This is a genomic window from Caballeronia sp. ATUFL_F2_KS9A, assembly GCF_023630765.1.
Lineage (GTDB): Bacteria > Pseudomonadota > Gammaproteobacteria > Burkholderiales > Burkholderiaceae > Caballeronia > Caballeronia zhejiangensis.
On the sequence record NZ_JALQEK010000001.1, the window covers coordinates 1 to 56,628 of the forward strand.

Genomic DNA, 56,628 nt, shown 5'->3' on the forward strand with positions numbered 1-56,628 from the left:
AATCGCGGTGAACTCGACCTTGTACCCTTGCGTGCGTGAAGCGCTGCACTTCATGCTCACGATCAGCAAGCCATATTTCGCATCCGCGAGCGTGTGATTGGTGAACGCGATGACTGTGTTGGTGTATCTCCGTTATTGACCGCATGACCGAGATTCAGTTGCGATTTACCCGGCTCCGTCGCAATCTTGATGTGTTCCTGATTCTCCCGATCCTCGACTTGAATCGTGTTATTGCGAATCGTGTGGATGACGACGTTACGCGTGCGCCACTTGTGTTGCTGATGAACCGGGTCGGTATCTTGCGAGTTATGCAGGGCATGCAGGATGTATGGCAGATCCGGATTACCCGCGAAAAACGCGACGGCCACCTCCGTGCCCGGTATATACGGCATGTGAAAGCCGCTCTGCCATTTCCCCGCGAAAGGCTTGCCGAGTCGCAACAGACAGCTATTCAGACCCGCGACGCGTTTCTCCCGGTCATCGTGGAACTGAACGATATATTCGCCGTGCGGATCGATGTAAGGACCGCTATAACCTTCCGTCGACGCAATCGTTCCGGTTATCGTGCCCTCGATGCGCGGCCATTCCGACTCGCGCAGCGGCATCCGATACAAGCGATCGGAAGGAATCGCGGTGAACTCGACCTTGTACCCTTGCGTGCGTGAAGCGCTGCACTTCATGCTCACGATCAGCAAGCCATATTTCGCATCCGCGAGCGCGTGATTGCTGAACGCGATGACGGTGCCGGGCGTGGCATCCAGCGAATCGCCCGTGCCGCGATATTCGATCTGCGCGGCCTCTGCGGCTTCGCGACGCAATAGTGCTTCGCGTTGCGCATCCTCTTTGGTTTCAATAGCCAGACTGGCCGTCGACGCCTCGCCGTAAGTGCTGGTGTCGTCCTTCTTGGCGCGAATCTGTTCGGTCGCCTCGATCGGATAAGGCGCCTGCCGGTAGTTATAGCTGCGCACGTGATAGGCAGCCGGAATGCTCACGGCGTGCATTTCCAACGACTTCACCGATTCCGAACCCTGTGTGTCCATGCCGGCTTCAGGACGGAACGGCAATTCAAACGCGCGATTATCACGCGCTGCATCACGGCGATAATGCGTGAAGTCATCGCCGAAGCGCACGACTTCGCAGTCTTCGCCTTCCTCGCAGACGAACCAGATGCCGGTGCGTTCGCACAAGCGCTTGAGAAACGCCAGATCAGACTCTTGCCACTGCGTGACGATGCGCCGCTTTCCATACGTCCGATACAGCTTCATGTCCACGCGCGCCCAAATCTTGTTGAAGCCGTGCTCCTGCAAGAGTTGTTGCATGATCTCGGGCTCGCTCTTGTCGAAGAAGAAGCGAACCTTCGGCGTGTTTCGCAGAAGCGCGAGCCGCGATTCCAATACGACTTCGTAGACGCTTTGGTTCTTCGAGGTCGAAAGTTTGGAGAAGCCCGTCACGACGCCGTATTTGTGACGTGGCGGTTCGGGTCTGAGTCGTCGCGGCGGCTGAATAAGCAACGAGCCGCGCTTGCCAAGATATTCACGCTGAGACAAATCGTGCGAGGTATGCGTGAACTGGATTCTGTAGCGGCTCTCGCGTCCGATCGCTTCTTCGCCCTCGATACTGAAAACGTCGGCAATGGCCGAACTCGGTACACTGCGCATCTCCAGAAAATAAGGCTGATGCTGTCCTTGAAAGGCATGGTCACGCCTTTCAAAGTATTCGTCGCTTCGATTCAAGTATTCCTCCTTCGTGGCTGAACGCACGTAACCGGCATAAAAAAACCGCCGTTGGCGAGTCAGAAGCAGTGCTTAACTTCGGAGCGTCGTTGATCCGGACGATGACGTACGCGAGAAGCCGCGCTTTCCTAGTCCGAAGTTGCCATTGTTTCCGATCAGACTCGTTAGCCCTACGAAGGGTAGCGCAAGCCGCTTGATATGTGTGTCAATTCTTGACGCACCGTCCTTGCGAAGATCAATCGCCCGCGCCGGACGAGAGAATCAGATTGTTCTTGCGCGCTCAGGCGAGGCGAGACAGTCGCAAAGGGAAAGCGTAACTCGCTTTAGCGTCTCGCGCGTTGCGAACTTTTTACTCAGCGTTAGTCGTATCTATTCGGGAATTCGCATGGCCCATGTAAGGAAGATAAAAAAATTCCTGCTTTGCGCCGCACACAAACGAGGCCAATAAAAATCAAGATCGCGACAAGAAGCCCCAAACCCCTACGCCCCCGCCCCCCGCTTCCGATTCACAATAGCAGTCTCCGAAAGATCCACCTCCCGCATCAGCTTATTGAGCGTTTCATCGTTGATATGCTGCAACGAGCGCAGCTTCAGCAATTCCGCTCGCTCGGCCCGCAACGCCGCCATCTTCAATCGCGTCTCCACCATTTCGCTCTTCTTCGCGGCCTTGCGCGACGCTTCTTCATCGCCGAGCGATTCCAGCCGTCTGCGATACATGCTCATCACGCGCGCGGTCGAATCGGCGCAACGCGCGGACGCGGCTTCGTCCATCTGTTCGATGAGCTCATCATGCGTATCGTCGATCGCGCGAATCGCGGCCTGCGCCGCGCGGCGACGCGCCATGCGCTCCTCCACCGCATGCGGATTCTTCTCGCGCTCGATGCCGCGCAGCATCAGCGGCAAGCCGACGACGGCGATCAGGAGCGACGCCAGGATCACCGCCGACGCGATGAAAATCGCCAGATCGCGCCCGGCGAGCGTCACGGGCAGCGACAGCACGCCCGCCAGCGTCACGGCACCGCGCACGCCGCCGATCGTCGTCAGCGCCAGCGTGCGAAAACCGGGCGCGGCGCTGTCGAGGCCCTGCTTCGCCGTACGGCGCGCGGCGACCCAGCGCAGCGAATACACCCACACGAAACGCAACGCATAAAGCGCGATCAGCGTCGCGAACACATAGCCGATGAGCAGCCCCACCTGCGCGTTGCCGTCGTGATGCGCCTCGATCAGCGCCTGCCCGATGATGTGCGGAAACTGCAGCCCGAGCAGGATGAACACCATGCCGTTGAAGACGAATTCGATCATCGTCCAGGTGCTCGTCATGCGCACGCGCACCGCGCTCGGAATGCCTTCGCGCAAGCTCTGGATGTTCATCATCATGCCCGCCGACACCGCCGCCAGAATGCCCGAGCAGCCAACGTGCTCGGCCATCACGTACGACGCGAACGGAATCAGGATCGTGAGGATGACGCCCGCGGCGGGATCGTCGTCGTCGGAGAATTTCAGCAGGCGCGACGGAATCTCGGTGACGGCCCAACTGATCGCCGCGCCGATCGCCAACCCGCCCGCCGCGATGATGAAAAAGCTGACCGTCGCGTCGCGCAGCGAGAACACGCCCGTCAGCGCGGCCGCGATCGCGAACTTGAGCGCGACGAGGCCCGACGCGTCGTTCATCAGCGCCTCGCCTTCGAGAACGTGCATCAGGTTCGCGGGAATCCGGTTGCGCCCGGCGATGCCCGTCAGCGCGACGGCATCGGTCGGCGAAAGCACGGCGGCGAGCGCGAACGCGATGGGCAGCGGCATCGACGGAATCATCGCGTGCAGGAAATAGCCGAGCACGCCGACGGTGATGAACACGAGCCCGAGCGCAAGCATCAGGATCGCGCGGCGCTGCATGTACAGCTCGCGCTTCGGTATGCGCCAGCCGTCCGCGAACAGCAGCGGCGGAATGAAGAGCAGCATGAAAAGTTCAGGATCGAACGTGACGTGCAGCGCGAAGCCCGGCCACGCGAGGCACGCGCCGATCGCGATCTGGATGAGCGGCAGCGGCAGCTTGATCGGAAGCAGGCTCAGTCCGAATCCCGAAAGCGCGACAGCCAGCAGAAGAATGAGGACGGTAAAAACGATTTCCATGTGTGCGCTACTGCACCAGACGCACGAACGGCTGTGCGCGCGGCGTCTAGCATTGTTTCGATGAGCGCAAAGTTTAGCGTTTGCTCGCGATGCGGGCAGCGGACGCGCCGCCGGCTTTCGCACCGCGACGGTGCGCGTGCACCTGAAATCGCCTGCTGACGGTGCACGCGGGACGCAAAACACCGGCTGCGCGCAGCGCGCTCTGCGCATGGAGCTTGCTTTACCGAAAGCCACGGGACAGAGAGACTCCCGGCGAGATCACCGAGGGCAGTTCTTATGACAATGGTATGGGGCATCACGCAGCCGAGTGCGTTTCGCCACGGCGTTCAGGCGAGGGCATCGGCATGATGATCGCAAATCCCGAGAAGACGACGGTTTCCGCGCGCAGCTTCGAGCTAGGCGTGACATCGGGCTTCGATCGCTATTCGGTCGAACACGGCGAGTTGACGTTATCGAGCGTCTTTCAGCCGGTGTTCAGTCTGTCGCACATGCGCGCCGTCGGATACGAGGGCTTGCTGCGCGCGCACGATGCGCTCGATCGCCCGGTGTCGCCGCTCGATGTGTTCGGGCAGGCATCGCGCGTCGGCGAGGCGTTGCAGATCGACCGGCTCGCGCAGGCGCTGCATCTGGAAAACTTCAGGATGCTCGGCGCGAAGGACGAATGGCTCTTTCTCAACGTGCATCCGGGCGCGCTGACCGAGCCGTATCACGCCGCCGCGCTGCTCGCGAATCTGAAGCGCCTGAATCTCGAGCCGCGCCGCGTCGTGCTGGAAGTGCTCGAGCAAAGCGCCGAGGATATCGAGCGGCTCGCGCTCGCGGTGCAGCAGTTCCGCGACCACGGCTTTCTCATCGCGCTCGACGATTTCGGCGCGGGACATACGAACATCGAACGGATCTGGCAGCTCGATCCGGACATCGTCAAACTCGATCGCGTCATGCTTTCGCACGCCGGCCACAACGTTCACGCGCCGCTGTCCGCTCGCTCGCTCAAGCAGCGGCAGAACATGGAGGCGGTGCTGTCGGGCATCGTGTCGTTGCTGCATCAGGCGGGCAAGCTCGTGCTGATCGAAGGCGTCGAGACCGAGCACGAGGCGCAACTCGCGCTCGCGAGCGGCGCGGATTTCGTGCAGGGCTTTTTCTTCGCGCGGCCGCATCCGGGTCTCGCGGACAGCGCGCACGCGCAAAACGTGATCGGCGAGCTGACCGAGCGTTACCGACTGCAGACCGAAGCGCGCGAACGGCGCGTCGCGACGAGGCTTCAGCCGTATATCCGCGCGTTCGAGCGCGCGGCCGAGCGGCTCGCGGCGGGGGAGCCGCTCGAAGAAGTGTGCTGGAATTTCCTCGCGCTCGATAACGCCGCGCGCTGTTTTCTGCTCGATCAGAACGGCAAGCAGGCCGGCCGCAACGTCGTGCTGCGCGCCGACCGCGCCGCGCACGAAGCGCGCTTTCTGCCGCTCATCGATGCGCAGGGCGCGAACTGGCTGCGCCGTCCGTACTTCCGCGCGGCCCTCGGCGATCCCGAGCGCGTGCACGTGACGAAGCCGTATCTGTCGATCAACGAAGCGATGCCCTGCGTCACGCTCTCCGTGGAGACGCGCGCGCAGGGCAAGCGCTGCGTGCTGTGCGGCGATATCGACTGGCTGCCCGACGATATCGACTGATTACTTCGCCACGACGACCGGAATCCCCTTCAGCGATGCCGCGCCCTTCACCGAATCGATGGAGGCGCGCACCGCGTCGCTCGTCGCCGCTTCGATGCCGATGCGCGCCGCGATGTCGCGTTCGCTGCGCTTGACCATCGCGACGTTCGCGAGCTTGACGTGTCCGTAGCCGCGCACTTTCTCGAACAGCGCGGCGAGCGCTTGCACGTCCTTCGCGTTGTCGGCGTTCAGGCGGGACAAGGCGCGCGTCATGGTGATCTCGAAGTCGTCGGCGAGCTGACGCTCCATGCGGCGTTCGAGCGTGCGTCCGAAGACGTCGAGCGCGGTGCCTCGCAGCGCGCGAAACTTCGCGAGACCGCCGAGCACCGGCCACATCCACTGGCCGAACACTTTCTTCTTCGGCGCGCCGTGTGACAGAACCGGCGGCGCGAAGTTGAACTTCACCGCGTAATCCGAGCCTGCCGTGCCTTCGAACTGCGCGCCGAGCGCGGCGCGGAACGCCGGGTCCGCGTGCAGGCGCGCGACTTCGTATTCGTCCTTCACGGCGAGCAGCTTGTAGAACGAGATCGCGATGGCGCGCTTCACGTCCTCATTCGCCGATGCCTTCGCGAGCAGCGACCGATAGCGCCCGACGAACTTCTTGCCGCCATACGCCAGCAAGCGCGCTTCGCGATCGCCGATGAGTTCCGCGAGCGGCATATCCGCCATGACGATGCGCTTCTGCTGGGTCGATGCGGTCAGCGATTCGAGCGCTTTCATGTCGTGCGCGGCGAGACGGCCGATCGAAAACGCCAGCTTGTTCGCCGCGACCGCGACGTTGTTCAGTTCGAGCGCGCGCATCAACGCTGCGAGCGACAGCGGCACGAGGCCGAGCTGCCACGCGAAGCCGAGCATCAGAATGTTCGCGCCGATGGTGTCGCCGAGAAAACGCTGGGCGAGCGCTTGCGCGTCGCAACTGCGCATCGCGTCGTGCGCGGCGGGGCCGGCGGCGTGACGCATCTTGTCGAGCAGCGCATCCGCGTGAAGATTCGCTTCGGGGTTCTGCACGAAGCTCGCGTTCGGAATCGCGTGCGTGTTCACGACGATCTTCGTGCGATCGTGCCGCACCGTCTGCAGCGCTTCCGGGCTCGCGCCGACGACCATGTCGCACGCGAGCAGCAAGTCGGCCTGTTGCGTGTCGATGCGTACCTGATTGAGCAGCGCATCGGTCGCGGCGAAGCGCACGAACGACAGCACCGAGCCGCCTTTCTGCGCGAAGCCCATGAAATCGAGCACCGACGCGCTCTTGCCTTCGAGATGCGCCGCCATGCTGATGAGCGCGCCGACCGTCACGACGCCCGTGCCGCCGACGCCCGTCACGAGGATGTCGTACGGCGCGTTATCGAGCTGGCCTTGCGGCAGCGGCAAGGCATCGACGCGGCGCGCGAGTTCGGCGGGATCGAACGCGTGGCCTTCGGCCTTCTTGAGCTTCGCGCCTTCGACCGTGACAAAGCTCGGGCAGAAGCCGTTCACGCACGAATAATCCTTGTTGCACGACGACTGATCGATGCGGCGCTTGCGTCCCAGTTCCGTTTCCACAGGCTCGACCGACAGGCAATTCGATTGCACGCCGCAATCGCCGCAGCCTTCGCAGACGGCTTCGTTGATGAAAAGCCGCTTGTCCGGATCGGGAAACTCGCCTTTCTTGCGGCGGCGGCGCTTTTCGGCGGCGCACGTCTGATCGTAGATGAGCACGGTGACGCCCGGCGTGTCGCGCAGACGGCGCTGCACGTCGTCGAGCTCGCCGCGATGATGAAACGTCGTGCCGCGCGGAAACTGATCTTCGTGACCAATGTATTTCTCCGGCTCGTCGCTCACGACGACGAGCAGCGCGATGCCTTCGGCTTCGACCTGACGCGCGATCTGCGGCACGGAAATGCTGCCGTCGACGGGCTGGCCGCCCGTCATCGCGACGGCGTCGTTATACAGAATCTTGTACGTGATGTTCGCCTTCGCGGCCACGGCCTGACGAATCGCGAGAATGCCGGAATGGAAGTACGTGCCGTCGCCGAGATTCTGAAAGACGTGCGGCGTTTTCGTGAACATCGAGTGCGACGCCCAGTCGACGCCTTCGCCGCCCATCTGGATGAGACCGGTCGTGTCGCGCTCCATCCACGACGCCATGAAGTGACAGCCGATGCCCGCCTGCGCGACCGAGCCTTCCGGCACTTTCGTCGAGGTGTTGTGCGGACAGCCCGAGCAGAAATAGGGCGTGCGCTTCACGGCATCGGCGACATTCGACAGGATTTGCGGCGCGACCAGATCGACCACTTTGTCGCGGCGATCGAGCGCCGGCTTGTGACGCGCGAGCCAGTCCGCGAACACCGGCAGCACGCGCGACGGACGCAATTCGCCGAGCGCGGAAAGCAGTTGCGCGCCGTCGCGAGCGTTCTTGCCGATGACGATCGGCCGCGCGCCGTCGACGCGGTTATACAGATGATCCTTGATCTGCTGCTCGATGACCGGGCCTTTCTCCTCGATGACGAGCACTTCGCTCAGACCTTCGACGAAGGTCTCGAGCCGCGTCGTTTCGAGCGGATACGACAGCCCGACCTTGTAGATCCGCACGCCCGCGCGGTCGAGATCGTCGACGGTGAGATCGAGGCGGCGCAGCGCTTCCATCAGATCGAGATGCGCCTTGCCGCACGTCACGATGCCGACGTTCGCACGCGGGCTCGGCGCGATCCACTTGTCGATGCTGTTCGTGCGCGCGAAGTGGCGCACGGCCTCGATCTTCGCCGCGAGACGCGCTTCGATCGTGAGGCTCGGCAGATCGGGCCAGCGGTTGTGCAGGCCGCCCGCCGGCGGCGTGAAATCTTGCGGCGCTTGCCAGTCGAGCCTGAGCGCATCGAGATCGACGGTCGAGCCGGATTCGACCGTCTCCGAAATCGCCTTGAAGCCGATCCACGCGCCCGAAAAGCGCGACAGCGCCCAGCCGTAGATGCCGAACTCCAGCATGTCAGCGACGTTCGACGGATTCACCACCGGCATGTGCCAGGAGATCATCGTCTGATCGCTCTGATGCGGCATCGACGACGACACGCAGCCGTGGTCATCGCCCGCGACGACGAGCACGCCGCCGTGCGGCGACGAGCCGTACGCGTTGCCGTGCTTGAGCGCATCGCCTGCTCGATCGACGCCCGGGCCTTTGCCGTACCACATCGCGAACACGCCATCGACGGTGCGTTCCGCGTCCGATTCCACGCGCTGCGTGCCGAGCACGGCCGTGCCGCCGAGTTCCTCGTTGATCGCGGGCAAGAAGCGCACATCGTGCGACGCGAGCAGTTTCTTCGCTTTCCACAATTGCTGATCGACCATGCCGAGCGGCGAGCCGCGATATCCGCTGATGAAGCCAGCGGTGTTCAGGCCGGCGGCGCGGTCGAGTTCGCGCTGCATCAAAACGAGACGCACGAGCGCCTGCGTGCCGGTGAGGAAGATCCGGCCTTTCGTGGCGGAGAGGTTGTCGCCGAGTTGATAGTCCGACAGCGCGGGAAGAAAAAAGGCATCGGCGGGGACGCGCGCGTTCATGAGATCTCCGTGTCTTGTAGGTATGCGAGGCAATGCGACATTCTTTGCCGACAAAAGCGGAATGTTTTTGCTTACTCGCAGCGAATCCCGTCGCGCCGAGAAACATCGGGCTGATTTTCGAGATACGCGAGAGAAATTTCCTCGATCTGTCCGTGCTTCGCGTAAACCCGGATCGGGCGTCGGCGCGCGAAAGGGCTAACCTGAATGCCTCGACAGCCAACCCGATTGCAGCCGATGAAGCTCTTTTACTGGCCGAAGACGCGCGCCTTTCGCGCGCTGTGGATGCTCGAAGAAATGCGCGTGCCGTATCAACTGGAGTTCGTGAACATCCGAGCCGGCGCGCAGAACGATCCGAACTTCTGCCGCGTCAATCCGATGTCGAAGCTGCCCGCGCTGGAAGACGGCAGCGTGCGCGTGGCCGAATCGGGCGCAGTGCTGCTGTATCTGGCGGATCGCTATCCGGAAACGACGCTCGGCGTGCCGCTGCACGATCCGTCGCGCGGGCGCTTTCTGCAGTGGATGTTTTTCACCGGTTCGTGCCTCGAACCCGCGATGGCCGAACGCGTGACCGGCGCGCAAGGCAACACGGTGAGTTTCGGATGGGGCGATCTCGCGCGCGTCGAGCACGCGATCGAAAACGCGCTGGAAGAGGGGCCGTGGCTGCTCGGCGAGCAATTCACCGCCGCGGACATTCTCGCGGCGAGCACGCTGCAGATCGCGTTCAGGGCGAAGCTGATCGAGCCGCAGGGCGTGCTTTTCGATTACGTCGAACGCGCGCTCGGGCGCGAGGGCTACGAGCGCGCGTCAGCGATCGATCATCGCGAGGCCGAGCGGCTGGCGCTGAACAGCCACGCGGGCGTCGTGCATTCGTCGAGCGAGAGTTAGGGAAACGCGCGCGGCTTGGGAATGCCCGCGCCGGCTTCGATATCCGACACCGCGCGCCGATGCGCCAGCTCGACGGCTTCGGCGCGATCGGCGAGACCGTCGTCGCCGCCGACGGTCGTCCACGTCTGCACCGCCTTGTCGTGATGACGGATCTCGTACTCCGCGTCCCAGCGCGAGCCCTGCAGCTCGACCGGCCTCACGTGGATGGCGTAGACGCCATAAAGGAAGATCTGCTCCGGCATGTTGTCCTCCGATGCGGCCATGCAGCGTGGCTACAACTCGATTTCCCCGAGGATGCGGTGCGCGAGCGCGCGCGCTTCGTTGAGCGCTTCTTCTTCGTTGCCCGACGCGGCTTCCACTTCGTAGAGCGTCGCTTCGGTATCTTCGCCGTCGTCGCGTGCGAGCGAGACGAGGCCCTGGTACTGACCGCCGTCGATGGCGCGCACGCCGATCGTCGCGGTGTAGATGCCTTTCGTGTAGGTGGTGTCTTCCATGATGGATTCGCCTCCAGGCAAGGACGAATCCATGCTAGCACGCTGATATGTAACGCGTGCGACGCTTATTTCAGCAACGCCTCGACCTCATCCAGCGACGGCGAATGCGCGCCCGAACGACGGCACGCCGCCGCGCCCGCCGCGAGCGCGAACTTCAGATGTTCGGGCCATTCGCCGTGACGCGCCATCAAGCTATAGAGCAATCCGCCGATGGACGCATCGCCCGCGCCGACCGTATCGGCCACTTCGACGCTCGGCGGACGCGCGCTGTACTGCTCGTCGCCGGCATAGAGCGTGGCTTCCGACGAGCCGCGCGTGACGAGCACGGTGGCTTGGCGGTTCATCGCGCGGATTTTCGCGAGCGCGTCGGCTTCGGGCATGCCTTTGAACAGCATGTGCAGATCTTCGTCGGACACCTTGATCAGATCGGCGAGGCCCGCCATGTTGCGCAGGATCGGCTCGTAGCCGTGCTCCATCAGATTGCGATAGTTCGGATCGAAGCTGATCTTCACGCCGTGTTCGCGCAACTGACGGGCGAGCGCGGCAAGCGTCGCGCCGAGCGGCTGACGCACGAGGCTGATGCAGCCGAAATGCGCCCACTTCACGCGCTCCATCCAGCCTTGCGGCAGCCGCGACGGATCGAACGCGAGATCGGCGCCGTTCTCGCCCATGAAGTAGTACGTGGGCGGCTGCGTCTTGTGGACGATCGCGAGCAAGGGCGGACGCTCGACGCGCTGCATGAAGCGCATGTCGAGGCCCGAAGCGACGCTCGCGTCCCACAGATCGTCGGAGAAATTGTCCGTGCCGAGCGAGCCGGCGCAGGCCGTCGGCAGGCCGAGCCGCGCGACCGCGCGCGCGACGTTCCAGCCCGCGCCGCCCGGACGCGAAAGCCAGCTCGACACGTCCGTGCGGATCATGTCGGTGAGGATGTCGCCCGCGGAAACGAATTGCGGAAAAGTGGTTTGCTCGCTTGCCATGCTTGTCACCGTTGAGTCGAAGTCGGGGCCAGCGCGTTCAGCACTTCGTAGCACGCGCCCATCGTGTGGTAGTCGGTCTTGCCGGCGGGACTTTTCTCGTCGCCGTACTTGCGGTTGTCGCACGTCAGAATGCGATACCACGCGCCGTATTCGTGATCGACGAAGCGCTCCCAGCTATAGCGCCAGAGTTCGTCATAGCAATCCCAGAAACGCTCGCGTCCCGTGCGCGCGCCGAGCAGCGCCGCCGCCGCGAAGCCTTCGGCCTGCACCCAGAAATACTTGTCGTGGTCGCAGATGGTGTCGTCCGGGCCGAAGCCGTAGTAGAGGCCGCCGTGACGGCTGTCCCACGCGCGGTTGAAGCCGGCGTCGAACAGTTCGACGGCGCGCGCCGAGAGCCACGGCAGCGCGCGATGCCGCTCCAGAATCAGCAGCAGCTTCGCCCATTCGATCTGATGACCCGGCTGAAAACCCCACGGACGGAAGATGTTCGAACTGTCCGATTCGTTGTAATGCCAGTCGACCGACCAGTCGCGATGAAAATGCTCCCACACCATGCCGTGCGACAGCTTCGCCTGCCGCAGCGTGATGTTGCCCGCGATCTTTTCCGCGCGATCCAGATAGATGACGTGACCCGTCGCCTCGTAAGCCGCGAGCAGCGCCTCGGTCGCGTGCATGTTCGCGTTCTGCCCGCGATAGTCCGAAAGCCGCCAGTCGGGCGTGGCTTCGTCGGCGTAGAGGCCGGCGTCGGCGTCCCAGAAACGCTTTTCCATCAGCGCGAAGGTTTCGTCGATCATCGGCCTGGCTTCGTCGATGCCCGCCATCGCCGCGTGCGCGCATGCGAGCAGCACGAACGCCGTGCCGTAGCAGTGGCGCGTGCCGTCGAGCGTGCGCTTCTGGCCGTCGTGCCACTCGATTTCCCAGTCGTAACCTTCGTTCGCGGCGTCCCAGTGGGCGTCGCGCAGGAATCTGAACGCGTGATGCGCGTCGTCCCGATAGCGCGCGTCGCCGAAGTGGCGGAAGGCCATCGCGTAGTTGAAGACGAAGCGCGTGCTGCTGACGAGATGGCGCGTCTTGCGGTTATAGACGCTGCCGTCGTCCTTGAAGAAATGAAAGAAACCGCCGGACGGATCGCGCGCGTTCGGCGCGTAGAACGCGAGCGTGTCGCGTACGTGGGAGAGCAGGAAGTCGCGGCTGCGGAAATCGATCGCGCGTTCTGCTGGCGCCGGTTCCGCGAGGGCAGGTGAGGCGGTCATGTTCATGGCGTGCTGATGTCCTGTTTCGTGCCCGAGCTCGCGCGAGGAACGAAATTGACGGCGACGAGCGTGTCGGCCTGGCTCGGCGGGCTCGATTGATCTTCCAACAGCAATTCGACACCGCGGCGCCCGAGCGCTTCCTTGTCGACGGTCACGGTCGAGAGCGGCGGCGTGCTTTGGGCGGCGGCCGGAATGTCGTCGAAACCGACGAACGCGATGTCGTCCGGCACGCGCAAGCCGTGCGCGAGACAGACGCGCATCGCGGCGAGGGCCGCTGCATCGTTATAGGCGAAAACGGCGTCGGGCAGGGGACCGGATTGCGCGCGGGCTTCCGCGATGAGGCGTTCCATCGCGTCGGCGGCGGCCTGATCGGCGGTCAGACCCGGCTGCGTCATGACCTCGAGCGTCGGATCGAAGAGCTGGCCGGCATCGAAATATGCTTTCCGATAGCCGAGCGCGCGTTGCGCGATGCTGTAATGCGCGAGCGATCCGCCGATGAACGCGATGCGCCGCCGCCCTTGCGCGAACAGATGCTGCATCGCGAGCGACGCGCCGGTCACATTGTCGATGTTGACGGAGCGGAATCCCGGCGCGCGCAGGTCGATCAGCACGGTGGGCCGCGCGAGCGAATGCAGATGCGCGAGCAGTTCCGGCTCGACGAAACCCGCGACCGCGATGGCGTCCGGCGCGTGCAGGCGCATCTGCTGCGCGAGATCGTGCGTCGGACCGGCCGTGAGCACGGATGGCACGAGCCGCCGCTCGCGGCACGCTTCCTCGAAGCCGTTCAGCACATGGGAAAAGAAAGGGCTGACGGCGAAATTGTTGTGCTGCCGATGCAGCAGAAAGGTCACGCGACGAATGCGCGTGCGCAACTGAGCTGAATCGTAGCCGAGTTGCTGCGCCACTTCGACGACGCGCACGCGCGTCGCCTCGGACAAGCCTGGTTGATTCTTAAGCGCGCGCGAAACCGTCCCGATCGAGACGCTTGCCGCGCGCGCGACATCGCGAATGGTGGTGGCCATCGTGGTGTTCTCTGTCTCCGCCTTTCTCGGCTGTTTTCCGCTCAGGCGCGATGTTGCGCGCGCTCGGCCGGTTCACTTGTTCGAGGCGATTGTATAGTAAAAAGTCTCGAACCTACCGTATGCGAAGATTGGAGAAAACCAGTAGGCCTTTGTTATATATGCGATTCCTTGCGAGTTATTTGTTTAGTAAAAATACGGAAACATTACGCCGCGGCTTCGCGGTCGTGAACCGAGCGCTTGTCGGGCGTCCATACGTCGAGGATCAGATCGTCGTCCCAATAGTGGCTTAGCAGCGGCAGACTCATGCGGCCGCGCAGCTTTGCGTGGACTTCGTCGCCGTTCTGAAGCCAGCCTTCGATCGGCCGACGCCAGTGACACGCGACGACCGCGCCGTCATGCGACAAGCTTTGGTGTATATGCTCGACGATGTGCCATAGCTGCGGCTCGTCGAGGTAATAGCCGATCTCGCTGATCACGACGAGATCGAACTTGCCGGTGGGCCAGCAGTCGGGCAGCAGCATCTGCCGGACATCGACGTTCCGATATTCCGCGACGCGTTGCCGCGTGAGCGCGACGGCGTCCTCGGCGATGTCGGTTGCGATCAGCTCGTCGCAGCGTGGCGCGAGCAGCGCCGTCAGTTCGCCGTTGCCGCAGCCTGGCTCGAATGCGCGCGCATAGCGTTCGTGCGGAAGCGAGGCGAGCAGGAGCGCGCGTTTGCGCCGTTCATACCATCGATGCCTGATTTTCCAGGGATCGTCGTTATCTCGATAAAGAGTATCGAAGTACTGCTTAGTATTGTTGTTGGTGTTGTTCATATGAGTACGACTTCGAAAGGCCGTGTAAGCCTTGCCAGCACATGCTCGGGCAGCACTGGCGCTTGTCCGGTGGTGGCGTCGGGGTCGAGCTGGCTCCGAAAAGCCTGCACGGCCCGGAGCTTCCGGGCATGCGTGGCGCCGTCGAGCACGATGCGGCGAGCACGGCTCCATGGCACGCGCGTATCGTCCGGCGACGCCCAGTGCCAGGTCCAGAGCGGCACCTCCACACAAGGCAGATCGAGCGCTTGTGCCGCGGACTGAACGGCGCGCCCGGCCGCCTCGTGGTCGGGGTGACCATCATAGCGCCATGTCGTGAAAACTATGTCGCCCGGTTGAAGGTACTCCGACAGGCATCCTGACAAACTCGATTCGATCTGGTCAGGATCGCCGTCCTGGAGCCCGAGCCGGACTACCTGGACCTGACGCAGATGCAGCCGTTGCAGCGCAGCCCTCGTTTCCTGCGGACGTACGCGTGCAAGACGTTCCGGCGGCCATTCGGATGACTTCGGGTGACTTGCCGTGCCGTCTGTTGCGGCGATGATGAGAATGTGCCGGCTGATCTCCGAGAGTCGAGCGAGCAGGCCGCCGGTGCCGAGGATTTCATCGTCGGGGTGTGGCGCAACGACGACGGCCCGGCTGCCGAGCGGCACCAGTTCCGCCGGATCGACTTCGGGCAGCGCATTCAGACGCGCCCATCCCTGCCATGCGGCTTCGGGCGTGCCTTCGCCGCGTATGGCGCGGTCAGTGGCCGTTTCGTCGGTAGGCGCTTGCGTGGTCACACTTGCCATGAAATCCTTTCCTCCTCTATGACGTGCTCGGCGAGCGATGCTTCGTCACGCTCGGCGTGGCTTTGTCGAATGAAAACCGGCAGATCGGCCATCAACTGCGCGAAGTGCGCGTCGCGGCAGAGCGGGCCGGCGCCCAGCGCGCGGCCCGCGCGCTCCACGACCAGCGTTGCCACATGTTCGGCCGCGAGGCGCGCACGCATCGTCGGCACCATGGCGTCGGCCTGCGGCTCGCGGTCGATGAACGCCGCCGTCTCGCGCAGCAACGCGGCCGTCGCGGATAGCGCCGTATCGATCGCACCGAGATGCGCGAGCTTGTGCGGCCCCGCGCGATGCTTTGTATCGCGCGCGACGAACGCTGCAATGCCCGATGCAGCGCCGAACCAGCACGCGGCAATGCCCGCGCCGCCCTGCCAGAAACCAGGGCGCTCGAGATAACCACGCGGCGGACCGACCAACTGCGCGGGTACTCGCTCGAAGCGCACGTCGACGCTCGCGCTCGCCTCCATGCCGACCGCCTGCCAGCCGGAACCGGTGACTTTCACGCCGTTCTGCCGCAGATCGACGGCGGCGAGAACCGGTTCGTCGCGCTCGTTCCACGCGGTTACGAGCGCATGCGTGACCGATGCCGCCCCCGAGCACCATGCCTTCGTGCCGTCCAGCGCGACGATCTGTGAGCCGGCGTCACCCAGCGCCAACAAGCGCGCATTCGGCGGTTCGGCTGCCCAGACGGCCCACGCGCTGCCGTCGTCGGGTGGCGGGCCGCCCAGTTCGGCGAGGATGGCGAGCGCGTCCGTGTGGCCTTCGTAGAGCTTGACCAAAGAGAGGTCGAAGGCTGCGACCGCGCCCAACGCGCGCCAGCGCTCAGCCGTGTTTCCCCGGCCCGGCAAGGGAAGGCGATCGAGACCCGCGCCGATCAGCGCATGAAGCGCGCGGCCTGTTTCTTCGGCGTTGCCGCGTTGAAACGGCAACTTGCCGAGAAAGTCGCGCAAGGCGGATGCCGTCGCATGCTGTTCGACGCAGTTCATCGGTCCATCCGCTGTTTAAGTTTGATGCGTTGTGTCCACATGGCGCGCCGTGTCCGTTTCTGCCCGGTTTTGAACAAGAGTGTGGCAAGGGACATGCCCGAACACCATTCAGCCGAAAGACGTAGGCCAAAGTGCCGGACGCGCGGCAACGCGTTCCGACGAATCGATGTGAAAAGTCAGGCTTTCTGGCTTATGCCGCTTGGCTGAATGGTCGCTTGAGCGTGGCCGGGTTCAAATGACGCAAAAGGCCGCACGCGGCGGCCTTCTGGAAGGGGATCGAATATGGCGAACCAGCGGGCGCCGTTCGCGGACGGGCGTGAATCAGCGGCGGGCAGGCGCTCCGACGGCCTTGTTCTCGCGCGCGGCTTCGGGCGCAGTCTTGCGTGCGCCCCAGCGCTGCGCGAGCACCGCGCACACCATCAATTGAATCTGGTGGAAAAGCATGAGTGGAAGCACGACCGCACCGACCGCGTGCGACGCGAAAATCACCTTCGCCATCGGAATGCCGGACGCGAGACTCTTCTTCGAACCGCAGAAGATGATCGTGATCTGGTCGGCGCGCGAGAAGCCGAGGCGCTTGGCCGTGAACGCCGTGATGAACAGCGCCGCCGCCAGCAACAGGATATTGACCGCGAGCAGCCCCGCGAGCGTCCCGAGCGAAATCGAATGCCAGATGCCTTCGTTCACGGCTTCGCTGAACGCGACGTACACGACGAGCAGAATCGAGCCCTGGTCGACGAACTTGAGCATCGCGCGATGCCTGTCGATCCACTTGCCGATGGCCGGCCGCAGCAATTGCCCGGCAATGAACGGCACGAGCAGTTGCAGCGTGATGTTGCCGACGGTGTGCCACGGCGAGCCGGTCGTCGCGCCGTGATTGCTCACGACGATCCCGACGAGCGCCGGCGTGATGAAAATGCCGAGCAGGCTCGACGCGGACGCGCTGCACACGGCGGCCGGCACGTTGCCCTTTGCCATCGACGTGAACGCAATCGACGACTGCACCGTGGACGGCAGCGTGCACAGAAACAGGATGCCGGTGTAGAGCGCCGGCGTCACGAGCGGCGTCAGCACCGGTTTGAGCGCGAGCCCGAGCAGTGGAAAGAGCGCGAAGGTGCTGAGCAGCACGACGAGATGCAGCCGCCAGTGCGTCGCGCCGGCGATGATCGCCTCGCGGGAAAGCTTCGCGCCATGCAGGAAGAACAAGAGGCCGATGGCGATATCGGTGATCCAGTTGAATGCGACCGCCGCGCCGCCGCGGCAGGGCAGAAAGCTCGCGACGATGACGGTGCCGACGAGCGCCAGCGTGAAGTTGTCGGGAAGAAGTTTGGGCCGTGCCATCAAAGAGTCTCGTACTTGGACACGCCGGCCGCTGGGCGGGGCGTTTTTTGCGTCAAGTCAGGAAAAACCATGATTTTCGCTCGCACCCGATTAAATTGGCAAATTCATTTACTGGATCGATTGATGACACGTCCACATGAAACGACCTGTGCACGAGGAAGGCCGAATGAGCGCTACAGCAAAACTCGGGCCGCGCGCGAGCCAATCTCGCGGCTTTCAGATTCTTCTGTCCAGCACATTTGTTCTTCATATGTTTGGTCGTCCGAAATGCTCGGCGGCAGCGAAAAACTCTGACGTAACATGGTGTTACAACCATCGAGCGGGCCTAACACTTTTTGGCTCGACTGCTTTCGCGGCGCGAAATAAATTGTTGAATACACCGGTTGGCGGGTTTATGCATCGCTCGATGCAAGGCCCCGAATGTTCCGACTGCCGCCGGTTGTCCGCCTGAAGCGAAAGTCTCCGCTTTCCATTCACGGACGGAAATATCGGTCGGACGCAGGCTGTTTCGACATGGCGCTCACAGGCATTCGCAACACTACCCGGCTTTTCGCATCCGCAGCGCTTGGCGCGCTCGCGGTGGCGGGTTCGCTCGCGCTTGCCGGGCCGCGCGTCGAGTGGCTGCCGTCGACAGTCCTCACCGATTCCGGCGCCAGCAGGCAATCGCTGCATTACACGCCGGTCGCCGCCAAAGACGGCTTGACGCCCGTTAGCGCCGAAGTGCGTCCGGGCCCGCGGGGCGATCAAACGGTGCCGCTGCGTGGCGCGGGCTCGATTCGCGCCGACATCACGCGCTACAACGAAGAGCGCAGCCTGCCGCGCCCCCCCGGCCGTCCGGCCGACGACGGTCGCGCGCCGACGAACGCGAACTACCGCAACTGAACGCTCCGCAGTCTTCCTGAGCTGACCTCCGTTTCGCCGCGTTCACCGCGCGGAACGCAAAACTGTTTGCGCGTCTAGCTTCGCTGTCACGATGACGTAATCTCGCCACAGTTGCGCATCGAATTTCCCTCAGACGTTCCGCTCTTTTTTCCGCGCAAGGACAATGCGGCCTGCGCGGGAAAATGTCCGAAATTCTTAATTTCAAACGCCTTTCGACGCTTGGAGAGGCGCGCCGGTACTCGCTGCGCATCTCGCCGGTTGTCGATCCGGCCATCGCGAGCCTGAGGCAAAGCGTCCCTTCCTGCGCGCGGGCGGGGCGGGAAGTATTCGAACCGCTATACCCGCAATAACCAAAAACATTTTTGACCGGAAAAATGGTCCGTAAAGATGGTGCCGCTCCACACGCGATGCCTCTTCGCCCACTAAACCGTTATGCCGGTCAGACGAGGCGAGCGCAACGCAACTCGCCCGCAAAGATTTCAATTTTCGACAAAGAACAGGAGAGTTCATGAAGTCAACCGTCAACCGTGCAATGACTACGGTGAAAACAACGGTCAAGGCCACCGCGGTCGCCGCAGCGATGTTCGGCCTCTTCGCCGCGGGCACGGCGCACGCGCAATCGAGCGTTTCGCTATATGGACAGGTCGACGAATGGGTCGGCGCGCAGAAATTTCCCGGCGGCGATCGTGCCTGGAACGTGAGCGGCGGCGGCATGTCGACGTCGTACTGGGGCTTGAAGGGCGCCGAGGATCTCGGCGGCGGCTACAAGGCCATCTTCACGTTGGAAAGCTTCTTCCGCGCGCAGAACGGTCAGTACGGACGCTTCCAGGGCGACACCTTCTTCGCGCGCAACTCATACGTCGGCATTCAAGGTCCGATCGGCACGTTCACCGCGGGCCGCCTGACGACGCAACTCTTCGTCTCGACGATCCTGTTCAACCCGTTCGTCGATTCGTACGTCTTCTCGCCGATGGTCTATCACGTGTTCCTCGGCGCGGGCACATTCCCGACGTACCGCACGGATCAGGGCGTGATCGGCGATTCGGGCTGGAACAACTCGGTCCAGTACACGTCGCCTGACTTCAACGGTCTGTCGGGCAGCGTGATGTACAGCTTCGGCAACACCGCCGGCGACGGCCGCTCGAAGAAGTACAGCGCGCAGTTCCTGTACTTCCACGGTCCGTTCGCGGCGACGGGCGTCTATCAGTACGTGAACTTCAACAACACCCCGGGCGATCTGACGTCGGTGGACGGCTTCGCTTCGCCGGGCTACAAGAGCCAGAGCGTCGGCCAGTTGGGCGCGTCGTACGACATGAAGTACGTCAAGTTCTTCGCGCAGTACATGTACACGAAGAACGACTACGAAGGCCCCGGCACGTTCCACGTCAACACCGGACAAGGCGGTGTGACGGTTCCGCTCGGCCCGGGCACGGTGATGGCGTCGTATGCGTACTCGCGCAGCAACGGCGGTCTCGATCAGACGCACAAGAGCTGGGCGCTCGGCTACGACTATCCGCTGTCGAAGCGCACCGACGTCTACGCCGCGTACCTGAACGACAAGTACACGGGTATGTCGACGGGCGATACCTTCGGCGTCGGTCTCCGCGCGAAGTTCTAAAGCGTTTCGCATCGAACGAAAACACCGCGCTCAAGGGCGCGGTGTTTTGCTTTCTGCGGCACAAAAAATCAGCCGATCGCGAGGCGCGCCTTCGCGTCGTCGTATTCGCGCTTCAGACGCTCGACCAGTTCCGCGACGCTCGGCACGTCCTCCATCAGCCCGACGCCCTGGCCCGCGCCCCAGATTTCCTTCCACGCCTTCGCCTTGCTCGTGCCTTCGGCGAAGTTCATCGCGTTCTTGTCGGAGACGGGCAGCGCATCGGGATCGAGTCCCGCATTGACGATGCTCTCGCGGATGTAGTTGCCATGCACGCCCGTGAAGAGATTCGTGTAGATGATGTCGGCGGCGGTTGCATCGACGATCGCGCGCTTGTATTCCTCGAGCGCGTGCGCTTCCTTCGTCGCGATGAAGCGCGTGCCCATGTAGGCGAGGTCCGCGCCCATCGCTTGCGCCGCGAGGATCGAGCCGCCATTGGCGATCGCGCCCGACAGCACGATCGGGCCGTCGAACATGCGCCGCACTTCGCCGACGAGCGCGAACGGCGACGTCGTCCCCGCGTGACCGCCCGCGCCCGCCGCGACGAGAATGAGGCCGTCGACGCCCGCTTCGAGCGCTTTCTGCGCGTGCCGCAAGTTGATGACGTCGTGCAGCACGATGCCGCCGTATGAATGCACGGCGTCGATCATCTCCTTGACCGGCGCGCGCAGGCTCGTGATGAAGATCGGCACCTCATGCTCGACGCACACGCGCACGTCCTGTTCGAGCCGCGCATTCGACTGATGAACGATCTGATTGACCGCGATCGGCCCGATCACGGCATCGGGATTCGCGGCCTTGTGCGCGGCGAGCTCGCTTTGAATCTGCGTGAGCCATTCGTCGAGCAGTTCGGCGGGACGCGCGTTCAACGCCGGAAAAGAGCCGACGATGCCCGCCTTGCATTGCGCAAGCACGAGCTCGGGATAACTGACGATGAACATCGGCGAGCCGACGACGGGCAAGCTGAGGTGCTGCAAGATGGCGGGCAGAGCCATGGCACGAATCTCCTGAGTGTGTCCGAGCAGCGTTAAACCATTCTAGAGAACTGGCGCGCGATCCGGCACGCACGATCATTTTCCGGAAGGCACGCGTGGCCAGCGAACGATCGTTCGATTATATGCACGACATCGCCGCCGAAACATCCGCCATTTCCCGAAGAAGTATTCGGTTTCGGCGTTTCCACGCTCGCCACGGCATCGGCGACTGCGCGAGCGCGCCTACAATGGTCCGCAACGCCACGAACAAGAAAACACAATGTCGTTCAAAGACTACGAGCCGTTTCGCGTCGATGCGGGCGGCGTCGAGATCGCCGGGATGAAAGGCGGCGACGGGCCGCCGCTCTTGCTCCTGCACGGACATCCGCAAACGCACGAGATCTGGCACAAGTGCGCCGGCGAGCTTGCGAAGCACTTCACGGTGATCGCCACCGATCTGCGCGGCTACGGCGCGTCGGGAAAGCCGGAAAGCGACACGCATCACACGCCGTATTCGAAGCGCGCGATGGCCGGCGATCAGGTCGCGGTCATGCGTCACTTCGGCTTCGAACAGTTTCTCGTCTGCGCGCACGATCGCGGCGCGCGGGTCGCGCATCGCATGGCGATGGATTTCCCCGACGCCGTCGATCGTCTGATGCTGCTCGACATCGCGCCGACGCTCGCGATGTACGACGCTACCGACCGCGAATTCGCGACTGCAAACTTCCACTGGTTCATGCTGATCCAGCCGTCGCCGCTGCCGGAATTGCTGATCGGCGGCAACCCGGACGCATATATCGATCGGCTATTGGGCAGTGGCCAGGCGGGATTTGCGCCCTTCGCGCCGCATGCGTTGCAGGCGTATCGCGACGCGTTTGCCGCGCCGGGTGCGATCTTCGCGACGTGCGAGGACTATCGCGCGTCGGCGGGCATCGACCTCGAACACGAACGCGCCGATCTCGAACGCGGCATGAAGATCGCCTGTCCGCTGCGCGTGCTGTGGGGCGAGCAAGGCGTCATCGGACGGCGCTTCGACGCGCTCGACGAATGGCGGCGCGTCGCACGCGACGTGAGCGGCCGCGCGCTGCCGTGCGGGCACTACATTCCCGAGGAACAGCCCGACATGCTGCTCGCGGAAATGCTCGCGTTCTTCGAGGCAGATGCGCCCTGAAACCCGCGCCGGCATTGGGCTTTACGTGAATTCAGGTGTCGTTACAATTTTGTAGGGAAAGCACCGATGCACGTGAAATAGTGTCGCGATACGATACTTGGGACGTTGATCACGTCCATATGATTCTGCCGCTTGCCGTAGCTGACAAGCGGCTTTCTTTTTGTGCACTCGGGCGGTTCAGGCCACCGACACGGTTTCGCCGCTCACGTTCACCGAGCCGCCGCGCGCCAGTTCCCCGACGATTTTCTCGACGAGCGTATGACATTCGCCCGATGGCGCGAGCGCATCGGCGGCGGCGCGCATCGCGCGGGCGTCTTGCGTCATCGTGACGAGCGCATCGAGCGTCATCGTGCGCACTTCCATCAACTTGAAGACGATCAGCACCTTGAGCGCGTTCTTCGCGTTGCGCGCGGGATCGGCCTCCAAGTAATCGAGTCGCGACGAAGCGACCTCGAGCGCGCGCGCAACGTCCGTGAACGGCGCGCCGTGGCCGGGAATCACGATATCGACGTCGAGCGTCGATATGAGTTCGAGCACCGCGCGTTCTTCCGCGAAACCGCTGTCGCCTTCGAGTTCGGGAAAGATCACGCCGAAGCCGTTTTCCCACAACGCGTCCGCGCTGATAAGCACGCGCGTCTCGGGGCAATGGAGCATCAGCGAATGCGGATCATGGCCCGGCGCGCCGAGCACGTTCCAGTCGAAGCCGCCGAGCGCGAGCGTCGCGCCGTGCGCGATCGTGCCCGTGAAATCGAAGCGATCGCAGCGCTGGCCGGTCGCGCGAAACGTGAGCGCGTCTTCGTCCCATGCGCACACGGCGTGCGCTTCGCTTGCGGGAATCAGCGTGTCGCAGGCGTACGTGCGCTGGAGCAGCGCGTTGCCGCCGCAATGATCCGAATGCAGATGCGTGTTGACGATCAGATCGAGCTTGCGCGCGCCGAGCTTTTGTTTGACCAGCGCGAGCGTTTGCGGCGCGTGGGATACATAGCCCGTATCGACGATCGCGGTGCCTTCGGCGCTTCTGAACAGCACGTTGTTCGACGAGAGCCAGCCGCGCTCGATGACCGTCATCGACTCCGGCAGCGTTCTCACGCGCGTGTCTCCAGCGGCATCACGACGATGGTCGCCGTCGCCTTCATCACCGTTTCGCCGAGCTGATTGCGCGCGTCGCCTTCCAGCTTCACGAGATCCCCGTTCAGACTCGCTTTCCACTTCGCTTCGGTCACGCGCCAGGACATCGCGAGCACGTCGTTCGCTTTCACCGCGCGCGTCAGCCTGATGCCGAAATCGAGTCCGAGCGGCTGCGCGTATTGCGAGAAGTGCGTGGCGAGCATCGCCATCAGATGCGCGGTCGGCTGCGTGCCCGATGCGATCAGCGCACCGAAACGGCTTGCGCGCGCGTAGGCGTCGTCGTGATGCAGCGGGTTGAGATCGTTGACGAGCGTCGCGAAGTGCTTGATCGAATCGGGCGGCAGCGGGAGCGTCGCGTCGAACGATTCGCCGAGCGTCACCACGCGCGCGCCCTGACGACGGCTCTCGACGCGCGCGAGCACCGCGCGTTTCGCGTCATCGTCATGGGAGGACCACGCGGCGATTTCGTCGATGTTGCGAAAGCAGCCGTCGCAGAAACCGGTCTCCGGATTCATGCGGCATACATCGACGCACGGCGACGCAATGTCCGTCACATTCGTCACGATTCCGCCGTCTCGCGCAACGCGACGTCCGCGACCGGCGCGCCCGTCAGCTCGATCAATTCCTGCGGCGACAGATTGAACACCGCGTGCGGATGCCCGGCCGCCGCCCACAGGCTGTCGAGCGCGAGCAGGTCTTCGTCGATGAGCGTGACCGGCGTGACCGCATGTCCGATCGGGCACACGCCGCCGATCGCGTAGCCGGTCTTCTCGCGCACGAACTTCGCGTCCGCGCGCGCCAGAGCGCCGACGCGCGCCGCGACCTTCGCTTCATCGACGCGATTCGCGCCGCTCGCGATCACGAGCACGGGCGCGTCGTCTTCCTTGCGGCGAAACAGAATCGACTTGGCGATCTGCGCGACCTCGCAGCCGAGGCCGGCCGCCGCTTCCGCCGATGTCTTGCCGGTTTCCGGCAGCATCACGACGTCATGCGGATGGCCGCGTTCCTTCAACAAAAGCGCGACGCGGCGCGCGGAATCGGGCAATTGATCGATCATCTTTGTCCTTTGTTGTTCAGACGCAGGCGGCGGCGCCGTCGCGTTTCTTCGTGAAGATCGCCTTTCCTGCACGCGACGAACTCGGCTTGCCGATCGCGCGCGAAATGAAATCGCCGATATCGACGAGCTGATCCAGATCGACGCCGGTCTCGATGCCGAGCCCGTTCATCAGATACACGACGTCTTCGGTCGCGACATTCCCGGTCGCGCCCTTCGCATACGGACAGCCGCCGAGCCCCGCCACCGACGCGTGGAAGATCTCGATGCCTTCGAGCAGCGCCGCATAAATGTTGCCGATGGCTTGCCCGTACGTGTCGTGGAAATGTCCGGAAAGGCGCTCGCGCGGAAACGCTTTCTGCGCTGCCGCGAGCACTTCGCGCGTGCGTTTGGGCGTGCCGACGCCGATGGTATCGGCGATATCGATCTCGTCGCAGCCGAGCGCTTTCATGCGTTCGACGACATCCACGACCGATTCGATGCTCACTTCGCCCTGATACGGACAGCCGAGCGCGCACGAGATGGATCCGCGCAGCCGCATGCCGGCGTCCTTCGCGGCTTTCGCGACCGGCTCGAAGCGCGCGATGCTCTCCGCGATGCTGCAATTGATGTTCTTCTGCGAGAACGCCTCGCTCGCCGCGCCGAAGATCACGATTTCATCGGCTTTGGCTTCGAGCGCGCCTTCGAAGCCGCGCATGTTCGGCGTGAGCACGGAGTAGATCGTGCCCGGACGGCGCTCGACGCCGGCCATGAGTGCGGCGGCGTCGGACATTTGCGGCACCCATTTCGGCGACACGAACGATGTCGATTCCACGTTCACGATGCCCGCCCGCGCGAGCCGGTTCACGAGCTCGATCTTGGTTTCGGTGGGCACGAATTCCTTTTCGTTCTGCAGGCCGTCGCGCGGCCCGACTTCGACGATTTTCACTTTTGACGGAATCATGTCTCTGTCTCCTTTCGATGTGGTCTCAGTACCCGCGCTTGAAATCGACGATGCCGCTGATCGGCTCGCCGCGCGCGAGCGCTTTGATCTTGCCGGCGATCTGCACGATGCTTTCCTCGCGCAGCGTTTCCGCCGAAATATGCGGCGTCACCGACACGCGCGGATGCGTCCAGAACGGATGTTCCTGCGGCAGCGGCTCGGTGTGGAAGACATCGAGCGTCGCGGCGGCGATCTGGCCGCTGTCGAGCGCGGCGATGAGATCGGCATCGACGAGATGCGGGCCGCGCGCCACGTTCACCAGATACGCGCCCCGCGCGAGCTTGCCGAACGTGCGCGCGTTAAGAATGCCTTCGGTGTCCGGCGTGTGCGGCAACAGATTGATGAGCACTTTTACGCCGTCGAGAAACGCGTCGAATTCGTCCGCGCCCGCGTGAACGTGGACGCCTTCGATCGTCTTCGGCGTGCGGCTGTATCCGCGCACGGGCACGCCGAGTTTCAGCAAACCCTTCGCGACTTCCGCGCCGAGCACGCCGAGCCCGAGCACGCCGACAGTGAACGATTCGCGCGCGTGCTGCGGCAGTTTTTCCCAGCGGCCTTCGCGTTGCAGCGCGTCGTATTCGTCGAAGCGGCGCAGGTAGCGCAGCACGCAGTACGTCGCGTATTCGACCATCTGCTGCGCCATGCCGGTGTCTTCGAGACGCACGAGCTTCGCGTTCGGCGGCAGCGTGCCGGGTTCGCGGCGCTCGACATCGAGAATCGCATCGACGCCCGCGCCGAGATTGAACACGGCCTGAAGATCGGGACGATTCGCAAAGAGCTCGCGCGGCGCGCGCCACACGATCGCGTAGTCGGCGCTCGCGGTGTCGCCCGGCTCCCATACGCGCAGGTCCGCATCGGGCAACTCGCGTTTCAGGCCGCCGAGCCACGCGTCGATATCGGCGCCCTTCTCGTAGAAGATGATTTTCATGGCCGCGTCCGTTTTCCGTTTAGTTCGCGTGCTTGTGTCCGCAACCGCGTTCGGCTTCCTGCGCGCCGGCGTTCTGCGCGGCTTCCGCGCGCATGCCGAGGCGCTCGATCAGCTTGCGGTCGGCTTCGGCTTGCGGGTTGCTCGTCGTCAGAAGCTGATCGCCGTAGAAGATCGAGTTTGCGCCCGCCGCGAAGCACAGCGCCTGCAACGCTTCATCCATCTGCTCGCGTCCGGCGGACAGACGCACCATCGCCTTCGGCATCGTGATGCGCGCGACCGCGATCGTCCTCACGAACTCGAACGGATCGAGCGCGTCGACGCCGGTGAGCGGCGTGCCCGCGACCTGCACGAGATTGTTGATCGGCACCGATTCCGGATACGGCTCCATGTTCGCGAGCTGCGAGATCAGTCCCGCGCGTTCGCGTCGCGATTCGCCCATGCCGACGATCCCGCCACAGCACACGTTGATGCCCGCGTCGCGAACGTGTTCGAGCGTATCGAGGCGATCCTGATACGTGCGCGTCGAAATGATCTGGCCGTAGAACTCCGGCGACGTGTCGAGATTGTGGTTGTAGTAATCGAGGCCGGCGTCGCGCAAGCCTTGCGCCTGATGCGCCTCGAGCATGCCGAGCGTCACGCAGGTTTCGAGGCCCATCGCCTTCACGCCGCGAATCATGTCCTTGATCGGCTCGAGATGGCGATCCTTCGGATTGCGCCACGCCGCGCCCATGCAAAAGCGCGTCGCACCGTTCGACTTCGCGACTTCGGCGGCCTTCAGGACTTCATCGACGTCCATCAGTTTTTCGGCCTTGAGGCCGGTGTCGTGATGCACCGACTGCGGACAGTACGCGCAATCTTCCTCGCAGCCGCCCGTCTTGATCGACAGCAGCGTGGACAACTGCACCGCGTTCGGATCGAAGTGTTCGCGATGCACGGTCTGCGCGCGGAAGAGCAGATCGTTGAACGGCAGTTCGTACAGCGCGACGACATCGGCGACGCGCCAGCGCTGCATCGGTTGCGGCGTGGTTTTCGAGGTGGTCTCAGTGGCGATTTGCTGTGTCATGAATTCAATCCTTTTGATGAAGCGAGTCGGTCAGAGCGCCGATATCGAGCGAATCGGCGGCGCGCGTTGCATCGGGTGCCGCGAGATGCGGAATCACGCCGATGAGCGGCGCCTTGATGCGTTGTTTCAGTGTTGCGATGTTTTCGTCGGGATACAGCATATTCGGATCGACGCGATTCGCCACCCAGCCGGCGAGCTTCAGGCCGCGCGACGCGATGGCTTCGACCGTCAGCAACGCATGGCTGATGCAGCCGAGCCGCATGCCGACGACGAGCACGACCGGCAGATTCAGCGCGACGGCGAGATCGGCGGTGTCGTGCGTGTCGGTGAGCGGCACGCGAAAACCACCGACGCCTTCCACGACGACGATATCCGCTTTCGTCATCGCGAACTGATGCGCTCGCACAATGCGCCCGATGTCGAGCGCCACGCCTTCGCGCGCCCCAGCGATATGCGGCGCGATCGGCTCGCGCATCATGAACGGCGTGCGGATGTCGTTCGGCAGCGCGACGTTCGCGGCGGCGTCGAGCTGATCGGCGTCTTCGTTGTGCAGCACTCCGTCGCGCTCGACCGCGCCCGACGCGATCGGCTTCATCGCGGCGGCGGAAAGGCCCGCGCGCGCGAAGCCGTGCAGCAGCGCGCAAGAGACGAGCGTCTTGCCGATTTCCGTATCGGTTCCGGCGACGAACAGGGATAAAGCGGTCATAGCGTATTCAAAGCGTTTAACGCGTGATCGAGCCGCGCGAGATCGTCCTCGCTGTGCGCGGCGGAAAGGGAAATGCGCAGGCGCGACGTGCCCGCCGGAACCGTCGGCGGACGAATCGCCGGAACCCAGAGGCCTTGCTTGTCGAGCGCGGCGGCGATTTCCAGCGTTTCGTCGTTGCCGCCGATCACGAGCGGCTGCACGGCGGTATGCGAATCGACCGGCATCCAGCGCGTGCGTTTCAGCATCGCGCGCGTGGTGTCGATGAGCGACGCGAGGTGCGCGCGGCGCGCGTCGCCTTCATCGCCCGCGATGATTTCGATGCTCTTCGACACCGCATGCGCGACCGCCGGCGCGGACGCCGTCGTGAAGATATACGGACGCGCGCGCTGAATGAGCCATTCGATGACGGTTTCATCCGCCGCGACGAACGCGCCCGACACGCCCGCCGCCTTGCCGAGCGTGCCGACATAGACGAGATGCGGCGAGCGCAGTGCGTAATGCGCCAGCGCGCCGCGTCCTTGCGGGCCGAGCACGCCGAAGCCGTGCGCGTCGTCGACGACGAGCCACGCGCCGTACTTCTCCGCAAGCTCGACGAGACGCGCGAGCGGCGCGATATCGCCGTCCATGCTGAACACCGTGTCGGTGACGATGAGCTTCGTCGCTGTTTCGTCGCGGGAGGCGTCGAGCATCGCGTCGAGCGCGTCGATGTCCGCGTGCGGATAAATCTGCGTTTGCGCGCGCGACAGGCGCACGCCGTCGATCAGCGATGCGTGATTGAGCGCGTCCGAAAACACGAGCGTGCCGCGTCCGGCGAGCGCCGTGACGACCGCGAGGTTCGCCATGTAGCCGGTGCTGAAGTAAAGCGCGCGCGGGTTGTCGACGAAACCGCCCGAGAACGCGGCGAGATCGTCTTCGAGTTGCGCGTGCGCGCGTGAATGGCCGCCCAGCAGATGCGAGCCGCCGCTGCCCGCGCCGAAAAGCGACGCGCCTTCGGCGAGCGCCGCGCGAATCGCATCGTGCGCGGCGAGGCCGAGATAATCGTTGCTCGCGAAGCCGACGATCGCGCGGCCATCGACGGTCATGTGCGCGGAACAGGCGCCGTCGATCGTCTTGCGGCGACGCCGCAGGCCGCGCGCATCGATATCGTTCAAGCCCTGTTCGAGCGTTTCGTACAACGCTCTCGCTGTCGTGCTCATGCTGCGACCCCCGCGAGCGTGGCGTCGAGCGTTTCGCGCGTGCGTTGCGCGAGGAGCAGCAGTTCGTCGTCGGAGAGGATGTACGGCGGCATCATGTAGACCGTCGCGCCGATGGGGCGCATCAGCAGTTCGCGCTGCAACGCGTTTGCGAAGAAGCGGCGCGAGAACGTCTTGTCGTCGATATCGACATCGAACGCGAAGATCGTGCCGCGATTGCGCAGATTCTTCACGCGTTCGTGCTCGCCGACGCGCGCGCGCAACGCCTCGCCCAGCGACGCCGATTTGCGTTTGTTTTCCGCGAGCACGTTCGCGCTGTCGAACAGATCGAGCGTCGCCAGCGCGGCGCGGCACGCGAGCGGATTGCCCGTGTACGAATGCGAATGCAGAAAGCCGCGCGTGACGTCGTCGTCGTAGAACGCGGCGTAGATGTCGTCGCGCGTGAGCACGATCGAAAGGGGCAAGTATCCGCCGCTGATGCCCTTCGACAAGCAGATGAAATCAGGCCAGATGCCCGCCTGCTCGCACGCGAAAAAAGTGCCGGTGCGCCCGCAGCCGACCGCGATTTCATCGGCGATCAGATGTACGCCGAATTCGTCGCACAGCGCGCGCAAACGCGTGAGATACGACGCGTCGTACATCGACATGCCGGCCGCGCACTGCACGAGCGGCTCGACGATCACGGCCGCAAGCTGCGACGCGCGCTGCCCGAAGAGCGCGCGCATCGCGGCGATGGCTTCGTCGACGCCGACCGCCGCCGGCGACGCGACCACATGCGCGTGACGGATCAGCGGATCGTAAGCGTCCTTGAAAATGGCGACGTCCGTCACGCCGAGCGCGCCGATCGTTTCGCCGTGATAGCTGTTCGCGAGACACGCGAATTCGCGCTTCTCGCTTGCGCCGCGATTGCGCCAGAAGTGAAAGCTCATCTTCAGCGCGATCTCGACCGCCGACGCGCCATCGGACGCGAAAAACGCATGGCCGAGCGTGCGATCGGTGAGCGCGCAAAGACGCTCGGCCAGTTCGACGGCCGGCGCGTGCGTGCAGCCCGCGAGCATCGCGTGTTCCAGCGTGTCGAGTTGATCCTTGAGCGCGCGGTTGATGTCGTCGTTCGCGTGGCCGAAGAGATTGACCCACCACGAACTGATCGCATCGAGATAGCGGTGGCCTTCGTGGTCGTAGAGCCACGCGCCCTTGCCCCGCGCGATCGGCACGAGCGGCACGAGCGGCACGCGCTCGTGATGTTTCATCTGGGTGCACGGATGCCACACGGCCGCAAGCGAGCGGGCAACCCAGTCCTGATTGGCTTCTGTGTTCAAAAACGGCTCCCAGGCCCGCGCGCGCGATGCGGGCCGGATACATCGGGCAAGCGCCAGGCGCCTGCGTTACGGGGAAACTGCGTGAAAACTGCGCGAGTCAATTATCCCTAAAACATGGCCGACCTTCCGTATTCGGAAGGTTTTTTGGACATGCGTGCGCGCGCAATGGAAATGCGAAAACGCGCTATCGCGTGCAACGTCGGCCAAATGGGTCGCTTAACGTGCGATCGACGCAAAAACGCCGGCGCGAAGGCCGGCGTTCCCGACAGGCGGAAAAGGTGTTCTAGCGCGACGCCGTCTGCGTCTCGGCGGCCTGATCGTTCCAGACGACGCGATTATTCACCGCGTACAGCCGGCACGGATCGGCGCTCTGCTTCTGGCAGCTCGCGATGGCGACGGCCATCGGATCGTCGCCGCCTTCGGCCCACGACCACGCGCCCGAATCGGACACGGCGAACGCGCGGCTCGAATACTGCGAAAGGAAGTTGCGATAACCGGCGCGGCCGTTTTCATCGACGAACGGCACGGCCTGCACGGAATCGAGGTCCGCGAAGTGCGTCGCGTTCGGCATGCGCGGCTCGGCCACCTGATATTGCACGGCGGTCGGCATGCCGATCTGCGCGAGGAAGGCCTTCACGCGCGGCCACCAGATCTGCACGCCGTCGCGGTCGCCGACGAGCCGATGCGCGTCGTTCTTGTAGCTGCCGAAATCGACCATGTTGGCGCGCGCGCCGTGCGCGGTGAACGCGGTGTACATCTGCGCGGACAAGTCGCCGTCCCAGACCGAATCGTTGTCGCCGTAGAGCCACAGCGACGGCAGGCGCACGTTCTGCCCGTAATCGCCGAACGCGTTGACGAGATTCTTCCGCCAGTCGCCGCATTCGTCCTGACGCAGCCCGCCCGAGAAATTGATGAGACCGCGCACGCCGGGCGCCGCGACGGCATCGCGCGCGCCGTAGGCGATGGTCGTCAAACCGCCGTGCGACGTGCCCGCGACGACGATATGCGTCTTGTCGACATACGCTTGCTGGCTCATATAGGCGATGGTCGCGGCGACGTCCTGCGCTTGCGCGAACCCGTTCGCCTCGACGTCGCAGCCGTGGCCGGTGTAATCGCCGCCCGAGCCCGCGAAGCCGCGCCGGTTCGGCACGACGACGACATACCCGTGGCGCACGAATTCACGCGCGAGCGCGACCGGACGATTGCGCGGTTGCGCGTGCGAATCGCCGGGGAGCTTGCCGTGATTGAAGACGATCATCGGGAACGGGCCGGCGCCGTCCGGCTTGAACACGGTGGTTTCGAGCGAGATGTCGGCTTCGGGAATCTCGATGACGCTTTCGTTCAGTCCGATCGCGACGACGGGCAGGCCGGCATCGAGCGAATCGGGAATCTGCGAGAGCGTCTGGCCGAATGCGGGCGCCTGCAGACCTTCGGATTGACGCACGCCGCCGACCGGTTCGGCACGCACGGCGGACGTGACGAGCGATGCCGCGAGCGCGCACACCATGCTGCATCCGACCAACCAGGTTCTGATCGCCATCCGTGAACTCCGACTGCGCTTCCAAAGGACGTTGATACGGCGAGCCCCGAACGTCTTTTTGAAGTCACAAACCTATCGCGCTGCTCGATGAGAGCAGTATCGGCTGCGGGTTCCGGGAGTCATGCCCTGAAAAGGCATGACAATTGGCTTCAAAACGGGGCTTCGCTGCGAGTGTCCGGGCACGGGAATGACAGCGCCCTGACGTGAACACAGATTAACCGTTCAAAATTGCACTGCACAATAAGAGAAACCCCGTAACTGTTTAATCTGTAAGGAAATTCTTAGGAAATTAATACCGCGTGCCACAGCATATTTCTTAAAGGAATATTTAGTTTTCTTTAATCTGACCATCGACGTAGATCCAGTTTCCGGTGCTGTCTCGCGTGAAGCGGCTCGCTTCGTGCAAGCGATGCGCGCGCCCGCCGACCTTGTAGCGCGCGACGAACTCGACTTCCTCGTGATTCGCGTCGGTCGGCGTGTGGCGTTTGATCTGCAAGCCGAGCCAGCGCGTGCCGGCGTCGGAGGCGTCGAGATCGGGCGGGCAGGTCGCTTCCGCCCAGGTCGCGCGCAGATACGCGGTGTCGCCGAGCACGTAGGCGGTGTAGCGCGAGCGCATCAGTTCCATTGCGTTCGCGGGCTTTTCGCCGCCTTCGATGAATCGTCCGCAACACGCGTCGTAACGCGGCGCGCGCGCGTCAGGCCGCTGGCCGGGCGCGGCGCCGCCGCACGGACATTCCACGAGTTTCATTGATCGACACCCGGCATGACGACATGGCGCGGCTGGCTGCGCACGCGTTCGAGCCACGCGCGGATCGCCGGATAGCGCGACAGATCGAGATTCGCCTGATCCGCGACATGCGTGTACGCATACAGCGCGATATCGGCGACGGTGTAGCGCTCGCCGACTAGAAAGGTGCGCGTCGACAAATGCCGTTCCATCACGTCGAGCGCGCGATACGAACCGGCGATCTTCTCCGGCAGTCGCGCGTCGCCGGGATTCTTCTGAAACTGCAGGATGAAGCGCGCCACCGCGACATACGGCTCGTGGCTGTACTGCTCGAAGAACATCCACTGCAGCACTTGCGCGCGTTCGAGCCGGTCGTCGGGCATGAGCGGCGTGCCGTCGGCGAGATAGCAGAGAATCGCGTCCGATTCGGAGAGCGTCGTGTTCTCGTCGATGACGAGCACCGGCACCTTGCCGTTCGGATTCAGCTTTTTGAATTCGTCGGTGCGCGTTGCGCCGTTCATCATGTCGACTTCGTGCCAGACATAAGGCTGGCCGAGCTGTTCGAGGACGAGGCGAACCTTGTGACAGTTGCCCGATGCCGAAACGCCGTGTACCTGATAGGTCACATTCACTCCTTGTTCACCATTCGATCTTCGTGCCGTCGTACTGCACGAAAGTCCCGTTGAATTCCTCGCGCAGCGCGCCCGCTTCGGCGATCACCGCGCGCATGCCGGCGACGCTGCGCGCGACGTCGATCGCCGCCGATGGCCCGCCCATTTCCGTACGAACCCAGCCCGGATGCAGCGCGATGCACGCCGAATGCCGCGATTCCAGCGACGCCACCTTCAGCGCGGAATTGAGCGCCGCCTTGCTCGCGCGATACAGCCAGCCGGTCGTGCCGCTCGTCTCGGCGATGCTGCCCATCTTGCTCGACACGACCGCGAGCACGCCGTTCGCGGCGTCGGTCAGCGGCAGGAGCACGGGAATCAGTTGCATCGGACCACGCACGTTGGTGTGCATGACCTGATCGAAGTCCTCCGCGCCGATCGTCTCGACGCCTTCGGTGCGCGGTCCATACACGCCCGACACGACGATCGCGACATTCAGCTTTTCCTCGTCCAGTTGCCAGGCCAGCGCGGCGATCTGCTCGGGCTGCGTGACGTCGAGCGGGAAGGTTTGCGCACCCATCGCGTCGAGCGCGGAGAGCGAGGTTTTATCGCGGGCCGTGGCGAGCACGCGCCAGCCGTCGCGACAATATTCGCGTGCGAATTCGTGGCCGAGGCCGCGCGACGCGCCGACGATCAGAACCGTTTTCATGAGCGACATGTTCCTTGTGTGAACAGACTTCGTGAATATAACGCGCGACCCGCTGTCGCGGATCGCCGTTCGGCCTTTCGGCTATCGTTGTGCGCTTTCAAACAGCAGGACCGGAAAGATGATGCAAACCGATGTCGTGATCGTCGGCGCGGGGCCGGCGGGCTTGTGTCTCGCGAACGCGCTGAGCGGCGCGGGTTTGTCGATCGTGTTCGTCGAGCAGCAAAGCCACGACGCGCTGCGCGAGCCCGCCTTCGACGGCCGCGAGATCGCGTTGACGCAGAAATCCGTCGCGTTTCTCAAGACGCTCGGCGTGTGGGAGCGCATCGACGCGCACGCGAAATCGCAGTTGGCCGATGCGCGCGTTTTCAACGGATCGTCGCCGTTCGCGATGAAAATCGGTCATGCGCTTTCCGGTCACGACGAGCTCGGTTGGCTCGTGTCGAATCATCTGATCCGGCGCGCCGCGTTCGAAGCAGTGAGCGCGGACGTCCGCATCATGACGTCCGAACGCGTGACCGACCTCGATACCGACGCATGTGGCGCGCGCGTGCGGCTCGAAAGCGGCGAGACGATCGCGGCGCGGCTCGTCGTCGCGGCGGACAGCCGGTTCTCCGCGACGCGCCGCATGATGGGCATCGCCGCCGACATGCACGATTTCGGCAAGTCGATGTTGGTCTGCTGCATGACGCACGACGTGCCCCACGATCACGCGGCGTGGGAATGGTTCGGCCACCGGCAGACGCTCGCGCTCTTGCCGATGAATCCGGATCCGGAGACGGGCGCGCATCGGTCGTCGGTCGTGGTGACGCTCGAGGCGCGCGACATCGAGCGCCTGAGCAAGCTCGACGAGGATGCGTTCAATCGCGAGATCGAACGCCGCTTCGAGCGCAGACTCGGGACGATGGCGCTGCGCACGACGCGGCATGTTTATCCGCTGGTGTCGGTTTATCCGAAGCGCTTCGTGGCGAAGCGTTTTGCGACGGTCGGCGATGCGGCGGTCGGCATGCATCCGGTCACGGCGCACGGGTTCAACTTCGGGCTGGCCGGCATCGAGACGCTCACGCGCGCGATTCGCGACGCGCAGGCGGCGGGGCTCGACATCGCCGGCGATGGGCTGCTCGCGCGATATGAAGCGAAGCATCGGCAGGAAACGCGTCCGCTTTATCTGATCACGCGATTCATCACGGAGGTTTATACGCGCGACTCGCTGCCGGCGCGGATCGCGCGCGATGCGATGCTGCGGATCGGAGAGAAGCTGACGCCGTTCAAGCGGGCCGTGGCGATGTCGCTGGCGGGGTGAGTGAGATTTCGCTTATTTCGTTTGGATGACTAGTCGCGCTTATTAAATTCGATAGCGTGACGACTGTCGCAACATCGATAAGGAGCCGAGCATGTTCAAGATCATCAAGGCCGAGTTACCTTGGAATATAACCGCCGAGGAGATTCGCGAATACGCGGAACAGGCTGCCATCCGTCGCAAGCTCGAGATCGAAAGCCGCAAAGGGACGGCCGAGGAATACATCGACAGTCCCGAGTACAACAGCCGTTTCATCGATCATCTGCTGAACTTTCCGAAACTCGACGTGGAGGACGACTTCTTCGATCGTCATCCGAAACGAGGAGCTCCCGATGTATCTGGCTGATACGAACGTGATCAGTGAAACGAGACTCGAAGAACGCGCCAATGAAGGCGTTCGCGTGTTCTTCCGGCAAGCCAAGCTCGATAAGAGATGCGTTCATCTCTCCGTCGTGACTGTCGCGGAACTTCGACAGGGCGTTGAGCGGGTGCGCCGAAGAGGCGATAAACGGCAGGCCGAAAAGCTCCAATCGTGGGTGAACAACGTCCTGCGAGAATACGACACGAGAATCCTGCCGGCGGGCAAGGAGATCGGCAGGCTATGGGGAAACCTGCGCGCGCCGCACCCTGAACCCGCTTTGGACAAGCGCATAGGCGCAACGGCCATTTTCCACGGATTGACGGTGGTCACGCGCAACGTCAGAGACTTCGAGCGAATGGGCGTCGAGATGCTGAATCCCTTCGAATAGGAATGAATGCGGCCCGGCTCGCGCCGGACCGGCCCGGAACACTCAAACCAACTCCACCCCCATCGCCGTCGCCTCCCCACCGCCGATACATAAGCTCGCCACCCCGCGCTTCAGCCCACGCGCCTTCAACGCACCGAGCAGCGTCACAAGAATCCGCGCGCCCGACGCACCGATCGGATGCCCGAGCGCGCACGCGCCGCCGTTCACATTGACCTTGTCATGCGGCAGATCGTGCTCACGCATCGCGGCCATCGTCACGACGGCGAATGCTTCGTTGATTTCATACAGATCGACATCGCCCGCGCGCCAGCCGTTTTTCTCGAAGAGCTTGCTGATCGCGCCGACGGGCGCCGTCGTGAACAAGGCCGGTTGTTGCGCGAACGTGCTGTGTCCGGCGATACGCGCGATCGGCGTGACGCCGAGCCGCATCGCGGTCGATTCGCGCATCATCACGAGCGCCGCCGCGCCATCGGAAATCGACGACGAATTCGCGGCCGTCACCGTGCCGTCCTTCGCGAACGCGGGCTTGAGCGACGGAATCTTCTCGATGTTCGCCTTGAACGGCTGCTCGTCGCGCCCGATCACCGTCTCGCCCTTCCTGCCCTGTACCGTCACGGGCGCGATTTCCCAGTCGAACGAACCATCGTCGTTCGCTCGCTGCGCGCGCCGCAGCGATTCGACCGCGAACGCATCCTGCGACTCGCGCGAGAACGCATACGACGAAGCGCATTGCTCCGCGAACGCGCCCATCAGACGGCCTTTTTCGTAAGCGTCTTCGAGGCCGTCGAGGAACATGTGATCGAGAACCTGACCGTGACCCATGCGCATGCCGCCGCGCGCTTTCGGCAGCAGATACGGCGCGTTCGTCATGCTTTCCATGCCGCCCGCGACGATCACGTCGACCGATCCGGCCAGCAGCATGTCGTGCGCGAACATCGCCGCGCGCATGCCCGAGCCGCACATCTTGTTGATCGTCGTGCAGCCGGTGGATAGCGGCAAGCCCGCGCCGAGCGCCGCCTGACGCGCGGGCGCCTGACCCTGACCGGCGGGCAGCACGCAGCCCATGATGGCTTCGTCGATCTGCTCGGGTTTCAATCCCGCGCGTTCGACCGCCGCCTTCACCGCAGCAGCGCCAAGCTGCGGCGCGGTCAGCGACGCGAAATCGCCCTGAAACGCGGCCATCGGCGTGCGCGCCGCCGACACGATGACGATCGGATCGTTCCTTGTCTCACTCATGTTTCAGCTCCTTGATGACGCCCTTGATCACGTCGGGAACGTCGCCCAAGCGTTCGGCAAGTGCCGCATCTGACGCGAGGACATCGTTTTCCGCGGAATGCGCGCCGCTGCGAGTCATCGCGGCAACGCACGACTGATAAACCGGATCGATCTCGGCCGGTGCGCCGATCATCATGCCCATGTTGCGCAGGCGGCCGTCGTGCACGCCGTAGGTCCAGCCGTGCACGGTGAGCTCCTGTCCGCGCGCCCATGCGTCCTGAACGACGGTCGTGCGGCACACGTTGATGGTCTGCTCGATCGTGTTCAGCTCCACGAGACGGCGATGGCGCGCGTCGCCCATCGGCCATTCGTCGAGCAGCGCGCCGTGCTTTTCGCGCACGTCTTCGACATGGCGCAGCCAGTTATCGGCGAGACCGACGCGCCGCCCGACGAGCGCCGCGCCCACGCCCGAGCAGCCGTAATGGCCGACGACCATGATGTGCTTCACCTTCAGCAGATCGACGGCGAACTGGATCACCGACAGACAATTGAGATCGGAGTGCACGACGACGTTCGCGATGTTTCTGTGCACGAAGACTTCGCCCGGCGGCAAGCCGATGATCTCGTTGGCCGGCACGCGCGAGTCCGCGCAGCCGATCCACAGATATTCGGGCGTCTGCTGATGCGCGAGGCGCTCGAAGAAAGCGGCGTCTTCGGCGAGCTTGCGTTCGACCCATTCCTGATTGTTTGCGAACAGGTGAGCAAGCGGCGTTTTATCGTCAATGTGGTTCATGTTCGAAAGTCAAAAGCCGGACCGCGCGCTTCACGCGGCGCGCGCGTCCGATCGGCCGGGCTCGTCGAAACGCTCCGGATAACGGATGCAGAATCGGACGTCCCGGTCATAGGGAAAGAAATCGGCGAGTTCGCCGCGCAGCAGTTGTTCCTTGTGATGCTGCCAGAACGCGGGATCGAAAAAATCCGCGTGATGACGCATGAACGCTTCGCGCACGCGCGGATCGCCGAGCAAAAATGTGCCGTACGTTTCGGGAAAGATATCGTGCGGCCCGACGGTATACCACGGTTCGACGGACAGCTCGTCCTCTTCCGTGCGCGGCGCAGGGACGCGGCGCACGTTGCAATCGGTCAGATACTCGATTTCATCGTAGTCGTAGAACACCACGCGACCGTGCCGCGTCACGCCGAAGTTCTTGTACAGCATGTCGCCGGGGAAGATGTTCGCCTGAATCAGCTGTTTGATCGCGTCGCCATATTCCTTGATGCCGTGATCGACGTCGTCGGCGTTGCCGTTCTGCAGGAAGAGATTGAGCGGCACCATGCGGCGCTCGATATACACATGCCGGATGACGAGCTTGTCGCCTTCGTATTCGATCATCGAAGGCGCTTCCTTTTCGAGTTCGCGGATGAGCGCGTCGTCGAGGCGCGCGACCGGCAGCGCGACGCTCGAATATTCGAGCGTATCGGCCATTCGGCCAACGCGATCGTGCCGCTTCACGAGTTGATACTTGTCCTGAATCTTCTGCCGCGTGGTTTCCTTCGGCGGCGGAAACGCGTCCTTGATGAGCTTGAACACGTAAGGAAACGACGGCAGCGTGAAGACGATCATCACGAGTCCCTTGATGCCCGGCGCGACGATGAACTTATCGCTCGAATGCGACAGATGATGCAGCAAGTCGCGATAGAAATCGTTCTTGCCCTGCTTCTGCAAACCGACCGACGTATAGAGTTCGGCCTTCGGCTTGCGCGGCATGATCGTGCTCAGAAATTGCACGAACGCCGACGGCACTTCCATATCGACGAGAAAATACGAATGCGAGAAGCTGAAGATGATGAGCACCTGCTCGCGCGAGAGCAGCACGGTATCGAGCGCGAGCAAGCCGGGCTTCGTATGCCGGATCGCGATGGCGAAGGGCAGCAGCGCATCGCCGTTGATGATCCGCCCGACGACATACGCCGCCTTGTTGCGAAAGAACAGCGACGAAAGCACATGAATCTGAAAGTTCGGCGCGGGCGTGATATCGCCGAAGGCTTCGCGCAGCGCCTGCATCACGCATTGCACGTCGCGCGGCAAATCCTCGAACGGCGGTTCCAACTGAAAGTTCGTGACGATGCGTTCGAGCGTCGCGGCGAGGCCGTCCTTTTCCGGGTAATACGCGCGATACGTCGGCTTTGCGGCGGGCTCGTCGTTCTCGATGTATTCCGTCGAAATGGCCGGCCGCACAAAGATGAAGTCATTGTTGAAGTACGAGCGATGCAGGATCTTGCAGCACACGGAATTGAAGAACGTTTCCGCGCATTCCGGCTGACGATGCGTCGTCAGCAAGCCGATGTAATGCAGCTTGATCTGCTGCCACACGTCGTCCTCGATATTCTCCGCGTCGTATTCGTCTTCGAGCGCCGTCACGCATTCCGTGACGCGATCGTCATACGACGCGATGCGATCGCGCGCCAGTTGTTGCAACGCGAGCCAGTCGCCGCGCTCGAATAGCTCCTTCGCCTTGATCGCGGCTTCGCGGAACACGCGGTAATGATGCTCGAAGCCTTCGAGTATCGTCTTGGCGACATCGAAGCCGATTTGCGACGAGAGCAGCTTGGGGAAATGATTCATATCGACCCTGCGCTTCCTGTGCGGGCGTCACGCGTTATGCCGCTTTGGGTTTGCGTGCACGCTTTTCCGCGCCCGCCGCGAGCAGCGCGCGGCCCTGTTCCTCATACGCGGAAAGTTCGGCGAGCGTCGTGTTCAGGTCTTCGAGCTGACGCTGCAGCACTTCGCGATGCGCCGCGATCGTATCGACGAAAGCCTGTAGCTGCGTCGCGGTGCCGGTAGGCGAGTCATACAGATCGAGCAGCGTGCGGATTTCCGACAGCGTGAAACCGAGCCGCTTGCCGCGCAGCGTGAGCTTGAGGCGCGTGCGATCGCGCGCCGAATACACACGCCGCAGGCCGTTCGAGCCTTCGCGCTTCGGCGCGAGCAGCCCCTGATCTTCGTAAAAGCGAATGGCGCGCGGCGTAATGTCGAACTCGCGCGCCAGTTCGGTGATCGTGTAATGCGTCGGTTGGGTCATTGCCGGCCGGCAGCGCAAATGCGCGCGCAACGTTAGAATGGACGTTTACGTTATCGTCAACTTGGCCAAATTGCAACGCGGCGCAAACCCGGAGACAGGCACCGAATGAACGCACTCGAACACCAGCTCGACTATGTTTTCGCGGACCGGCTGCCCGAATCGGGCGGCGTCATGGAAGTGGCGCCGGGCGTGTTCTGGCTGCGCATGCCGCTGCCGTTCGCGCTCGATCACATCAATCTGTGGCTGCTCGCCGATGAAATCGACGGTGTGAAAGGCTGGACCGTCGTCGATTGCGGCATTTCGAGCGATACGATCCGCGCGAACTGGGAGCGCGTGTTCGATTCCGTGCTCGATGGAAAGCCGGTGCTGCGTGTGATCGTCACGCATTGTCATCCGGATCATCTGGGACTTGCCGACTGGATCTGCACGGGCGGCGACAAGAATCGATGGAACGTGCGCCTGTGGATGTCGCTCGGCGAATACGCGATGGGCCGCGTGATGGCCGCCGGCGACGGCTCGAACGCGGGCGGCGAGCGAGCGGCGGCGCATTTCGCGGCGCACGGCCTGTCCGACGAAGCGTCGCTCGATGCGCTGCGCAAGCGCGATAGCTATTACCCGACGCTCGTGCCGTCGATTCCGGCGGAATATCGGCGTATCCGCGATGGCGATGTCATGCGTATCGGCACGCGCAATTGGGAAGTGGTGTCGGGCTACGGCCATTCGCCGGAGCACAGCGCGCTTTTCTGCGCCGCCGACAAGTTGCTCATTTCCGGCGACATGGTGTTGCCGCGCATTTCGACAAACGTGTCGGTGTTCGCGGTCGAGCCGGAAGGCAATCCGCTTGCGCTGTATCTGGAATCGCTCGGCCGCTACGAAACCATGCCCGCCGATACGCTCGCGTTGCCCTCACACGGCAAGCCGTTTCGCGGCGTGCAAACGCGCATCGGGCAATTGCGCGAGCATCATCGCGCGCGGCTGGCGGAAGTGCGCGACGCGTGCGCTCAAAAGCCATGCAGCGCCGCAGACATCGTCCCTATCATGTTCAAGCGCAAGCTCGATATTCATCAGATGACGTTCGCGCTCGGCGAAGCGCTCGCGCATCTGAACCTGCTTTGGCTCGATGGCACGCTGAAACGTCAGACCGGCGCTGACGGCGTGATCCGGTTCACGCCGGCCTGACTTCGCTTACTGCACGGAAACAGCGCCGAAATTCACGCGCCCGAACGGACTCACGTTATAGCCGCTGACGTTCGCGCGCGTGAGCGCCGCCGCCGTCGGATAGACGAGCGGAATCCACAGCGCCTGATCGTGGATGATCTTCTGCGCATCGACATACGACTTCGTGCGTTTGGCGACATCGGCGGTCGACTTGCCATCGGCGATGAGCTTGTCCAGTTGCGGATCGCAATAGCGCGCGAAGTTGATGCCCGACTTCACCGCGTTGCAACTGAAAAGCGGCGACATGTAGTTGTCCGGGTCGCCGTTGTCGCCGGCCCAGCCCATGAACAGCATGTCGTGCTGACCCTGCTTCGCCTGCTTGATGAGTTCGCCCCATTCGATCACTTTCACCTGCGCCTTCACGCCGATTTTCGCGAGATCGGCTTGCAGCAATTCCGCGCCCGCCTTCGGATTCGGATTGAGCACGCTGCCGTTCGGGCGTACCCAGATCGTCGTGTCGAAGCCGTTCGGAAAGCCGGCATCGGCGAGCAGCTTCTTCGCATCGGCGGATGAATATTTGTACGCCTCGATGCTCTTGTCGTAACTCCACGTATTCGGCGGATACGGGTTCACCGCTTGCGTCGCCGTGTTGTCGAACACGGTCTTCATGTAGGTCGTGCGATCGAAGGCCATGTTGATCGCCTGACGCACCTTCGGATTGTCGAGCGGCTTCTTCTGCGTGTTGAGCGCGACGAACGCCGTCATGAACGCGGGCGCTTCGCTCACCTTCAGCGACTTGTCCTTCTTCGCGTCGATGACGTCCTGCGGCTTCGGCGACAGCGCGATCTGGCATTCGCCCGCCTTGATCTTCTGCGCGCGCACGGCGGCGTCGGGCGTGATCGCGTAGATCAGCCGGTCGATCTTCGGTTTCGCGCCCCAGTACGACGGATTCACGTCGTAGCGGATGACCGAATCTTTCGTGTAGCTCTTCAGCACGAACGGGCCGGTGCCGATCGGCTTGCTGTTCAGATCGACCTGCTGGTTCGCCTTCAGCAACTTGTCCGCATATTCGGCCGAATAGATCGATGCGAAGCCCATCGTGAGGATCGGCACGAAGGTCGCGTTCGGCTCGTTGAGCTCGAACTTCACGGTATGGTCATCGACTTTCGATACGGCCTTGATGAGCTTCACGAGGCCCATCGACTGCGCGTGCGGAAAGCCGCTCGCGCCCGCGATCTTGTGCCACGGATTGTCGTCCGAGAGCATGCGCGAGAACGTGAACACGACGTCGTCGGCACTGAGCGGACGCGTCGGCTTGAAGTAATCGGTCGTCTGAAACTGAACGTTCGGACGCAGATGGAATGTGTACGTGAGCCCGTCGCTCGTCACGTCCCACTTTTCCGCGAGCGAGGGCACGACCTTCTTCGCGGCTTCGTCGTAGGAGACGAGCGTATTGAAGATGACATCCGCCGATGCGTTGGTCGTTACGAGCGAATTGAATTGCACGACATCGAAGCCGTCCGGGCTCGATTCGGTGCAGACGGTGAGCGGCTTGGACATCGCGAGCATCGGCGCGGCGAGCATGGCCATCGCGGCGGCCGCGGCGAAGAGTTTCAGACGCATGAGATCTCCCGTGATCTTCATTTTTGTTCGTGGATGAGCTTGAGCACGCGCAGCAAGCGACGCGCCCGGCGCGGCCAGATTAGCGGATGCATCCTTCGACGACAACGATCCGATCGGCATACGCTTATTCCGCGGGTTGCCGAAACGGGGCGCATCGGGCTAAACTTGCGCCTTCTTTGGGGAGTAGCCTTCCTTCGCGAGCGAAGGAGAACGCGTCAACATCCTCGGCCCTGCTGCCGTGGCGCGTTCGACCGGAACGGTTTGGCGAGACCATCGATGCGCTATGTCGTTCCTGGCCGGACGGCGCGTGGCGCATCGTGGTTCGCTCGACGTCCGGCCGTGGAATCATCGTGTCCCCACAACTACAACATCCCCGTTTCCCGCGCACGCTCGCGCACCCGTCGCATGTTTCGATGTGAGGTGCCGCATGACGATGCTCTTTCTCGAACTCGCGCTGATGCTCGCGATCATCCTGGTCGCGGCGGAGCTATTCACGAATGCGCTCGAACATCTCGGCGAACGGCTCGGCATTTCCGAAGGCGTGACCGGATCGCTGTTCGCGGCGGTCGGCACGGCATTGCCCGAGACGACGGTGCCGATCATCGCGCTGCTCGGCGGCACGACGAGCCGTGCGGTCAACGAAGAGATCGGCGTCGGCGCGATTCTCGGCGCGCCGCTTATGCTCGCGACGCTTTCGACGTGTCTGATGACGTTCGCGATCCTCAAGTCGCGCGGCATGAGCGGGCGCATCGTGCCGGAGCGCAGCGGCTTCGTGCGCGATCTGAACTTCTTTCTGGTCGCGTTTCTCATCGCGTGCGCCGCGATGTTCGTGCCGCATCACGCGTGGCAAGTGCGCGCGTTGTTCGCGGTCGGGCTCGTCGCGCTCTATATCGTTTATGTGATTTCGACGTTCAAGGCTTCGGCGAAGCTCGTCGAGGGCGGACACGGAACGGAAGCGCCCGAGGCCTTGTTCGCTTCGCGTCTCGGTTTGAAAACGTCGCTCGGCACGATCATGCTGCAGTTTTTCTTCGGCATCGTGCTGCTCGTCGGCGGCGCGAAGGGCTTCATTCACGGCGTCGAGGGCGTGTCGCATGCGCTGGGAATTTCGGCGCTGCTGCTGTCGCTCATCATCATTCCGATCGCGACGGAACTGCCCGAGAAAGTGAACAGCATTCTGTGGGCGCGCCGAGGAAAGGACACGCTCGCGTTCGGCAATATCACCGGCGCGATGGTGTTTCAAGGGACGTTGCTGCCGGCCATCGGCATCATGCTGACGCCGTGGGAGCCGCGTATCGAAGTGCTGACGGGCGTGCTCATCACGCTCGCGGCGGCGGCGTGGCTGCGCTTCAATGCGAAGGAGAACGGCGTCGTGCTGTGGGCGCTGCTCGGCAACGGCGTGCTGTACGCGGCCTATCTCGCGTTGACGCTCGGGCGCTGACAAAGCTGCGGCACAAAGAAGAATGCCCGCGCGAGGCGGGCATCGAAGAGCGAAGCAGCGCGCCGAGAAAACCGGCACGTCGTTCTTGTTGTTCTTATAGGGGTTATCGGCACGTGCGCCGATAACTTTAGTGCCGTCCGTCAATTAATCGACGATGTAAATCGCGCGCCGATAAAACTCGCCGATGTGCTGTTCCAGCGCATACGGCGCGAGCGCGTCGGCGAAGAGGCGCAGTTCGGCTTGTCCGTGCTGGCCGTTCAGCGCTTCGATGACGTCCTTGCCGAGATCGGCATAGGCGATCGGCGCGTCGGTCGTCTTCTTCGCGTACGCGAGATCGCGAATGCGCCAGCCGGCGTCCGTCAGCAGCTTCGACACATACGCGAGACGCTCCGCATCGGTCGCGCCCGGCTGCAGCGGATGCGTCTTGTCGCCCCACAGATTGCAGCCGAGCTGGAACACGAGCGAGCGCGACGCCTGACGCAGCTTCTTCAGATAAGCGACCGCATACGCCGGAAAGTCGTGCGCGCCGGTCACATATTCGCGGTCGAAATCCGCGCCCGCGTGATGCAGCACATTCAGATGCAAAAGCACGTCGATGTCCGACAGCTTGTCGAGGCCATCGAAGGGCAGCGCTTCGTGATGCACGTCGACATTGCCGATCGAGAAGGCGTCGCCGAGTTCGCGCAGGAACCTCGCGTGTTCGGCGTTCGCTTCGATCGCCGTCACGCGCGCATCGGGATGCGCATGCGCGATCGTGTACGTGAAGAAGCCCGTATTCGCGCCGAAGTCGGCCCAGCGCTCGCCGGCTTGCGGCGCGCGATGCGCGAGAATCCAGTCGAGGCGGTTGCGGTCGCCGCGCCATTGGCTCTGAATGGTCTCCTGATAACCGAGCGTACTCGCGACGAAGTCGGGGATCGTCTGATACCCCGAGTGCTTGGAGACTTCTCCGTAGAGTTGAGCGAGCCGCTCCTTGACTGCGGTGGCGCCAGAGGTCATTTCCATAGTTCCTTGTAAAAGATTCGCCAGCTGTCGCTTGCGAGATAGACGTCGCCGGCCAGGGCGCGCAACGCAGCGCCCGCGAGACGCGCTTCGCTGCCATAGCGATGCACGGTCGTCCGGCGCCGGCGCCATGTGTTCACGATGCCGCCCGTCCACAGATACGTGGCGTGGCGTGCGCGCGAAAGGCGCCGGCCTTGATAAGCGGTTGCATCTTCCGTCGCCCAGTCGCCCACGAAAGCTTCGACGATGCCGCAGTCGTGGTTCAGGCACAGGTCGAGCGGTCCCCACGGACGGGGATTCATTTCGATGAAGTACGCGCCGTCGTCCCCGACGATGCATTCGATCATCGCGAAGCCGAAATAGCCGCATTGCGAAAGCGCCTGCCGCAGCTTCACGCCGATATCGCTCGCATGAAAATCGGCGGTGCGCGCGAGCACGATCGACTTGCCGCCGGGCTGCTGCGCGAGGTTTTCCTGCGACGAGCAGAAGACTTCGCCCGTGCGCGCGAAATAGGCGAGCAGATAAAAGCTGCGTCCCGTCACGAAGTGCTGAAAGAAATAGTGCGACGGATCTTCGCTCGCCTTGAAAGCGGCGAGGTCCGCGTCGCTTTTCACGAGCACCGGATAAAGCACGCGCTTGCCGTCGACGTTGCATTTCGGCTTGGCGACGAAAGGCACCACGGCATCGTCGATGCCCGCGTATTCGGGCGGCGGCGCGATGCCTTCGCGCGCGAAGAACTCGGTGGCGCTCGCCTTGTTCGTGAGCTTCGCGTACAGCGACGGATCGACGAGCGGCACATGCACGCCGTCGATGGATTCCAGCGCTTCCTTGTGATTCAGCAGGAAGGTGTTGAAGAATTCGGAGATCGGCACGAGCGTCACGCGGCGCGCGCCGAACTTCGCCTTCGCCTGCGCGATATAACCGGCGAGCAGCGGGACCGAGAGCGTGTCGTTTTCGCGCACGGCGACCACGAGATCGCGATACGCGCTCGACAGAACCGGATCGGCGGCCGAACGCGCGATCACCGCCGCCTGTTGCCCGAGCTTGCCGATCGCGCGCAGCAGCGCGACGACGGCGCGATCGTTGGTGCCGCTGAAGAGAAGAAACACGTGCATGGGTCGATCCTGCGTGCGCCGGGCTGCCGCGCCTTAGACGTTGGCCGCGCGGATCACGTCCACGACGCGCTCGACGTCGCGGTCCGCGAGCGCCGGATAGATCGGCAGGCACAGCACCTTGCGCGATGCTTCCTGCGCGTTCGGCAGTCGGCTCGGCTGCGCGGAGGGCAGGCCGCGATACATCGGGAAATCCGAAATCAGCGGATAGAAATAGCGGCGGCCGAAAATCTCGTGATCGCGCAGACGCTGATACAGCTCGTCGCGCGTCAGCTTGTAGTCGCTTTGCACGAGCACCGGGAAATACGAGTGGTTCGTCGCGCCGCCCGCGAGACCGGGCAGTGGCACGATGCCGTCGACGTCGGCGAGCAGGGTGCGATACAGCGCGTCGATCTCCTGACGGCGCGCGAGCGCGCGATCGATGTGCTGAAGCTGCAACAGGCCGAATGCCGCATTGATTTCGCTCATCTTGCCGTTGATGCCGGCCGCGACCACGGTCGTCTCGTTGACGAAGCCGAAGTTCTTCAGATGGTCGATGCGCTGCTTCACCTTCGCGTCCGGGCAGACGATCGCGCCGCCCTCGAACGTGTTGAAGACTTTCGTCGCGTGGAAGCTCAGCACCGACAGGTCGCCGTGCGTGAGGATGCTGCCCGCCTCGTTGCGCACGCCGAACGCGTGCGCGGCGTCGTAGATCACCTTCAAGTTGTAGTTGTCGGCGATCGCCTGGATCGCTTCGACGTCGCACGGCTGGCCGTAGCAGTGCACCGGCATGATCGCGGTGGTCTGCGGCGTGATGGCGGCTTCGATCTGACGCGGATCCAGATTCAGCGTGACCGGGTCCACGTCGACGAACACCGGCTTGATGCCGTTCCACAGCAGCGAATGCGCGGTCGCGACGAACGAATACGGCGTGGTGATCACTTCGCCCGTGATGCGCAGCGCCTGCAGCGCGGTGACGAGACCCATCGTGCCGTTCGAGAACAGCGCGAGGTGCTGCACGCCGAGGTATTCGCACAGCGCCTGTTCGAGCTGCTGATGAAACGGCCCGCCGTTGGTCAGCGTCTTGTTTTCCCAGATCTTCTCGAGATACGGAACGAATTCGTCGAGCGGCGGCAGATGCGGCTGCGTGACGAAGATACGCTCGTCGATGGCGGGCTGCTCGCGAAAGAGAGGAATGGCGCTCATGATCAACCTTGCGTGGTGGCTGCTGAATTCGCTGCGGCGGGCGCGGCGGCGAGGAGTTCGGTATCGAAAGATTCGGCGGGCAGGCCGGCGCACCAGCGCTGCCACATGTGACGAAGCGCGTGGCTCATGCTCGCGGCGATCACGTCCGGACGGAAGCGCGCCGATTCCGAGCAGCGCTCGCGCATGCCGGTGCGCAGGGCCGCGAGCGCATTCAGATCGCTTGCGTACGCGACGCCCTTCGCGACGAATTCATCCGCGTCGCGTGCGATGAACGATTCGAGTCCGACCTGGCTCATCAACGTGCCGCCCGCGCGGCCGGGCATCGTGTCGCCGAGCAGCGTCAGCGTCGGCACGCCCATCCAGAGCGCGTGCAGCGTCGTCGTGCCGCCCGCATACGGGAAGGTGTCGAGACACAGATCGACCTGATGATGCTGCTGCAGATACACCGACACGTTCGAGCGCTTGAGCAGCGAAAGCCGGTCCGCGGCGATGCCTTCTTCGGCGAACCACTTGCCCAGTTCGGCGACGGCGCTGTCGTCGGGCATCGCGCCCATCAGCATCTTCGAATCCGGCACGGCGTGCAGCACGCGCGCCCACAGCGCGATCACCTCGCGGCGCAGCTTCGACACGCGGTTGAAGCTGCCGAACGTGACGTAGCCCTTGTGGAGCGCGGGCAGCAGATTGACCGGCGGCGAATTCGCATCGGGCAGGAACGGCGCCGCCGCCGGCAGGTACGCGATCTTTTCGACGAACTGGTCGTCGATCGGCGAGAAATGCGGCGTGCGGTTCGCGAAGTAATAGTCGATGGCGCTGACGCCGGTCGTCTGCGGATAGCCGATCCACGACGCCTGGACCGGCGCGGGCTTGCGTGCGAAGGCGCGCAGGCGGTTGCGGCCGGTATGGCCCGACAGGTCGATCAGGATATCGATGCCGTCGGCGCGCACTTTCTCGACGAACGCATCGTCCGACAAGCCCGAGACGACGTTCCAGCGTGGCGCGTGGCCGCGCAGGCGCTGCGTCGTCGAATCCTCGCGCGCATGGGTGCTGTAGACGTGAATCTCGATGCCCGGATCCTTCGCGAGCAATGCGAGCACGGGTTCCAGAAACGATGCGACGGCGTGGCGGAACAAGTCGCCGGACACGAGACCGACGCGCAGCGTCTTGTGCGGATCCTTCGCGTTCTCGTGCGCGCGCCACAGGCGGCGCGCCGGATCGCCGTGACGGCGGTCGAATTCGCGATGTTCGTCGAAGAGCGCGACGGGCGTCAGATCGGTACGGTGCGTGAGGCAGAACAGCAGATTGCTGTGCGAAATGAAGTCGATCGGGTTGCACTCGAGCGCCTTGCGGAAGGTGCCTTCGGCGCGCGCGATCTGACCGTCGTCCATCAGCACGACGCCGAGCGCGCCGTGCATGTCGCCGTTTTTCGGCGCGAGCTCGATCGCCCGTTCGCAGGCTTCGATGGCTTCGGCGTGACGGCGCATCGCCGACAGCGACACGCCGAGCACGCGATGCGCTTCCGCGTGATTCGGGTCGCGCGCGATCACCAGACGGCACTGCCGCTCGGCGCCGACGTTGTCGCCATGAACCTGCAGCGCGCTCGCGAACAGCATGCGCGAATGCTGGTCCGCGGGCTCCAGCTCGACCGTGCGGCCGAGCGGCTCGATGGCTTCGACGAAGCGGCCGTGCGAGTACAGCGCCAGGCCGAGCGAACGCTGCGCGCCGACGTGATGCGGATAACGTTCGACGAGCACGCGCGCCAGCTTGATCGCTTCCTCATGGCGGCCCTTGTTGTAAAGCGACGCGAACTGGTTCAGGTCCTGCGGCGTGGGATTGCCGCGCTTGCCGGCGGTCGATTGCGACGCGTCGTCCGCGCTGCCATCGACGGTCTTCGGCGCGAGGCGCGCGAGCTGCGAGGCCTCGGCGAGCACGGCCGCCGCGTAGCCATTCGGGTGCGACAGGCGCTCGATCAGGCCGTCCATCGCCGGACCGCGCGCGCCGCGCTGCTGCGCCATTTCAACCGCGAACCAGGCAGCCTGCGTCTGATTGGTGCGCGCGAGCGCGTCGATGTACGAGACCCAGTACTGGCCGTTGTCCGGACGCAGGCCGAGCACGGATTCGAACAGCGGCACCGCGTCGTCCGGACGTTGCGTCTGGATAAAGAGAACCGCGAGGTTGTACAGCACGTCCGCGTGATCCGGCTTGTGATCGAGAATCGCGCGATAGAGCGCTTCGGCGTCGGCATGATTGCCGGCGTGATGATTCTCCAGCGCCGACTGCATGACGGTCGCGATGTCCTGCTCGAACTGTTGCTCCGGCGTCAGCGTCGTGGCGTCCGGAACCTGTAGGGAAATGCTCATGATCTTCGGCGTGCTCCTTGCGATTGAACTGATTATCCAAGCGAGGCCGCCAAACCGAAGCGCGGAGATGAGCGGGAAAGCCGCCGCAATTCGGGGGATCGCCAGCGGGCGAAAAAATGCCCGCGTGAAGCGGGCATCGGGGGAAAACTGAAGCGAAAGCGCGGTGTTTCTAGAACCGCGCGCCTTGCTGGTAGCGGTTGACGGCGTTCACGCGCTTCATCGCCGCGTGATATTCGGCGGCGAGACCGGTGCGGGTCGCGCTCGCGTCCGCGAGCACGGCAGCGTCGATACCCTGGATTTCGCGGATTTTCGCGAGCGCCTGCGGGCTCTGCTCGCGCGTCAGCGCCTGCAAAAGCGGCGTGCGCGCGGCATCGAGCTCCGCTGCGCGCGGCCAGTCCGCGAGCGTGGCCGCCGTTTCCATGTCTTTCGTCAGTGCGAACAGTTGTTCGACGAGAGCGTCCTGGTTCATCGTGCCGGTTCTCCGCTTTTAGGACTTGTTGGTCGCCATCGCGCCCGCGCTGTTCGTGCCGCCGAAGAGCGCCGTCAGATATTGCGTGTTCTGGTTCATGCTCGCCATCAGCGTATTGAGCGCCGTGAACTGCGCGTTGTAGTCCGACGTGAGCTGCGCGGCGTAGTTGGTCAGCGTCGTCTGCTGCGTCGAGATGTTGGCGAGATCCTTGTTGATCGAATCCGTCTCGGACGTGAGCAGGCCGCCCGTGCTCAGATAGCTCGAAATCTTGTCGGTCAGCTGCGCCCCGACGCCGTTGATCGCGTTGAAAAGCTGCGACACGCCGGTTGCGTTGTTCGTCAGCGCGTCGGTGAGCTTGTCGCTGTCGATGGTCAGCGTGCCGGCCGGCTGCTCCGCGGTCGCATCGAGTGACGAAACCTGGCTGATGCCGAGCGACGCCAGCGAGATCGAGCCGCTGCCCTTGCCGACCGCGCTGCCGATGATCGCGGAAAGCTGATTCTTGATCGTGTTGACCGCCGAGTTGCCGAGCAGCACGCCGCCCTGCGAGCCCGCGGACGCGCTGCTGTTGAACGACGTATAAGAGTTGATCGTCGAGACGACCGTGTTGTAGAGGCTGACGAAGTTCGAAATCGCGCTCGAAATCGACGACGTGTCCTGCGAGATCGTGACCGTCTGCGTGCTCGCCGGGGTCGTCACCGCCGCCGCCGTCAGGTTCAGCGTCACGCCCTTGATCGCGCTCGTGACCGTGTTGCTCGAACTCGTGCCCGCGACGCCGCCGACCTTGTACATCGCGTCCTGCGCGGTCGCGCTTTGCGACCAGCCGTTGGTGACGGAATCGTCGGAAATCGTGGACGCCGCGCCGTTTGCGCCGGCCGTCGACGAGACCCCGAGCTTGTTCAGGTCGCTGCCGCTGGCCGCGCCGGTGATCGTGGTCGAGATGACGTTCGACGCGCCCGTCGTCGTGGAGTTGAGCACCAGATGCTGGCCGTCCGTGCCGGTCACGATCGTCGCGCTCACGCCCGGATTGCCGGACGCGTTGTTGATCGCGGCGGCGATGCCCGAAAGCGTGTTGTTGCTGCTCGTGATGTTGATCGACATCGACTTGGAGCCGACGCTGATCTGCATCGTGCCGGTGCCGAGCTTTTCGTCCGTCGCGAAGCCGGTCGACGTCAGCGATTGCGCCTTCGCTATCTGCGAGACCGTCACGTCGTAGCTGCCCGCCACGGCGCCGGCGGCGCCCGATGCGGTGATGCCGGTGCCCGTCACGTTGGTCGTGAAGGTCGACATCAGCGAGCCGTCGGTCAGGCTCGTCATCGTGGTTTGCAGCGTCGAGAGCGCCGACGACAGCGTGCCGATCGCCGAGAGCTTCGTGTTGTCGTTCGATTGCGCGGCGGCGAGCGATGCGCTCTGGCCGGCCGTTTTCGCGTTGACCATCGCGGTGACGAGCGCGTTGACGTCCATCGACGAGTTGCCCGTCGCGCCGCTGATGATGGATTGCGCTGCTTCGGCAAGCGCCGCGTTCGCGGACGCCTGGGTCTGCGCGGCGGTCGCCGCCGTGGTGGCCGTACTGATCGTGGACATCGGGTAACTCCGTGTATCGCGCTGTCGCCTGATTGCGCGTGATCGCAGTCAACTGCTCGTTGCGGGAAACAAACTCTTGCGTGTGCACTCGTGGGCGCGGGTGCACACGCAAGAGATCGAAACGTGGTTTCGTCGCCGGGACGGCCCGACGCCGGATCTTCGGGATGAAGATCCGGCGTCGGGTGCTACCTTGGCGTACCGCTTAGCCGAGGAGCTTCAGAACTTGCTGCGGCAGGGAGTTCGCTTGCGCGAGCACCGAGATACCAGCCTGTTGCAGCACTTGAGCCTTGCTGAGGTTCGCCGTTTCCTGCGCGAAGTTCGCGTCGGTGATCTGCGACTGAGCCGACGACAGGTCGGTCGATTCAGCTTGCTGCGACGAAGCGATTGCGCTCAGACGGTTCTGGGCTGCACCCAGCGTTGCCTGCACGTTGTTCAGCGTCTGCAGTGCGTTGTCGATCGAGACCAGCGCGACGTTGGCGCCCGTCGTGGTGCTGATGTCGAGGTTCGCGACCGTGTCCGGCTTGTTGATCTTGTTGATCGACGCGTTGAGGGTGGTGATCGCGGAGCTCACGGATGCGCCCATCGAACCGGCAATGCTCGTGCTGAACGTCAGCGTGTTTTCGTGCGGTGCTGCAGCCGTGCCCGTGCCTGCGGTGCCCGAGCCGAAGATGGCCGTGACGGCCGTCGAGCTCAGCGCGACGTTGTTCTGGTCGGTGAACGAGAAGCCGCCCTTGCCGTCCGACAGCACGTTGATCGAGGTGATCGTCGCGCCGGAAGAGGCGTAGGCGCCGCTCGACGACAGCGACAGGTTCGAGAACGTGCCGAGCGTGTTGCCCTTCTGCACCATGCCGCCGCCGAGCGAGTTCGCGCCCATGTCTTGGCTCAGGTCCAGATTGATCGTCTGACCGACGTTCGCGCCGACCTGGAAGCTCAGGCTGCCAGCCGAACCGTCAAGAATGTTGCGGCCGTTGTACGTCGTTTGCGAAGCGATACGGTTCACTTCGGCGATCTGCTGCGAAACTTCCTTCTGCAGCGAAGCCTGGTCGCTCGACGAGAGCGAGCCGCTCGCGGCTTGCACGGCCAGCGTACGGATACGCTGCAGGCTGGAGGTCATCGACGAAAGCGCGCTCGAAGCCGTCTGGGCAATCGACACACCGTCGTTCGCATTCGAAACGCCCTGGTTCAGGCCGTTGATCTGCGTTTGCATCCGGTTCGAGATCGCGAGACCTGCTGCGTCGTCAGCAGCGCTGTTGATGCGCTTGCCCGACGAGAGGCGGGTGATCGCCGAAGACAGCGCGCTTTGCGTGCCGTTGAGGTTCTGCTGTGCAACCAGCGAGTTGATGTTGCTGTTGATACCGATCATTTTGTTCTCTCCTGGGAGACTGTATCTGGCTTTGGCTAAAGCACCGAGTAAGTTGCCTGGCGGTCCTGCGCTCGGTGATAGCCGGCCGCCTACTTGTGGTTATCGGGCCCCTCGAAAAAAACTTAAGGCCCGCGCAAACGATTTGTGTAACGAATTCTGTTGCGAGGCCGCGAAGCCTTGCCCGGCAAGGCGCCGATTTCGCGCGTATGCTTTTTGGTCCCTCACGACGCATTCGGAGCGCACATGCAGACACGCAATATCGGCACATCGGAACTGAAAGTTGCGCCGCTCGTCTTCGGCGGCAACGTGTTCGGCTGGACTGCCAACGAGCGCACGTCGTTCTCGATCCTCGACGCGTTCGTCGATCACGGGCTGAATTTCATCGATACAGCCGACGTCTATTCCGCCTGGGTCGACGGGCATCAGGGCGGCGAATCGGAGACGATCATCGGCAAGTGGTTCAGGGAAAGCGGCAAGCGCCACCAGGTCGTGCTCGCGACGAAAGTCGGCAAGCTGTCCACGCGCGCCGGGCTCTCGGCGGCGAACATCGCGGCGGCCGTCGACGATTCGCTGCGGCGTCTCAAGACCGATTACATCGACGTCTATTTCTCCCATTACGACGACGAAACCACGCCGCTCGACGAAACCCTCGACGCGTATCAGACGCTCATCAAGGCGGGGAAGGTGCGGGTGATCGGCGCGTCGAACTACACGGGCGAGCGGCTAGAAGAGGCGTTGAAAGTCGCGAAGGATTCGGGCTTGCCGGCGTATCAGATTCTGCAACCCGAATACAACCTCTACGACCGCGAGGGCTACGAGACCGGTCTCGAACCGGTGGCAGAACAGCACAAGATCGCCGTCGTGCCGTATTACGCGCTCGCGAGCGGCTTTCTGTCGGGCAAATATCGGTCGAAGGCGGACACGCAGCACAAGGCGCGCGGCTCGCGCGTCGAAAAGTATCTGACGCCGCGCGGCCTCGAGATTCTCGACGCGCTCGACGAAGTCGCGAAACGCAACGACACGACGCCCGCGACGGTCGCGCTCGCGTGGATGATCGCGCGCCCGAGCGTGACGGCGCCGATCGCCAGCGCCACGTCGGTCGCGCAACTGGAGAGCTTGGCCGCCGCGACGCGCCTGCAACTCGCAGCCGACGATATCCATCTGCTCGACGAAGCCAGCGCGTGGCAGAAATAGTTCTGTTGCATCAATGAGTTGGCCGGCGCGCGGGAGTTGGCAATGGCGCGGTGTTCTGGTAACATCGCGCCCGAATCGAGAAATGTGCCCGATTTTTTGCCTTCGCCGCTGAAAATGACAACGTCAACCAACAGCGGCGAACGGCTCTGAAACGCGCCTTCGTGTGGTTCTTTCGAAAGCGCCTGCCGCTTCCGCGGCTGAATCTCAACGCTCTCTTTTCCGGCCTCCGTGGCCGCTTTGCTCGTGTCCGTCGCGCCGTTCTCACGTCCGGCGGACGATCGGAGTGCCGGGGCGCGGCAACTCGCAGTCGTCGCGCGCTTGAAAATACGTTTAGCAAACCAGGATTTACATGACCACTATCGTCCTCAAAGAAAACGAGCCGTTCGATGTCGCGATTCGGCGTTTCCGCCGCACCATCGAGCGCAATGGCCTGATCGCCGAACTGCGCGAGCGCCAGTCGTACGAAAAGCCGACCACCGAGCGCAAGCGCAAGAAGGCCGCCGCTGTCGCGCGCCTGCGCAAGCGCCTGCGCAGCCAGATGCTGCCGAAGAAGATGCACTAAGCGTCTTGTTCGGGCGAGGGTTTACGGATCCTCGCGCCGAACGGCAAAACGGCGGTGCGACCCGTAAGGGCGCACCGCCGTTTTCGTTTCTATTGCCTTTTTTAGCGAGGGCGTTCAGACGAACGCGTGACGCCTGCCAAGCGCCGCGAGCAACGCCGGCCACTCTTCGATTTCGGCGTAGTCGTGAACTTCCTCCAGCTCGATCAGCAGATCGATGATGTTCGGATCGTAGGCATTCACGTTCGATGCGTAGAGCGCCCGCAGCAGACCGCCGTCCCGCGCATGCCGATAGTAGGAAATGCCGACGCCTTCCAGCTCCGGCTCGTACACATCGTCGCGCACGAGCGACCCGATCGCGCACTTGCGGCCTTCCGGACTGCGAAGCCTGCACGAACCGTTGTCGTCTTCCGAGACCGCGCGCTGCGTCAGCAAGTGCTCGCTGACGCGCTCGTAAATGTCCTTCGGGCTCAACATCGTAATAGGGCTCAACATCACAGCACCTGCAATATCACGCGGCCGTTTTAAGAAGTTCGGCTGACAACCCGAACTGACGCGCGATCGACGTCAAACGCTCGCGCCATTCCCATTTGCCGAAGACGTCATGCACGTTCTACAGGCACGACAGCAGCTCGACGGTGTTGGGATCGAACACGTTGATGCGCGAACGGAGCAGCGCGCGCTTCAGCGCCACGACGCCGACATCCATGTACGCCGGCACCTGCTCGGGCGGCTTCGCGATGAAGCGAATGGGCACGCCTTCCATCGCGGTGACATAGTCGCGCGGCTTGATGAAGCTCCCGACAGGGCAGCCGCCGCAGTATCCGCGATAGGCGCCGCCGCCCCGCGGAAGCAAAGCCGCTTGCCCTTGTCCGAAAAGATGCTGGACTGCGCTGTTGAAAATCTCCTGATGCGTC

The 56,628-nt window shown here is 63.5% G+C and carries 51 protein-coding genes, 1 pseudogene and 1 riboswitch (1 of these 53 only partly in view); of the genes and pseudogenes, 12 read left to right on the forward strand and 40 right to left on the reverse strand.

Features of this window, described 5'->3' with window-relative positions:
* Positions 1-62: 62 nt before the first annotated feature.
* Positions 63-1,658 (reverse strand): type VI secretion system Vgr family protein, encoded by a 1,596-nt coding sequence (locus NCS67_RS00005; protein ID WP_250433395.1) that lies wholly within the window; start codon positions 1,656-1,658, stop codon positions 63-65.
* 555 nt (positions 1,659-2,213) lie between these two features.
* Positions 2,214-3,863 carry a Na+/H+ antiporter gene (locus tag NCS67_RS00010; protein WP_250433399.1) on the reverse strand — a complete coding sequence of 550 codons (1,650 nt, stop codon included), beginning with the start codon at positions 3,861-3,863 and terminating at the stop codon, positions 2,214-2,216.
* 344 nt (positions 3,864-4,207) lie between these two features.
* Between NCS67_RS00010 and NCS67_RS00015 the strand changes: the two genes are divergently transcribed.
* Entirely contained in the window at positions 4,208-5,524 is a 1,317-nt protein-coding gene (locus NCS67_RS00015) for an EAL domain-containing protein (protein ID WP_008351986.1), read from the forward strand.
* Here NCS67_RS00015 and NCS67_RS00020 read toward each other — a convergent pair whose 3' ends face one another.
* Positions 5,525-9,091, reverse strand: coding sequence for an indolepyruvate ferredoxin oxidoreductase family protein (locus NCS67_RS00020; RefSeq protein ID WP_250433401.1), 3,567 nt, complete (start codon positions 9,089-9,091; stop codon positions 5,525-5,527).
* Between the two features lie 234 nt (positions 9,092-9,325).
* On the opposite strand from NCS67_RS00020, the gene NCS67_RS00025 reads away from it, so the two are divergent.
* Positions 9,326-9,976 carry a glutathione S-transferase family protein gene (locus tag NCS67_RS00025; RefSeq protein ID WP_034470349.1) on the forward strand — a complete coding sequence of 217 codons (651 nt, stop codon included), beginning with the start codon at positions 9,326-9,328 and terminating at the stop codon, positions 9,974-9,976.
* On the opposite strand, the gene NCS67_RS00030 is transcribed toward NCS67_RS00025, so the two are convergent.
* The 9 genes from NCS67_RS00030 to NCS67_RS00070 all read right to left on the reverse strand — a co-directional run bounded on the left by NCS67_RS00030 (position 9,973) and on the right by NCS67_RS00070 (position 17,691).
* Positions 9,973-10,218 (reverse strand): hypothetical protein, encoded by a 246-nt coding sequence (locus NCS67_RS00030; RefSeq protein ID WP_008351976.1) that lies wholly within the window; start codon positions 10,216-10,218, stop codon positions 9,973-9,975. The two genes, NCS67_RS00025 and NCS67_RS00030, sit on opposite strands and share 4 nt — an antisense overlap.
* Positions 10,219-10,248: 30 nt before the next feature.
* On the reverse strand, positions 10,249-10,470 hold the full coding sequence (locus NCS67_RS00035; protein WP_008351974.1) for a hypothetical protein: 222 nt from the start codon (positions 10,468-10,470) through the stop codon (positions 10,249-10,251).
* Between the two features lie 65 nt (positions 10,471-10,535).
* Entirely contained in the window at positions 10,536-11,447 is a 912-nt protein-coding gene (locus tag NCS67_RS00040; RefSeq protein ID WP_250433404.1) for a carbohydrate kinase family protein, read from the reverse strand.
* A 5-nt stretch (positions 11,448-11,452) separates the two neighbouring features.
* Positions 11,453-12,706 carry an AGE family epimerase/isomerase gene (locus tag NCS67_RS00045; RefSeq protein ID WP_250433423.1) on the reverse strand — a complete coding sequence of 418 codons (1,254 nt, stop codon included), beginning with the start codon at positions 12,704-12,706 and terminating at the stop codon, positions 11,453-11,455.
* Positions 12,703-13,722, reverse strand: coding sequence for a LacI family DNA-binding transcriptional regulator (locus NCS67_RS00050; RefSeq protein WP_008351968.1), 1,020 nt, complete (start codon positions 13,720-13,722; stop codon positions 12,703-12,705). The genes NCS67_RS00045 and NCS67_RS00050 overlap by 4 nt, the downstream gene beginning before the upstream one ends.
* A gap of 203 nt (positions 13,723-13,925) precedes the next feature.
* The gene (locus NCS67_RS00055) at positions 13,926-14,537 is read right to left on the reverse strand and encodes a class I SAM-dependent methyltransferase (protein ID WP_034470354.1); all 612 of its coding nucleotides are present in this window, start codon (positions 14,535-14,537) and stop codon (positions 13,926-13,928) included.
* The gene (locus NCS67_RS00060; protein ID WP_034470357.1) at positions 14,534-15,325 is read right to left on the reverse strand and encodes a PIG-L deacetylase family protein; all 792 of its coding nucleotides are present in this window, start codon (positions 15,323-15,325) and stop codon (positions 14,534-14,536) included. Before NCS67_RS00060 ends, NCS67_RS00055 begins: the two co-directional genes overlap by 4 nt.
* Positions 15,313-16,350, reverse strand: coding sequence for an acyl-CoA dehydrogenase family protein (locus NCS67_RS00065; RefSeq protein WP_250433425.1), 1,038 nt, complete (start codon positions 16,348-16,350; stop codon positions 15,313-15,315). Before NCS67_RS00065 ends, NCS67_RS00060 begins: the two co-directional genes overlap by 13 nt.
* A 321-nt stretch (positions 16,351-16,671) precedes the next feature.
* The gene (locus NCS67_RS00070) at positions 16,672-17,691 is read right to left on the reverse strand and encodes a bile acid:sodium symporter family protein (RefSeq protein WP_033536558.1); all 1,020 of its coding nucleotides are present in this window, start codon (positions 17,689-17,691) and stop codon (positions 16,672-16,674) included.
* 513 nt (positions 17,692-18,204) lie between these two features.
* Between NCS67_RS00070 and NCS67_RS00075 the strand changes: the two genes are divergently transcribed.
* Both NCS67_RS00075 and NCS67_RS00080 read left to right on the forward strand, forming a co-directional pair.
* On the forward strand, positions 18,205-18,573 hold the full coding sequence (locus NCS67_RS00075; RefSeq protein WP_034470363.1) for a hypothetical protein: 369 nt from the start codon (positions 18,205-18,207) through the stop codon (positions 18,571-18,573).
* Positions 18,574-19,081: 508 nt separating this feature from the next.
* Complete coding sequence (locus NCS67_RS00080; RefSeq protein ID WP_008351956.1) at positions 19,082-20,191, forward strand: porin; 1,110 nt, start codon at positions 19,082-19,084, stop codon at positions 20,189-20,191.
* A gap of 68 nt (positions 20,192-20,259) precedes the next feature.
* Here the strand turns inward: NCS67_RS00080 and NCS67_RS00085 are convergent, their stop codons facing one another.
* Positions 20,260-21,222 (reverse strand): NAD(P)H-dependent flavin oxidoreductase, encoded by a 963-nt coding sequence (locus NCS67_RS00085; protein WP_008351955.1) that lies wholly within the window; start codon positions 21,220-21,222, stop codon positions 20,260-20,262.
* Between the two features lie 259 nt (positions 21,223-21,481).
* Between NCS67_RS00085 and NCS67_RS00090 the strand changes: the two genes are divergently transcribed.
* Positions 21,482-22,372, forward strand: a complete 891-nt coding sequence (locus tag NCS67_RS00090; RefSeq protein ID WP_250433427.1) for an alpha/beta fold hydrolase — start codon at positions 21,482-21,484, stop codon at positions 22,370-22,372.
* 177 nt (positions 22,373-22,549) lie between these two features.
* Here the strand turns inward: NCS67_RS00090 and NCS67_RS00095 are convergent, their stop codons facing one another.
* The 13 genes from NCS67_RS00095 to NCS67_RS00155 form a co-directional block, all read right to left on the reverse strand.
* Entirely contained in the window at positions 22,550-23,461 is a 912-nt protein-coding gene (locus NCS67_RS00095) for an MBL fold metallo-hydrolase (protein WP_250433429.1), read from the reverse strand.
* Positions 23,458-24,015, reverse strand: a complete 558-nt coding sequence (locus NCS67_RS00100; protein WP_250433882.1) for a DUF1289 domain-containing protein — start codon at positions 24,013-24,015, stop codon at positions 23,458-23,460. Before NCS67_RS00100 ends, NCS67_RS00095 begins: the two co-directional genes overlap by 4 nt.
* A gap of 44 nt (positions 24,016-24,059) precedes the next feature.
* Entirely contained in the window at positions 24,060-24,557 is a 498-nt protein-coding gene (locus NCS67_RS00105; RefSeq protein WP_008351951.1) for a YbaK/EbsC family protein, read from the reverse strand.
* 16 nt (positions 24,558-24,573) lie between these two features.
* Positions 24,574-25,497, reverse strand: coding sequence for a hydroxymethylglutaryl-CoA lyase (locus NCS67_RS00110; RefSeq protein WP_175979729.1), 924 nt, complete (start codon positions 25,495-25,497; stop codon positions 24,574-24,576).
* Between the two features lie 25 nt (positions 25,498-25,522).
* Complete coding sequence (locus NCS67_RS00115; protein ID WP_008351949.1) at positions 25,523-26,464, reverse strand: 2-hydroxyacid dehydrogenase; 942 nt, start codon at positions 26,462-26,464, stop codon at positions 25,523-25,525.
* 19 nt (positions 26,465-26,483) lie between these two features.
* Positions 26,484-27,527, reverse strand: coding sequence for a biotin synthase BioB (bioB, locus tag NCS67_RS00120; RefSeq protein WP_008351947.1), 1,044 nt, complete (start codon positions 27,525-27,527; stop codon positions 26,484-26,486).
* 4 nt (positions 27,528-27,531) lie between these two features.
* Positions 27,532-28,233, reverse strand: a complete 702-nt coding sequence (gene bioD / locus NCS67_RS00125) for a dethiobiotin synthase (RefSeq protein WP_034470374.1) — start codon at positions 28,231-28,233, stop codon at positions 27,532-27,534.
* Entirely contained in the window at positions 28,230-29,429 is a 1,200-nt protein-coding gene (gene bioF, locus NCS67_RS00130; protein ID WP_034470377.1) for an 8-amino-7-oxononanoate synthase, read from the reverse strand. The genes bioD and bioF overlap by 4 nt, the downstream gene beginning before the upstream one ends.
* Complete coding sequence (locus NCS67_RS00135; RefSeq protein ID WP_250433431.1) at positions 29,426-30,745, reverse strand: adenosylmethionine--8-amino-7-oxononanoate transaminase; 1,320 nt, start codon at positions 30,743-30,745, stop codon at positions 29,426-29,428. The genes bioF and NCS67_RS00135 overlap by 4 nt, the downstream gene beginning before the upstream one ends.
* Before the next feature lie 283 nt (positions 30,746-31,028).
* A complete protein-coding gene (locus NCS67_RS00140; protein ID WP_034470383.1) occupies positions 31,029-32,285 on the reverse strand; it encodes a dienelactone hydrolase family protein in 1,257 nt (418 codons plus the stop codon).
* A 328-nt stretch (positions 32,286-32,613) separates the two neighbouring features.
* Positions 32,614-33,033 carry a YchJ family protein gene (locus tag NCS67_RS00145; protein ID WP_250433434.1) on the reverse strand — a complete coding sequence of 140 codons (420 nt, stop codon included), beginning with the start codon at positions 33,031-33,033 and terminating at the stop codon, positions 32,614-32,616.
* Complete coding sequence (locus NCS67_RS31975) at positions 33,030-33,638, reverse strand: glutathione S-transferase family protein (protein WP_008351936.1); 609 nt, start codon at positions 33,636-33,638, stop codon at positions 33,030-33,032. The genes NCS67_RS00145 and NCS67_RS31975 overlap by 4 nt, the downstream gene beginning before the upstream one ends.
* Positions 33,639-33,651: 13 nt before the next feature.
* Positions 33,652-34,329: an SDR family oxidoreductase gene (locus NCS67_RS00155; RefSeq protein WP_008351935.1), complete on the reverse strand. Its 678-nt coding sequence runs from the start codon at positions 34,327-34,329 to the stop codon at positions 33,652-33,654.
* 118 nt (positions 34,330-34,447) lie between these two features.
* Here NCS67_RS00155 and ubiM point away from each other — a divergent pair, with 118 nt between their 5' ends.
* The 3 genes from ubiM (at position 34,448) to NCS67_RS00170 (ending at position 36,375) form a co-directional block, all read left to right on the forward strand.
* On the forward strand, positions 34,448-35,629 hold the full coding sequence (ubiM, locus tag NCS67_RS00160; RefSeq protein WP_008351932.1) for a 5-demethoxyubiquinol-8 5-hydroxylase UbiM: 1,182 nt from the start codon (positions 34,448-34,450) through the stop codon (positions 35,627-35,629).
* A 91-nt stretch (positions 35,630-35,720) separates the two neighbouring features.
* Complete coding sequence (locus NCS67_RS00165; protein ID WP_250433436.1) at positions 35,721-35,972, forward strand: hypothetical protein; 252 nt, start codon at positions 35,721-35,723, stop codon at positions 35,970-35,972.
* On the forward strand, positions 35,959-36,375 hold the full coding sequence (locus NCS67_RS00170; RefSeq protein WP_250433438.1) for a type II toxin-antitoxin system VapC family toxin: 417 nt from the start codon (positions 35,959-35,961) through the stop codon (positions 36,373-36,375). The genes NCS67_RS00165 and NCS67_RS00170 overlap by 14 nt, the downstream gene beginning before the upstream one ends.
* A 42-nt stretch (positions 36,376-36,417) precedes the next feature.
* Here the strand turns inward: NCS67_RS00170 and NCS67_RS00175 are convergent, their stop codons facing one another.
* The 4 genes from NCS67_RS00175 to NCS67_RS00190 are packed head-to-tail and all read right to left on the reverse strand — an operon-like array spanning position 36,418 to position 40,673.
* Complete coding sequence (locus tag NCS67_RS00175; protein WP_250433439.1) at positions 36,418-37,611, reverse strand: acetyl-CoA C-acetyltransferase; 1,194 nt, start codon at positions 37,609-37,611, stop codon at positions 36,418-36,420.
* Complete coding sequence (can, locus tag NCS67_RS00180) at positions 37,604-38,383, reverse strand: carbonate dehydratase (protein WP_250433449.1); 780 nt, start codon at positions 38,381-38,383, stop codon at positions 37,604-37,606. Before can ends, NCS67_RS00175 begins: the two co-directional genes overlap by 8 nt.
* Before the next feature lie 30 nt (positions 38,384-38,413).
* The gene (aceK, locus tag NCS67_RS00185; protein ID WP_250433459.1) at positions 38,414-40,216 is read right to left on the reverse strand and encodes a bifunctional isocitrate dehydrogenase kinase/phosphatase; all 1,803 of its coding nucleotides are present in this window, start codon (positions 40,214-40,216) and stop codon (positions 38,414-38,416) included.
* A gap of 34 nt (positions 40,217-40,250) precedes the next feature.
* Positions 40,251-40,673, reverse strand: coding sequence for a MerR family transcriptional regulator (locus NCS67_RS00190; protein WP_008351922.1), 423 nt, complete (start codon positions 40,671-40,673; stop codon positions 40,251-40,253).
* Between the two features lie 105 nt (positions 40,674-40,778).
* Here NCS67_RS00190 and NCS67_RS00195 point away from each other — a divergent pair, with 105 nt between their 5' ends.
* Positions 40,779-41,852, forward strand: coding sequence for an MBL fold metallo-hydrolase (locus tag NCS67_RS00195; RefSeq protein ID WP_250433462.1), 1,074 nt, complete (start codon positions 40,779-40,781; stop codon positions 41,850-41,852).
* Between the two features lie 6 nt (positions 41,853-41,858).
* Here the strand turns inward: NCS67_RS00195 and NCS67_RS00200 are convergent, their stop codons facing one another.
* Entirely contained in the window at positions 41,859-43,454 is a 1,596-nt protein-coding gene (locus NCS67_RS00200) for an ABC transporter substrate-binding protein (protein WP_250433892.1), read from the reverse strand.
* 163 nt (positions 43,455-43,617) lie between these two features.
* Positions 43,618-43,793, forward strand: a riboswitch (yybP-ykoY riboswitch).
* Positions 43,794-43,881: 88 nt separating this feature from the next.
* On the opposite strand from NCS67_RS00200, the gene NCS67_RS00205 reads away from it, so the two are divergent.
* Positions 43,882-44,892, forward strand: a complete 1,011-nt coding sequence (locus NCS67_RS00205; RefSeq protein ID WP_034470401.1) for a sodium:calcium antiporter — start codon at positions 43,882-43,884, stop codon at positions 44,890-44,892.
* Between the two features lie 144 nt (positions 44,893-45,036).
* On the opposite strand, the gene NCS67_RS00210 is transcribed toward NCS67_RS00205, so the two are convergent.
* The 7 genes from NCS67_RS00210 to NCS67_RS00240 form a co-directional block, all read right to left on the reverse strand.
* Positions 45,037-45,888: a class I SAM-dependent methyltransferase gene (locus NCS67_RS00210; protein WP_250433464.1), complete on the reverse strand. Its 852-nt coding sequence runs from the start codon at positions 45,886-45,888 to the stop codon at positions 45,037-45,039.
* Positions 45,885-47,006, reverse strand: a complete 1,122-nt coding sequence (locus NCS67_RS00215) for an ATP-grasp domain-containing protein (RefSeq protein ID WP_250433467.1) — start codon at positions 47,004-47,006, stop codon at positions 45,885-45,887. The genes NCS67_RS00210 and NCS67_RS00215 overlap by 4 nt, the downstream gene beginning before the upstream one ends.
* Positions 47,007-47,039: 33 nt before the next feature.
* Positions 47,040-48,188: a dTDP-4-amino-4,6-dideoxy-D-glucose aminotransferase VioA gene (gene vioA, locus NCS67_RS00220; RefSeq protein WP_250433479.1), complete on the reverse strand. Its 1,149-nt coding sequence runs from the start codon at positions 48,186-48,188 to the stop codon at positions 47,040-47,042.
* Between the two features lie 2 nt (positions 48,189-48,190).
* Positions 48,191-50,545 (reverse strand): tetratricopeptide repeat protein, encoded by a 2,355-nt coding sequence (locus tag NCS67_RS00225; protein ID WP_250433481.1) that lies wholly within the window; start codon positions 50,543-50,545, stop codon positions 48,191-48,193.
* Positions 50,546-50,714: 169 nt separating this feature from the next.
* Positions 50,715-51,014 (reverse strand): flagellar protein FliT, encoded by a 300-nt coding sequence (locus NCS67_RS00230; RefSeq protein ID WP_250433483.1) that lies wholly within the window; start codon positions 51,012-51,014, stop codon positions 50,715-50,717.
* Between the two features lie 18 nt (positions 51,015-51,032).
* On the reverse strand, positions 51,033-52,595 hold the full coding sequence (gene fliD, locus NCS67_RS00235; RefSeq protein WP_250433492.1) for a flagellar filament capping protein FliD: 1,563 nt from the start codon (positions 52,593-52,595) through the stop codon (positions 51,033-51,035).
* A gap of 202 nt (positions 52,596-52,797) precedes the next feature.
* Positions 52,798-53,958, reverse strand: a complete 1,161-nt coding sequence (locus NCS67_RS00240) for a flagellin (RefSeq protein ID WP_250433509.1) — start codon at positions 53,956-53,958, stop codon at positions 52,798-52,800.
* A 243-nt stretch (positions 53,959-54,201) separates the two neighbouring features.
* On the opposite strand from NCS67_RS00240, the gene NCS67_RS00245 reads away from it, so the two are divergent.
* Together NCS67_RS00245 and rpsU are read left to right on the forward strand one after the other, a co-directional pair.
* Entirely contained in the window at positions 54,202-55,152 is a 951-nt protein-coding gene (locus NCS67_RS00245; RefSeq protein WP_250433518.1) for an aldo/keto reductase, read from the forward strand.
* A 349-nt stretch (positions 55,153-55,501) separates the two neighbouring features.
* Positions 55,502-55,714 carry a 30S ribosomal protein S21 gene (gene rpsU / locus NCS67_RS00250; protein WP_008351904.1) on the forward strand — a complete coding sequence of 71 codons (213 nt, stop codon included), beginning with the start codon at positions 55,502-55,504 and terminating at the stop codon, positions 55,712-55,714.
* Between the two features lie 114 nt (positions 55,715-55,828).
* Here the strand turns inward: rpsU and NCS67_RS00255 are convergent, their stop codons facing one another.
* Both NCS67_RS00255 and NCS67_RS00260 read right to left on the reverse strand, forming a co-directional pair.
* Complete coding sequence (locus NCS67_RS00255) at positions 55,829-56,206, reverse strand: hypothetical protein (protein ID WP_239294315.1); 378 nt, start codon at positions 56,204-56,206, stop codon at positions 55,829-55,831.
* A gap of 16 nt (positions 56,207-56,222) precedes the next feature.
* Positions 56,223-56,628, reverse strand: a pseudogene (locus NCS67_RS00260) (hypothetical protein); it runs 20 nt beyond the window's last position.

Coding starts and splice junctions, on each gene's coding strand:
- NCS67_RS00005 (WP_250433395.1), bottom strand. CDS start 1,658: ATGCGCAGTGTACCGAGTTCGGCCATTGCCGACGTTTTCAGTATCGAG.
- NCS67_RS00010 (WP_250433399.1), bottom strand. CDS start 3,863: ATGGAAATCGTTTTTACCGTCCTCATTCTTCTGCTGGCTGTCGCGCTT.
- NCS67_RS00015 (WP_008351986.1), top strand. CDS start 4,208: ATGATGATCGCAAATCCCGAGAAGACGACGGTTTCCGCGCGCAGCTTC.
- NCS67_RS00020 (WP_250433401.1), bottom strand. CDS start 9,091: ATGAACGCGCGCGTCCCCGCCGATGCCTTTTTTCTTCCCGCGCTGTCG.
- NCS67_RS00025 (WP_034470349.1), top strand. CDS start 9,326: ATGAAGCTCTTTTACTGGCCGAAGACGCGCGCCTTTCGCGCGCTGTGG.
- NCS67_RS00030 (WP_008351976.1), bottom strand. CDS start 10,218: ATGCCGGAGCAGATCTTCCTTTATGGCGTCTACGCCATCCACGTGAGG.
- NCS67_RS00035 (WP_008351974.1), bottom strand. CDS start 10,470: ATGGAAGACACCACCTACACGAAAGGCATCTACACCGCGACGATCGGC.
- NCS67_RS00040 (WP_250433404.1), bottom strand. CDS start 11,447: ATGGCAAGCGAGCAAACCACTTTTCCGCAATTCGTTTCCGCGGGCGAC.
- NCS67_RS00045 (WP_250433423.1), bottom strand. CDS start 12,706: ATGAACATGACCGCCTCACCTGCCCTCGCGGAACCGGCGCCAGCAGAA.
- NCS67_RS00050 (WP_008351968.1), bottom strand. CDS start 13,722: ATGGCCACCACCATTCGCGATGTCGCGCGCGCGGCAAGCGTCTCGATC.
- NCS67_RS00055 (WP_034470354.1), bottom strand. CDS start 14,537: ATGAACAACACCAACAACAATACTAAGCAGTACTTCGATACTCTTTAT.
- NCS67_RS00060 (WP_034470357.1), bottom strand. CDS start 15,325: ATGGCAAGTGTGACCACGCAAGCGCCTACCGACGAAACGGCCACTGAC.
- NCS67_RS00065 (WP_250433425.1), bottom strand. CDS start 16,350: ATGAACTGCGTCGAACAGCATGCGACGGCATCCGCCTTGCGCGACTTT.
- NCS67_RS00070 (WP_033536558.1), bottom strand. CDS start 17,691: ATGGCACGGCCCAAACTTCTTCCCGACAACTTCACGCTGGCGCTCGTC.
- NCS67_RS00075 (WP_034470363.1), top strand. CDS start 18,205: ATGGCGCTCACAGGCATTCGCAACACTACCCGGCTTTTCGCATCCGCA.
- NCS67_RS00080 (WP_008351956.1), top strand. CDS start 19,082: ATGAAGTCAACCGTCAACCGTGCAATGACTACGGTGAAAACAACGGTC.
- NCS67_RS00085 (WP_008351955.1), bottom strand. CDS start 21,222: ATGGCTCTGCCCGCCATCTTGCAGCACCTCAGCTTGCCCGTCGTCGGC.
- NCS67_RS00090 (WP_250433427.1), top strand. CDS start 21,482: ATGTCGTTCAAAGACTACGAGCCGTTTCGCGTCGATGCGGGCGGCGTC.
- NCS67_RS00100 (WP_250433882.1), bottom strand. CDS start 24,015: ATGAATCCGGAGACCGGTTTCTGCGACGGCTGCTTTCGCAACATCGAC.
- NCS67_RS00105 (WP_008351951.1), bottom strand. CDS start 24,557: ATGATCGATCAATTGCCCGATTCCGCGCGCCGCGTCGCGCTTTTGTTG.
- NCS67_RS00110 (WP_175979729.1), bottom strand. CDS start 25,497: ATGATTCCGTCAAAAGTGAAAATCGTCGAAGTCGGGCCGCGCGACGGC.
- NCS67_RS00115 (WP_008351949.1), bottom strand. CDS start 26,464: ATGAAAATCATCTTCTACGAGAAGGGCGCCGATATCGACGCGTGGCTC.
- bioB (WP_008351947.1), bottom strand. CDS start 27,527: ATGACACAGCAAATCGCCACTGAGACCACCTCGAAAACCACGCCGCAA.
- bioD (WP_034470374.1), bottom strand. CDS start 28,233: ATGACCGCTTTATCCCTGTTCGTCGCCGGAACCGATACGGAAATCGGC.
- bioF (WP_034470377.1), bottom strand. CDS start 29,429: ATGAGCACGACAGCGAGAGCGTTGTACGAAACGCTCGAACAGGGCTTG.
- NCS67_RS00140 (WP_034470383.1), bottom strand. CDS start 32,285: ATGGCGATCAGAACCTGGTTGGTCGGATGCAGCATGGTGTGCGCGCTC.
- NCS67_RS00145 (WP_250433434.1), bottom strand. CDS start 33,033: ATGAAACTCGTGGAATGTCCGTGCGGCGGCGCCGCGCCCGGCCAGCGG.
- NCS67_RS00155 (WP_008351935.1), bottom strand. CDS start 34,329: ATGAAAACGGTTCTGATCGTCGGCGCGTCGCGCGGCCTCGGCCACGAA.
- ubiM (WP_008351932.1), top strand. CDS start 34,448: ATGATGCAAACCGATGTCGTGATCGTCGGCGCGGGGCCGGCGGGCTTG.
- NCS67_RS00165 (WP_250433436.1), top strand. CDS start 35,721: ATGTTCAAGATCATCAAGGCCGAGTTACCTTGGAATATAACCGCCGAG.
- NCS67_RS00170 (WP_250433438.1), top strand. CDS start 35,959: ATGTATCTGGCTGATACGAACGTGATCAGTGAAACGAGACTCGAAGAA.
- NCS67_RS00175 (WP_250433439.1), bottom strand. CDS start 37,611: ATGAGTGAGACAAGGAACGATCCGATCGTCATCGTGTCGGCGGCGCGC.
- can (WP_250433449.1), bottom strand. CDS start 38,383: ATGAACCACATTGACGATAAAACGCCGCTTGCTCACCTGTTCGCAAAC.
- aceK (WP_250433459.1), bottom strand. CDS start 40,216: ATGAATCATTTCCCCAAGCTGCTCTCGTCGCAAATCGGCTTCGATGTC.
- NCS67_RS00190 (WP_008351922.1), bottom strand. CDS start 40,673: ATGACCCAACCGACGCATTACACGATCACCGAACTGGCGCGCGAGTTC.
- NCS67_RS00195 (WP_250433462.1), top strand. CDS start 40,779: ATGAACGCACTCGAACACCAGCTCGACTATGTTTTCGCGGACCGGCTG.
- NCS67_RS00200 (WP_250433892.1), bottom strand. CDS start 43,454: ATGCGTCTGAAACTCTTCGCCGCGGCCGCCGCGATGGCCATGCTCGCC.
- NCS67_RS00205 (WP_034470401.1), top strand. CDS start 43,882: ATGACGATGCTCTTTCTCGAACTCGCGCTGATGCTCGCGATCATCCTG.
- NCS67_RS00210 (WP_250433464.1), bottom strand. CDS start 45,888: ATGACCTCTGGCGCCACCGCAGTCAAGGAGCGGCTCGCTCAACTCTAC.
- NCS67_RS00215 (WP_250433467.1), bottom strand. CDS start 47,006: ATGCACGTGTTTCTTCTCTTCAGCGGCACCAACGATCGCGCCGTCGTC.
- vioA (WP_250433479.1), bottom strand. CDS start 48,188: ATGAGCGCCATTCCTCTCTTTCGCGAGCAGCCCGCCATCGACGAGCGT.
- NCS67_RS00225 (WP_250433481.1), bottom strand. CDS start 50,545: ATGAGCATTTCCCTACAGGTTCCGGACGCCACGACGCTGACGCCGGAG.
- NCS67_RS00230 (WP_250433483.1), bottom strand. CDS start 51,014: ATGAACCAGGACGCTCTCGTCGAACAACTGTTCGCACTGACGAAAGAC.
- fliD (WP_250433492.1), bottom strand. CDS start 52,595: ATGTCCACGATCAGTACGGCCACCACGGCGGCGACCGCCGCGCAGACC.
- NCS67_RS00240 (WP_250433509.1), bottom strand. CDS start 53,958: ATGATCGGTATCAACAGCAACATCAACTCGCTGGTTGCACAGCAGAAC.
- NCS67_RS00245 (WP_250433518.1), top strand. CDS start 54,202: ATGCAGACACGCAATATCGGCACATCGGAACTGAAAGTTGCGCCGCTC.
- rpsU (WP_008351904.1), top strand. CDS start 55,502: ATGACCACTATCGTCCTCAAAGAAAACGAGCCGTTCGATGTCGCGATT.
- NCS67_RS00255 (WP_239294315.1), bottom strand. CDS start 56,206: ATGTTGAGCCCTATTACGATGTTGAGCCCGAAGGACATTTACGAGCGC.